Source organism: Micromonospora sp. CMU55-4, from assembly GCF_011602315.1.
Classification (GTDB): Bacteria; Actinomycetota; Actinomycetes; order Mycobacteriales; family Micromonosporaceae; genus Micromonospora; species Micromonospora chalcea.
On sequence record NZ_JAAOLH010000005.1, the window covers coordinates 1 to 56,438 of the forward strand.

56 protein-coding genes and 1 riboswitch (1 of these 57 running past the window's edge) are annotated in these 56,438 nt (G+C 74.0%); of the genes, 16 read left to right on the forward strand and 40 right to left on the reverse strand.

Annotated elements, in window-relative coordinates; all coding sequences use genetic code 11:
* Positions 1-428: 428 nt before the first annotated feature.
* Complete coding sequence (gene tyrS / locus HA073_RS10850) at positions 429-1,712, reverse strand: tyrosine--tRNA ligase (protein ID WP_166456428.1); 1,284 nt, start codon at positions 1,710-1,712, stop codon at positions 429-431.
* Between the two features lie 101 nt (positions 1,713-1,813).
* Here tyrS and HA073_RS10855 point away from each other — a divergent pair, with 101 nt between their 5' ends.
* From HA073_RS10855 to HA073_RS10870, 4 genes are all read left to right on the forward strand, one after another.
* Positions 1,814-2,203, forward strand: a complete 390-nt coding sequence (locus HA073_RS10855; RefSeq protein WP_043324903.1) for a PaaI family thioesterase — start codon at positions 1,814-1,816, stop codon at positions 2,201-2,203.
* 71 nt (positions 2,204-2,274) lie between these two features.
* The gene (locus HA073_RS10860) at positions 2,275-3,501 is read left to right on the forward strand and encodes an NRAMP family divalent metal transporter (RefSeq protein ID WP_043324904.1); all 1,227 of its coding nucleotides are present in this window, start codon (positions 2,275-2,277) and stop codon (positions 3,499-3,501) included.
* The gene (locus HA073_RS10865) at positions 3,498-3,878 is read left to right on the forward strand and encodes a hypothetical protein (protein ID WP_043324905.1); all 381 of its coding nucleotides are present in this window, start codon (positions 3,498-3,500) and stop codon (positions 3,876-3,878) included. Before HA073_RS10860 ends, HA073_RS10865 begins: the two co-directional genes overlap by 4 nt.
* Positions 3,865-4,182, forward strand: a complete 318-nt coding sequence (locus HA073_RS10870) for a hypothetical protein (protein ID WP_064448481.1) — start codon at positions 3,865-3,867, stop codon at positions 4,180-4,182. The genes HA073_RS10865 and HA073_RS10870 overlap by 14 nt, the downstream gene beginning before the upstream one ends.
* 25 nt (positions 4,183-4,207) lie before the next feature.
* Here the strand turns inward: HA073_RS10870 and HA073_RS10875 are convergent, their stop codons facing one another.
* From HA073_RS10875 to HA073_RS10885, 3 genes are all read right to left on the reverse strand, one after another.
* Entirely contained in the window at positions 4,208-5,563 is a 1,356-nt protein-coding gene (locus HA073_RS10875; protein WP_043324907.1) for a hemolysin family protein, read from the reverse strand.
* 145 nt (positions 5,564-5,708) lie between these two features.
* Positions 5,709-6,335, reverse strand: coding sequence for a YgjV family protein (locus tag HA073_RS10880; protein WP_113973124.1), 627 nt, complete (start codon positions 6,333-6,335; stop codon positions 5,709-5,711).
* A gap of 9 nt (positions 6,336-6,344) precedes the next feature.
* Positions 6,345-6,848 (reverse strand): GNAT family N-acetyltransferase, encoded by a 504-nt coding sequence (locus HA073_RS10885; protein ID WP_113973125.1) that lies wholly within the window; start codon positions 6,846-6,848, stop codon positions 6,345-6,347.
* Between the two features lie 133 nt (positions 6,849-6,981).
* Here HA073_RS10885 and ppdK point away from each other — a divergent pair, with 133 nt between their 5' ends.
* The 5 genes from ppdK (at position 6,982) to pflA (ending at position 14,382) form a co-directional block, all read left to right on the forward strand.
* Complete coding sequence (ppdK, locus tag HA073_RS10890) at positions 6,982-9,642, forward strand: pyruvate, phosphate dikinase (protein ID WP_166456311.1); 2,661 nt, start codon at positions 6,982-6,984, stop codon at positions 9,640-9,642.
* 12 nt (positions 9,643-9,654) lie between these two features.
* A complete protein-coding gene (locus HA073_RS10895; RefSeq protein WP_166456312.1) occupies positions 9,655-10,110 on the forward strand; it encodes a hypothetical protein in 456 nt (151 codons plus the stop codon).
* Positions 10,111-10,280: 170 nt separating this feature from the next.
* A complete protein-coding gene (gene adhP / locus HA073_RS10900) occupies positions 10,281-11,291 on the forward strand; it encodes an alcohol dehydrogenase AdhP (RefSeq protein ID WP_166456313.1) in 1,011 nt (336 codons plus the stop codon).
* Between the two features lie 65 nt (positions 11,292-11,356).
* Positions 11,357-13,600 (forward strand): formate C-acetyltransferase, encoded by a 2,244-nt coding sequence (gene pflB, locus HA073_RS10905; protein WP_166456314.1) that lies wholly within the window; start codon positions 11,357-11,359, stop codon positions 13,598-13,600.
* Positions 13,597-14,382, forward strand: coding sequence for a pyruvate formate-lyase-activating protein (gene pflA / locus HA073_RS10910; protein ID WP_051611069.1), 786 nt, complete (start codon positions 13,597-13,599; stop codon positions 14,380-14,382). Before pflB ends, pflA begins: the two co-directional genes overlap by 4 nt.
* Before the next feature lie 12 nt (positions 14,383-14,394).
* Here the strand turns inward: pflA and HA073_RS10915 are convergent, their stop codons facing one another.
* The gene (locus HA073_RS10915) at positions 14,395-14,865 is read right to left on the reverse strand and encodes a cyclic nucleotide-binding domain-containing protein (RefSeq protein WP_043324912.1); all 471 of its coding nucleotides are present in this window, start codon (positions 14,863-14,865) and stop codon (positions 14,395-14,397) included.
* A 159-nt stretch (positions 14,866-15,024) separates the two neighbouring features.
* Here HA073_RS10915 and HA073_RS10920 point away from each other — a divergent pair, with 159 nt between their 5' ends.
* Entirely contained in the window at positions 15,025-15,933 is a 909-nt protein-coding gene (locus tag HA073_RS10920) for a universal stress protein (RefSeq protein ID WP_043324913.1), read from the forward strand.
* A gap of 71 nt (positions 15,934-16,004) precedes the next feature.
* On the forward strand, positions 16,005-16,889 hold the full coding sequence (locus HA073_RS10925; RefSeq protein WP_069087693.1) for a universal stress protein: 885 nt from the start codon (positions 16,005-16,007) through the stop codon (positions 16,887-16,889).
* A gap of 187 nt (positions 16,890-17,076) precedes the next feature.
* On the opposite strand, the gene HA073_RS10930 is transcribed toward HA073_RS10925, so the two are convergent.
* Positions 17,077-17,703 carry a CE1759 family FMN reductase gene (locus HA073_RS10930; protein ID WP_166456315.1) on the reverse strand — a complete coding sequence of 209 codons (627 nt, stop codon included), beginning with the start codon at positions 17,701-17,703 and terminating at the stop codon, positions 17,077-17,079.
* Positions 17,700-18,800: an LLM class flavin-dependent oxidoreductase gene (locus tag HA073_RS10935; RefSeq protein WP_043324916.1), complete on the reverse strand. Its 1,101-nt coding sequence runs from the start codon at positions 18,798-18,800 to the stop codon at positions 17,700-17,702. Before HA073_RS10935 ends, HA073_RS10930 begins: the two co-directional genes overlap by 4 nt.
* Positions 18,801-18,939: 139 nt before the next feature.
* Here HA073_RS10935 and HA073_RS10940 point away from each other — a divergent pair, with 139 nt between their 5' ends.
* The 3 genes from HA073_RS10940 (at position 18,940) to HA073_RS10950 (ending at position 20,577) form a co-directional block, all read left to right on the forward strand.
* Positions 18,940-19,578, forward strand: coding sequence for a DNA-3-methyladenine glycosylase (locus tag HA073_RS10940; RefSeq protein ID WP_043324917.1), 639 nt, complete (start codon positions 18,940-18,942; stop codon positions 19,576-19,578).
* Positions 19,579-19,733: 155 nt separating this feature from the next.
* On the forward strand, positions 19,734-20,159 hold the full coding sequence (locus HA073_RS10945; RefSeq protein ID WP_036343457.1) for a hypothetical protein: 426 nt from the start codon (positions 19,734-19,736) through the stop codon (positions 20,157-20,159).
* Positions 20,160-20,223: 64 nt separating this feature from the next.
* The gene (locus tag HA073_RS10950) at positions 20,224-20,577 is read left to right on the forward strand and encodes an MmcQ/YjbR family DNA-binding protein (protein WP_064448489.1); all 354 of its coding nucleotides are present in this window, start codon (positions 20,224-20,226) and stop codon (positions 20,575-20,577) included.
* Positions 20,578-20,627: 50 nt separating this feature from the next.
* Here the strand turns inward: HA073_RS10950 and argH are convergent, their stop codons facing one another.
* The 25 genes from argH to rpe all read right to left on the reverse strand — a co-directional run bounded on the left by argH (position 20,628) and on the right by rpe (position 44,351).
* On the reverse strand, positions 20,628-22,091 hold the full coding sequence (argH, locus tag HA073_RS10955) for an argininosuccinate lyase (protein ID WP_030271078.1): 1,464 nt from the start codon (positions 22,089-22,091) through the stop codon (positions 20,628-20,630).
* Between the two features lie 14 nt (positions 22,092-22,105).
* Entirely contained in the window at positions 22,106-23,311 is a 1,206-nt protein-coding gene (locus HA073_RS10960; RefSeq protein ID WP_166456316.1) for an argininosuccinate synthase, read from the reverse strand.
* Positions 23,308-23,820: an arginine repressor gene (locus HA073_RS10965; RefSeq protein WP_043324920.1), complete on the reverse strand. Its 513-nt coding sequence runs from the start codon at positions 23,818-23,820 to the stop codon at positions 23,308-23,310. Before HA073_RS10965 ends, HA073_RS10960 begins: the two co-directional genes overlap by 4 nt.
* On the reverse strand, positions 23,817-24,743 hold the full coding sequence (gene argF / locus HA073_RS10970; RefSeq protein WP_043324921.1) for an ornithine carbamoyltransferase: 927 nt from the start codon (positions 24,741-24,743) through the stop codon (positions 23,817-23,819). Before argF ends, HA073_RS10965 begins: the two co-directional genes overlap by 4 nt.
* Positions 24,740-25,984, reverse strand: a complete 1,245-nt coding sequence (locus HA073_RS10975; protein WP_104114302.1) for an acetylornithine transaminase — start codon at positions 25,982-25,984, stop codon at positions 24,740-24,742. Before HA073_RS10975 ends, argF begins: the two co-directional genes overlap by 4 nt.
* Positions 25,981-26,868 carry an acetylglutamate kinase gene (argB, locus tag HA073_RS10980; RefSeq protein WP_043324923.1) on the reverse strand — a complete coding sequence of 296 codons (888 nt, stop codon included), beginning with the start codon at positions 26,866-26,868 and terminating at the stop codon, positions 25,981-25,983. Before argB ends, HA073_RS10975 begins: the two co-directional genes overlap by 4 nt.
* Complete coding sequence (gene argJ, locus HA073_RS10985) at positions 26,865-28,037, reverse strand: bifunctional glutamate N-acetyltransferase/amino-acid acetyltransferase ArgJ (RefSeq protein ID WP_166456317.1); 1,173 nt, start codon at positions 28,035-28,037, stop codon at positions 26,865-26,867. The genes argB and argJ overlap by 4 nt, the downstream gene beginning before the upstream one ends.
* Positions 28,034-29,035 carry an N-acetyl-gamma-glutamyl-phosphate reductase gene (argC, locus tag HA073_RS10990; protein ID WP_166456318.1) on the reverse strand — a complete coding sequence of 334 codons (1,002 nt, stop codon included), beginning with the start codon at positions 29,033-29,035 and terminating at the stop codon, positions 28,034-28,036. The genes argJ and argC overlap by 4 nt, the downstream gene beginning before the upstream one ends.
* A gap of 171 nt (positions 29,036-29,206) precedes the next feature.
* Positions 29,207-31,753, reverse strand: a complete 2,547-nt coding sequence (pheT, locus tag HA073_RS10995) for a phenylalanine--tRNA ligase subunit beta (RefSeq protein WP_166456319.1) — start codon at positions 31,751-31,753, stop codon at positions 29,207-29,209.
* Between the two features lie 26 nt (positions 31,754-31,779).
* A complete protein-coding gene (pheS, locus tag HA073_RS11000) occupies positions 31,780-32,841 on the reverse strand; it encodes a phenylalanine--tRNA ligase subunit alpha (RefSeq protein ID WP_043324926.1) in 1,062 nt (353 codons plus the stop codon).
* 168 nt (positions 32,842-33,009) lie between these two features.
* Positions 33,010-33,894, reverse strand: a complete 885-nt coding sequence (locus HA073_RS11005) for an RNA methyltransferase (RefSeq protein WP_166456320.1) — start codon at positions 33,892-33,894, stop codon at positions 33,010-33,012.
* Between the two features lie 32 nt (positions 33,895-33,926).
* Complete coding sequence (rplT, locus tag HA073_RS11010) at positions 33,927-34,319, reverse strand: 50S ribosomal protein L20 (RefSeq protein WP_043324928.1); 393 nt, start codon at positions 34,317-34,319, stop codon at positions 33,927-33,929.
* A gap of 32 nt (positions 34,320-34,351) precedes the next feature.
* Positions 34,352-34,546, reverse strand: coding sequence for a 50S ribosomal protein L35 (gene rpmI, locus HA073_RS11015; protein WP_026267805.1), 195 nt, complete (start codon positions 34,544-34,546; stop codon positions 34,352-34,354).
* Positions 34,547-34,565: 19 nt separating this feature from the next.
* Complete coding sequence (gene infC / locus HA073_RS11020) at positions 34,566-35,213, reverse strand: translation initiation factor IF-3 (protein WP_043324929.1); 648 nt, start codon at positions 35,211-35,213, stop codon at positions 34,566-34,568.
* Positions 35,214-35,538: 325 nt separating this feature from the next.
* On the reverse strand, positions 35,539-36,012 hold the full coding sequence (locus tag HA073_RS11025; protein ID WP_030502474.1) for a PH domain-containing protein: 474 nt from the start codon (positions 36,010-36,012) through the stop codon (positions 35,539-35,541).
* Positions 36,009-36,971 (reverse strand): DMT family transporter, encoded by a 963-nt coding sequence (locus tag HA073_RS11030; RefSeq protein ID WP_069087685.1) that lies wholly within the window; start codon positions 36,969-36,971, stop codon positions 36,009-36,011. The genes HA073_RS11025 and HA073_RS11030 overlap by 4 nt, the downstream gene beginning before the upstream one ends.
* A complete protein-coding gene (hisG, locus tag HA073_RS11035) occupies positions 36,968-37,813 on the reverse strand; it encodes an ATP phosphoribosyltransferase (protein WP_043324931.1) in 846 nt (281 codons plus the stop codon). Before hisG ends, HA073_RS11030 begins: the two co-directional genes overlap by 4 nt.
* Positions 37,814-37,856: 43 nt before the next feature.
* A complete protein-coding gene (locus tag HA073_RS11040; protein WP_197494977.1) occupies positions 37,857-38,138 on the reverse strand; it encodes a phosphoribosyl-ATP diphosphatase in 282 nt (93 codons plus the stop codon).
* Positions 38,139-38,164: 26 nt separating this feature from the next.
* Positions 38,165-38,662 carry a 6,7-dimethyl-8-ribityllumazine synthase gene (gene ribH / locus HA073_RS11045; RefSeq protein WP_043324935.1) on the reverse strand — a complete coding sequence of 166 codons (498 nt, stop codon included), beginning with the start codon at positions 38,660-38,662 and terminating at the stop codon, positions 38,165-38,167.
* A 4-nt stretch (positions 38,663-38,666) separates the two neighbouring features.
* Positions 38,667-39,932, reverse strand: coding sequence for a bifunctional 3,4-dihydroxy-2-butanone-4-phosphate synthase/GTP cyclohydrolase II (locus tag HA073_RS11050; RefSeq protein ID WP_113973134.1), 1,266 nt, complete (start codon positions 39,930-39,932; stop codon positions 38,667-38,669).
* Positions 39,929-40,624 (reverse strand): nicotinamide riboside transporter PnuC, encoded by a 696-nt coding sequence (gene pnuC, locus HA073_RS11055; protein ID WP_030502479.1) that lies wholly within the window; start codon positions 40,622-40,624, stop codon positions 39,929-39,931. The genes HA073_RS11050 and pnuC overlap by 4 nt, the downstream gene beginning before the upstream one ends.
* Positions 40,624-41,235, reverse strand: coding sequence for a riboflavin synthase (locus tag HA073_RS11060; RefSeq protein ID WP_064448497.1), 612 nt, complete (start codon positions 41,233-41,235; stop codon positions 40,624-40,626). Before HA073_RS11060 ends, pnuC begins: the two co-directional genes overlap by 1 nt.
* Position 41,236: 1 nt before the next feature.
* Positions 41,237-42,298 (reverse strand): bifunctional diaminohydroxyphosphoribosylaminopyrimidine deaminase/5-amino-6-(5-phosphoribosylamino)uracil reductase RibD, encoded by a 1,062-nt coding sequence (gene ribD / locus HA073_RS11065; RefSeq protein WP_166456321.1) that lies wholly within the window; start codon positions 42,296-42,298, stop codon positions 41,237-41,239.
* A 168-nt stretch (positions 42,299-42,466) separates the two neighbouring features.
* A riboswitch (FMN riboswitch) is annotated at positions 42,467-42,639 on the reverse strand.
* Positions 42,640-42,712: 73 nt separating this feature from the next.
* The gene (locus HA073_RS11070) at positions 42,713-43,669 is read right to left on the reverse strand and encodes a response regulator (RefSeq protein WP_043324938.1); all 957 of its coding nucleotides are present in this window, start codon (positions 43,667-43,669) and stop codon (positions 42,713-42,715) included.
* Between the two features lies 1 nt (position 43,670).
* A complete protein-coding gene (rpe, locus tag HA073_RS11075) occupies positions 43,671-44,351 on the reverse strand; it encodes a ribulose-phosphate 3-epimerase (protein ID WP_043324939.1) in 681 nt (226 codons plus the stop codon).
* A 261-nt stretch (positions 44,352-44,612) separates the two neighbouring features.
* Here rpe and HA073_RS11080 point away from each other — a divergent pair, with 261 nt between their 5' ends.
* Entirely contained in the window at positions 44,613-45,500 is an 888-nt protein-coding gene (locus tag HA073_RS11080; RefSeq protein WP_043324940.1) for a septum formation family protein, read from the forward strand.
* Between the two features lie 76 nt (positions 45,501-45,576).
* Positions 45,577-46,467: a septum formation family protein gene (locus HA073_RS11085; RefSeq protein WP_043324941.1), complete on the forward strand. Its 891-nt coding sequence runs from the start codon at positions 45,577-45,579 to the stop codon at positions 46,465-46,467.
* 42 nt (positions 46,468-46,509) lie between these two features.
* Here HA073_RS11085 and HA073_RS11090 read toward each other — a convergent pair whose 3' ends face one another.
* The 8 genes from HA073_RS11090 to metK form a co-directional block, all read right to left on the reverse strand.
* The gene (locus tag HA073_RS11090) at positions 46,510-48,258 is read right to left on the reverse strand and encodes a M28 family peptidase (RefSeq protein WP_069087683.1); all 1,749 of its coding nucleotides are present in this window, start codon (positions 48,256-48,258) and stop codon (positions 46,510-46,512) included.
* A gap of 224 nt (positions 48,259-48,482) precedes the next feature.
* Positions 48,483-50,066 (reverse strand): transcription antitermination factor NusB, encoded by a 1,584-nt coding sequence (locus HA073_RS11095; RefSeq protein WP_166456322.1) that lies wholly within the window; start codon positions 50,064-50,066, stop codon positions 48,483-48,485.
* Positions 50,063-50,989: a methionyl-tRNA formyltransferase gene (gene fmt / locus HA073_RS11100; protein ID WP_064448545.1), complete on the reverse strand. Its 927-nt coding sequence runs from the start codon at positions 50,987-50,989 to the stop codon at positions 50,063-50,065. The genes HA073_RS11095 and fmt overlap by 4 nt, the downstream gene beginning before the upstream one ends.
* A gap of 5 nt (positions 50,990-50,994) precedes the next feature.
* Positions 50,995-51,555: a peptide deformylase gene (gene def / locus HA073_RS11105; protein WP_043324943.1), complete on the reverse strand. Its 561-nt coding sequence runs from the start codon at positions 51,553-51,555 to the stop codon at positions 50,995-50,997.
* A gap of 42 nt (positions 51,556-51,597) precedes the next feature.
* On the reverse strand, positions 51,598-52,860 hold the full coding sequence (locus HA073_RS11110; protein ID WP_166456323.1) for a cytochrome P450: 1,263 nt from the start codon (positions 52,858-52,860) through the stop codon (positions 51,598-51,600).
* Between the two features lie 94 nt (positions 52,861-52,954).
* Positions 52,955-53,935, reverse strand: a complete 981-nt coding sequence (locus HA073_RS11115; protein ID WP_069087679.1) for an AAA family ATPase — start codon at positions 53,933-53,935, stop codon at positions 52,955-52,957.
* A gap of 225 nt (positions 53,936-54,160) precedes the next feature.
* On the reverse strand, positions 54,161-56,101 hold the full coding sequence (locus tag HA073_RS11120) for a primosomal protein N' (protein WP_166456324.1): 1,941 nt from the start codon (positions 56,099-56,101) through the stop codon (positions 54,161-54,163).
* Positions 56,102-56,160: 59 nt separating this feature from the next.
* Positions 56,161-56,438, reverse strand: partial view of a methionine adenosyltransferase gene (gene metK, locus HA073_RS11125; protein ID WP_223201130.1) — the end only. Its footprint extends 913 nt past the window's final position; 278 of the gene's 1,191 nt are visible here — the last part of the coding sequence; its start codon lies off the right edge, out of view; it ends in the stop codon at positions 56,161-56,163.

A 56,438-nucleotide genomic window follows, 5' to 3' on the forward strand; every position in this document is an offset into this window, starting at 1 on the left:
TGCTTGGGGCATTTCGTTCAACCACCCGCCGCTCTCGCGCCGGGCACTTTTACTACGTTACCCGGTGGTTTCTGCCGTGTCAAACCGGTGTCAACCAGTTTGTCGTGCATCACCCTTTTACCGGGCACCCCGATTCAACCGACTTCCGTCGGTCGTTCCGAGGAATTCGGCAGGCCGGCCGCCCGCGGTTTCCCGCTGGCTCGTCCGTTTCCCTGCCGGCCGATAACCTTACCCGGTCGGTTCCGCCTCGCCAAATCCGCCTCCCGGCGAATCCGGGGCACCACCCGGTTCTCAGGTCCTGCGCTCCGGCCTTCCAGGTCTTTCGCCCTGTTTCGTCCGTTCCGCGCTGGCAGAGAGAAAGTTACGCGCCCAGCGGAGTGATCGTCAAATCCGCTGGGCGCGTCCCGCGTCACATTGTCGACAACGGACTATCCGCGCAGCTCGACACCGGCGAACGAGCGCTTGCCCCGGCGCAGCACGAGGTACCGGCCGTGCAGCAGGTCGTCCGCCGACACGGTGGCGTCGACCTCGGAGATCCGGGTGTTGTTGACGTACGCGCCACCCTCGGCGATCACCCGGCGGGCCTCCTTCATGCTCGGCACCAGGCCGGACTCCTTGAGCAGGCCGGCGACGTCCGGCAGCTCGTCGAGGCGCACCAGGCCGGCCTCGGTCAGCGCGGCGCGCAGCGTCTCCGGGGCCAGCTCGTCGAGCGAGCCCCGCCCGAACAGCGCCTGGCTCGCCGCGACCGCCTGGGCCGTCTCCCGCTCGCCGTGCACCAGCGTGGTCAGCTCCTCGGCGAGCGCCCGCTGGGCCAGGCGCGCCTGCGGGCGTTCCGCGGTCGCCTTCTCCAGCTCCTCCAGCTCCTCACGGGAGCGGAAGCTGAAGTACCGCAGGTAGCGGCTGACGTCCCGGTCGTCGGCGTTGACCCAGAACTGGTAGAACGCGTACGGGCTGGTCATCTGCGGGTCGAGCCAGATCGCGCCGGACTCGCTCTTGCCGAACTTGGTGCCGTCGGACTTCGTCACCAGCGGGGTGGTGAACGCCTGCACCGGCCCGGCGCCGCGCCGGCGAACGTAGTCCACCCCTGCGGTGATGTTGCCCCACTGGTCGGAGCCGCCGTACTGGAGCTGGCAGCCGTGCCGGCGGTGCAGCTCGAAGAAGTCGTTGGCCTGCAGCAGCTGGTAGCTGAACTCGGTGAAGCTGATGCCCGTCTCCAGGCGCGCCCTGACCACCTCACGGGCGAGCATCTTGTTCACCGGGAAGTGCTTGCCGACGTCGCGGAGGAACTCCACCACCGACATCTCGCCGGTCCAGTCCAGGTTGTTGACCAGTTGCGCCGCGTTCTCCCCGGTGTACGTGACGAACGGCGAGAGTTGCTCGCGGATGCGCTCCACCCAGCCGGCGACCACGTCGGGCGAGTTGAGCGTCCGCTCGGCGCTCTCCTTCGGGTCACCGATCTGGCCGGTGGCGCCGCCGACCAGCAGCAGCGGACGGTGCCCGGCGAGCTGGAGCCGGCGCGCGGTGAGGACCTGCATGAGGTGGCCGACGTGCAGGCTCGGGGCGGTCGGGTCGAAGCCCACATAGAACGTGGCCTGCCCGGCTCCGAGCAGGTCGCGCAGCTCGTCGAGGCCGGTCGAGTCCTGGATCAGGCCCCGCCACAGCAGGTCGTCGGTCAGGGAGTCCCGCCCCTGCGGGAGGTTGCTGTCGGTCACGGTCACCGATTCTCCCCCATTCCCGGACCCGGGCCGTACCGGGTTTGCCGAGGTGCGGCCGACTAGGCTGGCGGCGCCGTCGAACGCGAGGAGGAACCGCGGTGGACATGCCGAACCTGACCGGTGGCTTCGTGGCCCTGCTGGGCCTGACGTTCGACGAGGTCAGCGGGGACCGGGTGGTGATCCGGTGGAAGGTGCGCCCGGAGCTGCACCAGCCGTACGGGATCCAGCACGGTGGCGTCTACTGCTCGGTGGTCGAGACGGCGGCCAGCATCGGCGGCGCGCTCTGGCTGGGCGACAAGGGCAACGTGGTCGGGGTGTCGAACCAGACCGACTTCCTGCGCGCGGTGCGCGACGGCGAGCTGACCGCCGTCGGCACGCCCGTGCACCGGGGCCGCAGCCAGCAGCTCTGGCTCGTGGAGATCACCGACGCGGACGGCCGGCTGGTGGCCCGCGGCCAGGTGCGCCTGCAAAACCTGACCGCCTCCTGACGCATTCGCCCGAAACCGGGCACTGACGCCGATATCGTCGCCTCGGTGAGATCGTCCGCTCCCGAACCGACGTGAGGAAGCTGTTCGCCGCCACGCTCGGCGTGCTGTCGGCCGTCGGCGGCTTCGTCGACATCGGTGACCTGGTGGCGGCCAGTCAGGCCGGCGCGCTGTTCGGCATGGCCCACACCTGGGTGCTGCTGGCCGGCGTGGTCGGCATCTGCGCGTACGCGGAAATGGCCGGCCGGATCGCGGCGGTGAGCGGGCGGGCGGTCTTCGACCTGGTCCGGGAGCGGCTCGGGCCGCGGGTGGCGCTACTCAACCTGGTCGCGTCGTGGCTGGTCACTGTGGTCACGCTCGCCGCGGAGCTGGGCGGGGTGGCGCTGGCGCTGCAACTGGCCACCCGGGTGAGTCACCTGTTCTGGGTGCCGCTCGCCGCGCTGGCCGTCTGGCTGGTGCTGTGGCGGCTGCGCTTCGAGCTGATGGAACGGATCTTCGGCCTCGCCGGGCTGGCGCTGCTGGTGTTCGCGGTCGCGCTGGTGGCGCTGCCGACCGACTGGCCGGAACTCGGGCAGGGCGCGTGGCAGATCAGCGCGGCCGGGCACGGCTGGCCGCTGTACTGGTTCGTGGCGGTGGCACTGTTCGCCTCGACGGTGAGCCCGTACGAGGTGTTCTTCTTCTCCTCCGGCGGCGTCGAGGAGCGCTGGAGCGCGGCGGACCTGGCGCGGGCCCGGTCGAACGTGCTGATCGGCTTTCCGGTGGGTGGGTTCCTGGCGTTGTCGCTGGTGGCCGTGGCGACGGTGGCCTACCACCCGTCCGGGGTGTCGCTCAGTACGCTCGACGAGGTGGCGCGGCCGGTGGCCACGGCGCTCGGTGGGGCCGGCCTGGCCACCGCCGTGCTGGCGTTCTTCGCGGTGACGTTCGGCGCGGCGCTGGAGACGGGCCTGTCGGCGGCGTACGCGGCGGCGCAGTACTTCGGCTGGCAGTGGGGCAAGCGGGTCCGCCCCCGGGAGGCGGCCCGGTTCCACAGCGTCCTGCTGGTCGGTCTGCTGCTCGGCGTGGTGATGCTGATGACGACCGTGGACCCGGTGCGGCTGACCGAGTACATGCTGGTGCTGAGCGCTGTGGTCCTGCCGCTGACGTACCTGCCGATCCTGGTGGTCGCGAACGACAGGGGGTACCTCGGCGACCGGGTCAACGGGCGCTGGATGAACCTGCTCGGCGCGGTGTTCCTGCTGCTCATCGTCGCGGCGTCGGTGGCCGCGATCCCACTGGCGATCATGACGGGGATGGGTCCATGAGGGTTCAGCTGGCCAAGCGGCTGCTCGACCGGCAGATCGTCGACGTGGACGGGCGGCTGGTCGGGCGGGTCGACGACATCGCGTTCGCCGTCGACGACGAGGGTTTCCCGTACGTGGACAGCCTGCTCACCGGGCAGGGGGCGCTCGGGGAGCGGATCGGCGGGCGGGTCGGTCGGCTGCTGGTGGCGGTGGCGGACCGGTTCACCGACGACCCGCCGGTGCCGCCGTTGCGCGTACCGCTGTCGCAGGTCGCCCACGTGGACAGCGCGGTGCGGCTGCGCTGCCGGGCGGCGGACCTGCCGCCGTCGCCGGTGGAGGCGTGGCTGCGCCGGCACCTGATCGAGCACATTCCCGGGTCCGGCCGTGCGAGCGGGTGAGCTGCTCGGCCGTACCGCCTACGACCTGCACGGGCGGCGGCTGGGCCGGGTGGTGGACGTGGTGGTGCGCGGCGGGTGGCCGCCGGACCGGCTGCGGATCACCGACGTGATCGTCGCCGGGCACTGGTGGACCCGGGTGATCAGCCGCCTGATCGGCCCGGAGCTGCACCCGTCCGGGCCGTGGCTGCTGCGGATGGTGGCCCGGCTGGTCGGGCGGAGCACCCGTCAGCTGCCCGCCGACGCGGTGCAGCTGCTTCCGCCGGTGCCCGGCTTCCCGTTCGGCCCGCCGACCGGACGCCGCTGAGGCCCGAGTTGCCGGACGCCGTCCGTCAGCGGCGCGCTTCGTCGAGTTCCGGGGCGTCGGCCGGCTCGCCGGCGTCGTCCGCGGCGTCGTCGTCCGGGGAGTCGTCGCCGCGGCCGCGCCGGCGGACCCGCACCTCGGTGATGGCCCGCTGGTCGACGTCGGCCACCGCCAGCTCCCAGCCGTCGACGGTGACCTGCTCCCCCGCCACCGTCGGAATGTGCCCGAGGCAGATCAGCACCAGCCCGGCGACGGTGGTGTAGTCGCCCGCCGGCCGGTTCGGCAGCTCCACGCCCAGGTCGGTCAGGTCGTGCACCGGGAACGTGCCGGGCAGCACCAGCGTGCCGTCCGGCTCGGTGCGCACGGAACGCAGGTCGCGGTCGGTCTCGTCGTAGATCTCGCCGACGATCTCCTCGAGGATGTCCTCCAGCGTGACGATCCCGTCGACCGCGCCGCGCTCGTCGACCACGAGCGCGATGTGCTGGCGTTCGGCCTTGAACTGGCGCAGCGCGTCGACCACCGGCAGCGAGTCGGGCAGCAGCATGGGCGGGCGGGCGATCTCGTCGACCGGCCGGTCGTCGGAGACGCCGACCAGGTCACGCAGGTGGATGACGCCGACCGCGTCGTCCAGGCCGCCGTGGCGGACCACCGGCGCCCGGGAGTGGCCGGTCGCCGCCAGGACCAGCCGCGCGGCCTCGGCGGTGGTGCCGCTGTCGAGCGTGAAGACCTGCAACCGGGGTACGAGCACAGCCCGCAACTGCCGGTCCGCGATCTCCACCGCACCGGCGATGATCGTCCGCTGTTCCTTGGTGAAGCCGTGGTTGCCGGCCACGATGTCGCGCAGCTCGTCCGGGCCGATCTCGTCCGGCTCGGCCTTCGGGTCCAGGCCGAACAGGCGTACCACCAGGTCGGTGGTGGCGCCCAGCAGCCAGACGGCGGGCCGGGTGATGCTGGAGAGCAGGTCCAGCGGGCGGGCCACCAGCAGCGCCCACCGCTCGGCCGACTGCATCGCGATCCGCTTCGGGGCCAGCTCGCCGAAGACCAGCGTGACGAACGTGAGCACCAGCGTCACCGCGACGATGGCGACGGTCTCGGCGGCGTTGCCGAACACGCTGAGCAGCGGCACCAGCGGCCGGGCCAGCGAGACCGCCGCGGCGGCGGACGCGAGGAACCCGGCGAGCGTGATGCCGATCTGGATCGTGGCCAGGAACCGGTTCGGATCCTTCGCCAGGCGGGCCAGTGTCCGTCCGCCCCGGCCGCTGCGCTCCAGCCGCTGCACCTGGCTGTCCCGCAGGGACACCAGGGCCATCTCGCTGCCGGCGAACGCCGCGTTGAGGATCACCAGCACACCGACCAGGGCCAGCTGGCTCCAGTAGCTCTGCACGACCGGTTATCTCCCTCGACCCGATCCGGGCCGGCCGACGGCCGACCCACCGGCCGGCAGATCCGGTCGGCGTGGCCCCTCTGTGCCCCGCGGGCCCGCCGCTGAATCATGACCGGCCCCGGTGTCACCCGCCGGGGGCCGGGGCTCAGGCCGGTACGGGCAGGTCGAGCACGTACGCGCCGCCCTCGGGCCGGAATCCGAGCCGGTGGTAGTAGGGGGCGACCATGCCGGGCGGGCTGACCACGCGGCGGAAGCCCCGGTCGGTGAACAGCCGGCTGCGCCGGTAGACGAACTCGCCCGGGGTGAAGTCCCGGAACGGCGGGGTCACGTAGTCCAGGTCGATCTGGGCCACGCCGCCCGGTTCGGCGTGCGAGAGCATCACGCCGACCACCTCGTCGGCGCGTACCACCAGGAACGCCGAGCGGTCGTCGGCGTCGGCGTCCCAGCGGAAGCCCGGGTTGAAGCGGGCGATGTCGGCGGCGTGCACCCGCAGCGTGTGCGCCAGGAAGGCGTCGCCGGTGCCCACCTCGACCACCTGGTAGGTCTGCTCGTCGTGCCGGGTGGCCAGCAGCTTGCGCAGGTACCAGACGTTGATCACGGCGAGCACCACGTTCAGCCCCACCATCGGCCAGACCTGCACGGCGGCGTTGTAGCCGATCAGGATGAGGCAGCCGACCAGGTTGAGCGCGCGCAGCCGCAGGATCCGGGTCTGCAGCAGGGACCAGACCAGCAGCGCGGAGCCGGCCCAGCCGACGAGTTCCAGCCAGTTCACCCGGGGAGACTAGCGGTCTGCCTGGTCAGGCCCCTCGGCGGGCAGCTCCAGCACGTACTCCTCGACCTCGGCGCCGCGCGCCGGGGCGTACCCGGAGTCCTCGCCGACCACGACGAAGCCGCACTTGCGCAGCACCGCGAGCGAGGCGGCGTTGTCCTTCGCGGCGCGGGCGTGCAGCGGCCGGTGCGGCACCTCGCGCAGCAGCGCGCGCAGCGCCGCGGTGGCGTGGCCGCGCCCCCAGTACGCCGCGTCGATCCAGTAGCTGACCTCGGTCTGCTCGCCGACCGGGAACGCCGCCACCCGCCCGACCAGCCGGCCGTCGACGGTGACCGCGCGGTTCACGATGCGCGCGTCGGCGCGGATGCGCGCCCAGTGCGCCTCGAACGCGGCCCGGTCGGACGGGTCCTTCGGGCCGAACGCGGCCATCCAGTTCGCCTGCGGGTCCTGCTCGTGGGCGAAGAAGGCGGGCAGGTCGTCGTCGCGCACCGGGCGGAGCAGCACCTCGTTTGTCACGGCCGGAACGATACGGGCCCCCTCCGACACGGTCGGGACCTCCGGCCCGGTGTGTGTCCCGTCCGGCCCTGCCGCACGGCCGGCCGGCCCGGTTACCAAGGAGGTGCAACGACGCAGTCGAGGAGGCCGGACCATGTCGAAGTACGTCTACGACTTCATCGAGGGTGACCGCAGCCAGGCCGACCTGCTCGGCGGCAAGGGCGCCAACCTCGCCGAGATGACCCGGCTCGGGTTGCCGGTGCCGCCCGGGTTCACCGTCACCACCGACGCGTGCCGGGCGTACCTGGCCACCGGGGCGCCGCCGGCCGGGCTGTACGAGGAGATAAACGCGCACCTGCGGGAGGTGGAGGCGCGGCTGGACCGGTGGCTGGGTGACCCGCGTGACCCGCTGCTGCTGGCGGTGCGCTCCGGCGGGCGGTACTCGATGCCGGGGATGATGGAGACGATCCTCGACATCGGGCTCAACGACACCACGGTGGCGGGGCTGGCCGCCCGCACCGGCGACGAGCGGTTCGCGTGGGACTCGTACCGGCGGCTGATCCAGATGTTCGGCCGCACCGTGCACGGCATTCCGGGCGACGAGTTCGAGCACGAGCTGGCCGCGCTGCGGGCCACCGCCGGGCCGGGCGGGCCGGGCGCCGGGCAGCTACGCGACCTGGTCGACACGTACAAGAAGATCTTCGCCCGGCACGTCGGGCACGACTTCCCGCAGGCCCCGCACGAGCAGCTGTTCCTGGCCGTGCGCGCGGTGTTCGAGTCCTGGCACTCGGAGCGGGCCCGGATCTACCGGCGGCAGGAGCGCATCCCGGACGACCTGGGCACCGCCGTCAACGTGATGGCGATGGTGTTCGGCAACCTCGGCCCGGACTCCGGCACCGGGGTGGCGTTCACCCGCGACCCGGCCACCGGCGCACCCGGCGTGTACGGCGACTACCTGAGCGACGCGCAGGGCGAGGACGTGGTGGCGGGCATCCGCAACACGGTGCCGCTGACCGAGCTGGCGAACCTCGACCCGGTGAGCTTCCACCGGCTGCGGGAGATCATGGCGACGCTGGAGCGGCACTACCGCGACCTGTGCGACGTCGAGTTCACCATCGAACGCGGGAAGCTGTGGATGCTCCAGACCCGGGTCGGCAAGCGCACCGCGGCGGCGGCGTTCGTGATCGCCGCGCAGCTGGCCGAGGAAGGGCTGATCACGGCCGACGAGGCGCTCACCCGGGTCACCGGCGCGCAGCTCGCCCAGCTGATGTTCCCGGCCTTCGACGTCGCCGGCGCGCCCGAGCCGCTCGCCGTCGGCGTCGGCGCCTCCCCCGGCGCCGCGGTCGGGCGGGTGGTCTTCGACTCGGCCGCCGCGGCGGCGTCCACCGGGCCGGTGATCCTGGTCCGGCCGGAGACCAACCCGGACGACCTGCCCGGCATGATCGCCGCGGTCGGGGTGCTCACCTCGCGCGGTGGGAAGACGTCGCACGCCGCCGTGGTGGCCCGCGGCATGGGCCGGACCTGCGTCTGCGGGGCCGACGCGCTGACCATCGACGTGGAGCGCGGCGAGTTCACGGTGGGCGAGCAGGTGGTGCGCGCCGGCGAGGTGATCTCGATCGACGGCACCAGCGGGCGGATCTGGCGCGGCGAGGTGCCGGTGCAGCCGTCCCCGGTGGCCCGGTACCTGACCGGTGAGCTGCGCCCGGAGGCCGACCCGCTGGTCGCCGCCGTGCACCGGCTGCTCGGGCACGCCGACGCGGTGCGCACGCTCGGCGTCCACGCCAACGCCGACACCCCGGACGACGCGCGGCGCGCCCGCGAGCTGGGCGCCGAAGGGATCGGGCTGTGCCGCACCGAGCACATGTTCCTCGGCGAGCGCCGGGAACTGGTCGAGCGGCTGATCCTGGCCGACGGCCCGGCCGAGGTCGGCGCGGCGCTGGACGAGCTGCTGCCGTTGCAGCGGGCCGACTTCGTCGGGCTGCTCACCGCGATGGACGGGCTGCCGGTCACGGTCCGGCTGCTCGACCCGCCGCTGCACGAGTTCCTGCCTCCGCTGGCCGAGCTGACCGCCCGGGTGGCGGGCGCGCAGGCGCGCGGCGAGGAACCGGGCCACGACGGCGTGCTGCTGGCGGCGGTTCGGCGGATGCACGAGACGAACCCGATGCTGGGGCTGCGCGGCGTGCGGCTCGGGCTGGTGGTGCCGGGTCTGTTCGCGATGCAGGTGCGGGCGCTGGCCGAGGCGGCCGCGCAGCGGGTCCGGGCCGGCGGTGACCCGCGCCCGGAGATCATGGTGCCGCTGGTCGGGGACGTGCGGGAACTCGCCGCGGTGGCGGACGAGGCACGGCGGGTGCTGGCCGAGGTGCCGGGCGCGCCGGAGATCCCGATCGGCACCATGGTCGAGACGCCCCGGGCGGCGCTGACCGCCGGGGACATCGGCGCCGAGGCGCGCTTCTTCTCCTTCGGCACCAACGACCTGACGCAGATGACCTGGGCGTTCTCCCGCGACGACGTGGAGGGGGCGTTCTTCTCCACGTACCTCGAACGGGGGATCTTCCCGGTGTCGCCGTTCGAGAGCATCGACGCCACCGGCGTGGGGCGGCTGGTCCGCCTCGCCGTAGCCGAGGGGCGGGCGGCCCGGCCGGACCTGACCGTCGGGGTGTGCGGCGAGCACGGCGGCGACCCGGACTCGATCGGGTTCTTCGCCGCGGCCGGGCTCGACTACGTCTCCTGCTCGCCGTACCGGGTGCCGGTGGCGCGGCTGGCCGCCGGCCGGGCCGCCGTCGAGGCCCGTACCGAGAAGTCCGACTCCCGCTAGGAGGGCAGCGTCATGACCGCCATCTTCAACCCGACCGGTCCGGCGGTGGCGCCGGTCCCCCGCCCGGCGCCACCGCAGGCCGCGCCTCCGCCCGCGACGCCCACCCCCACCCCGGCCGGGCCGGTCGGCCCGGTGCTGGAGCTGCCCGGGGACGCCGCGCTGGTGCCGGTGCACCGCGACGGCCGCCCGGTCGGCGTGTTCGTCGCGGCCGGCGGCCGGGTCCGCTACCGGCGCGTGGTCGAACCCGACCAGCTCGTCGCCGCGGCCACCGGCGCGTTCGCGGTGGCCGCGCTCACCGCCGCCGTGGCGGTGTGGTCGCGGCGCCGTCCGCCGTCGGTCGGCACCGTCACCATGGGGCCGGGCGGCTGGGTCAGCCTGCGCGGCCTGCCGGCGCCCCGGCTGCGCCCGGACGACCGGCCATGGTGGGCGCGCGTGCTGCGGGCCCGCCGCCTGGTCGTCGACAGCTGACCACCCAGGGGTACGGCCGCCGGTACGTCACCGGCGGCCGTACCGCCGTTCTCCCGTCGGCCCTCGGCAGAGGGGCCGTTGGTCCCGGGTCACCGCGGTCCTGCGCCCCTGCCCGGCGGCGCCCGGACCGACGACGCTGAGGGTGAGAACGAGACCGAGGGAGGCCCCCGATGCGCGCCAGTGTCGTCACCGCGTTCGACCGTCCGATGGAGATCACCGAGCGTCCCGTGCCGGAGGTCGGCCCGGGCGAGATCCTGGTCCGTATCGAGGCCAGCGGACTCTGCCACACCGACATCCACGCCGCCCGCGGCGAGTGGCCGGTGAAGCCCACCCCGCCGTTCGTACCCGGTCACGAGGGCGTCGGCCTGGTCGAGCAGGTCGGTCCCGGCGTCACCGAGCACGCCGTCGGCGACCGGGTCGCGCTGCCCTGGCTCGGCTGGGCCTGCGGCACCTGCGCGTACTGCGTGACCGGCTGGGAGACGCTGTGCGAGTCGCAGCGCAACACCGGTTACAGCATCGACGGCGCGCACGCCGAGTACGCGGTGGCGTCGGCCCGCTACGCGGTCCGCGTGCCCGACGGCGTGGACCCGTTCGAGGCCGCGCCGCTGACCTGCGCGGGCGTCACCACGTACAAGGCCGTGAAGGTCGCCGGGGTACGGCCGGGCGAGCGGGTCGCGATCTTCGGCATCGGCGGTCTGGGTCACCTCGCCCAGCAGTACGCGCAGATCTTCGGCGCCGAGACGGTCGCGGTGGACGTGACCGCCGAGAAGCTGGAGCTGGCCACGTCGCTGGGCGCCGCGCACACTGTCGACGCCGCCACCACCGACCCGGTCGAGCGGATCACCGCGCTGGGCGGCGTGGACGTGGCGATCGTGCTGGCCGCCAGCCCCCGGGTGATCGAGCAGGCGCACCGCTCGCTGCGCCGCGGCGGCCGTCTGGTGCTGGTGTCGCTGCCCGCCGACAACGCGATCACCCTGCCCGTCTTCGAGACGGTGCTCAAGGGCATCACGGTGCTCGGCTCGATCGTCGGCACCCGCGCCGACCTGGCCGAGGTCTTCGCGCTGCACGCCGCCGGCCGCACCCGGGTCGTCTACGAGACCCGCAAGCTGGACGACATCAACGACGCGGTGGACGACGTCCTCGCCGGCCGGGTCGCCGCCCGGCTCGTGCTCCAGCCCTGAGCCCCGCCCCGGTCCCCGCACCCGCGGGGACCGGGCCACCGCCGACGCTCCGGAGAGGGACCGACATGACCGCCACCGAACCCCTGGCCCCCTGGCGCGGATTCCACGCCGGCGCGTGGCAGGAGACAGTCGACGTGGCCGACTTCGTCCGCCACAACCACGAGCCGTACACCGGGGACGCCTCGTTCCTGACCGGGCCGACGCCGCGCACGCTGGCGGTGTGGGACCGGCTGCGGGACATGTTCCCGGAGGAGCGGCGCCGCGGCGTGTACGACGTCGACGCGGCCACCCCGTCGACGATCACCTCGCACGCCCCCGGGTACATCGACCGGGAGCGGGAGCTGATCGTCGGGTTGCAGACCGACGCGCCGCTGCGGCGGGCGATCATGCCGGCCGGCGGGCTGCGGATGGTGGAGACGGCGCTGCGCGCGTACGGGCGTGAGCCGGACCCGCGCGTACACGAGATCTTCACCCGGTACCGCCGCACGCACAACGACGCGGTGTTCGACGCGTACCCGGAGACCGTGCTCGCGGCCCGGCGCTCGCACGTCATCACCGGCCTGCCCGACGCGTACGGACGCGGGCGGATCATCGGCGACTACCGCCGGGTCGCGCTGTACGGGGTGGACCGGCTGATCGAGGAGCGCCGCGCGCTCAAGGCGGCGCTGGACGACCGGCGCAGCACCGACGACGTGATCCGCGACCGGGAGGAACTGGCCGAGCAGATCCGCGCGCTCGGCGAGCTGAAGGAGATGGCCGCCTCGTACGGCTTCGACATCTCCCGCCCGGCCGTCACCGGCGCGCAGGCGATCCAGTGGCTCTACTTCGCCTACCTGGCCGCCACGAAGGAGCAGAACGGCGCCGCCATGTCGCTCGGCCGCACCGCCGGGTTCCTCGACGCCTACCTGCGGCGGGACATCGCCGAGGGGCGGCTGGACGAGAGCGGCGCGCAGGAGCTGATCGACGACTTCGTGATCAAGCTGCGGATCATCCGCTTCCTGCGCACCCCCGAGTACGACCAGCTCTTCTCCGGCGACCCGACCTGGGTCACCGAGTCGCTCGGCGGGATGGGCGCGGACGGCCGGCCGCTGGTCACCCGCACCACGTTCCGCTACCTGCAGACGCTGTACAACCTCGGCCCGGCGCCGGAGCCGAACCTGACGGTGCTCTGGTCGCCGCGGCTGCCCGAGGGGTTCAAGCGGTTCTGCGCCCAGGTGTCGCTGGACACCAGCGCCATCCAGTACGAGAACGACGAGCTGATCCGCCCGGCGTACGACGACGACACCGCGATCGCCTGCTGCGTGTCGGCCATGCGGGTCGGCCGGGACATGCAGTTCTTCGGCGCCCGGGCGAACCTGGCGAAGGCGCTGCTGTACGCGATCAACGGCGGCCGCGACGAGCTGTCCGGGGCGCAGGTCGCCCCGCCGGCCGCGCCGGTCGGCGGCGAGACGCTCGACTACGACGAGGTGCTGGCCGCGTACGACCGCACGCTGGACTGGCTGGCGCAGACGTACGTGGACGCGCTGAACGTGATCCACCACCAGCACGACAGGTACGCCTACGAGCGGCTGGAGATGGCGCTGCACGACCACCCGGTGCGCCGGTTCATGGCCACCGGAATCGCCGGCCTGTCGGTCGCCGTGGACAGCCTGTCGGCCATCCGGTACGGCCGGGTCAAGGTGCTGCGTGACGAGTCCGGGCTGGCGGTCGACTACGCGGTCGAGGGCGAGTTCCCGACGTACGGCAACGACGACGACCGGGCCGACGAGATCGCGGTGTGGCTGGTCGAGACGTTCGCGGAGAAGCTGCGCCGGCAGCGCACGTACCGCGACGCGGAGCTGACCATGTCGGTGCTCACCATCACCTCGAACGTGGTGTACGGCAAGCACACCGGCAACACGCCGGACGGGCGGCGCGCCGGTGAGCCGTTCGCGCCGGGGGCGAACCCGATGAACGGGCGGGACACGCACGGCCTGGTCGCGTCCGCGCTGTCGGTGGCGAAGCTGCCGTACGACGCGGCCCGCGACGGCATCTCGCTGACCGGCACCGTCACGCCGGACGGCCTGGGCCACACCCGCGACGAGCGGATCGCGAACCTGGCCGGGGTGCTCGACGGCTACGCCGACGCCGGCGGGTTCCACCTCAACGTCAACGTGCTGGACCGCGCCACGCTGCTGGACGCGATGGCGCACCCGGAGCGGTACCCGCAGCTCACCGTCCGGGTCTCCGGGTACGCGGTGAACTTCGTGCGGCTCACGCCGGAGCAGCAGCGCGACGTGGTGTCGCGGACCTTCCACGGGTCGCTGTGAACGGCCGCCCGCCCGCGCCGCCGCAGGTGACTGCGGCGGCGCCGGGGTGCGTCACCGGCGCTGTGCACTCCTGGGACACCTCGGTCGGGGTGGACGGGCCGGGCACCCGGTTCGTGGTCTTCCTGGCCGGTTGCCCGCTGCGCTGCCGCTACTGCCACAGCCCGGACACCTGGTACGGCCGCAGCGGCCGCCGCCGCAGCGTGGACGAGATGGTCGCGCTCGCCGGCCGGTACCGCCGGTTCATCCAGGTGGCCGGGGGCGGCGTCACTGTGAGCGGCGGGGAGCCGCTGCTGCAACCGGCGTTCACCCGGGAGCTGCTGCGGCGCTGTCACGTCGACCTGGGCCTGCACACCGCGCTGGACACCTCCGGCTTCCTCGGCGTCCGCGCCGACGACACGCTTCTGGACGCCACCGACCTGGTGCTGCTCGACGTGAAGGCGGGCAACCCGCAGACGTACCGCCGGGTCACCGGCACCGGCCGGCTCGCGCCGACGTTGCGGTTCGCGCAACGGCTGGCCGACCGGGGTACGCCGATGTGGATCCGGTACGTGCTGGTGCCCGGCCTGACCGACGCGGTCGACGAGGTGGAGCGGGTGGCCGACATCGCGGCCGGGCTGGCCACGCTGCAGCGCGTGGAGGTGCTGCCGTTCCACCGGCTCGGTGCGCACAAGTACGCCGAGCTGGGGCTGACGTTCCCGCTGGCGGACACCGAGCCGCCGGACGCCGACCTGCTGACCCGGGTACGCGGTCAGTTCGCCGCCCGAGGTCTCACCGTCACCTGACCGCGCGCCGGTTCAGCTGGCTGCGGCCGTCGGGTAGCCGTAGAGGTCCAGCAGCCGGACCCGGGACGCCTGGAGGCGGTCCACCACCACGCTCATGAACCGGCTGGTGAGCTGGCGGCCGAGCGTGTCGTCGGACTCCATCAGCCGGCGTACCCCGTCGGCGTCGAGTTCGACGGCGGTGCTGCGCTGGGTGGCGACCGCGCCGAACTGCCAGCGGTACGGCGGGAACAGCCAGGACCAGCCGAGCACGCCGCCCGGGCCGATCGTCTCGATGCCCACGTCGCCGCGGCCCGGCACCGGGAAGTCGAGCGCCACCTGGCCGCCGCGGACGAGCCAGAACCGGTCGGCCGGCGCGCCGGCGCGGAACAGCCGGTGCCCGGGGTGCCAGACCACCGGGCGGGCGTACCCGGTGAGCCGGGGCAGCCACTCGTCGGGCAGCCCGGCCAGGAAGGGGTGGACGCGGAGCATCTCCAGCGGGGTCATCGCGCCTCCAGGATCGACAGGAGGGAGCACTGGTTCCCATTCCACCTCGCGAACGGCCCCGGCCGGTAGGGGCCGATGGTCCCGGCCTTGCCGGGCGGATCGACTCTGCCCAGGTGGGAGCCGTCGGCGCAGGCTGAGGGGGAACCGAAGGAGGACGTCATGACCGACAGGACCGGTGCCCCCGTCGTGGTGGGCGTGGACGGCTCCCCGTCCGCGCTGGACGCGGTACGGCTGGCCGCACGAGAGGCGGTGCTGCGGCACCGGCCGCTGCGGGTGGTGAACGCCTTCCTGTGGCCGCTGGTCGGCACGCCGCTGGGCATGGTCGCCCCGGTGCTGCCCGACATCGAGCTGCGCCAGGAGGCCGAGAAGCTGGTCGAGGAGGCGGTGGACGAGGCCCGCAAGGTCGACGCGGAGCTGGCGGTGACCGGCGCGGTGGTCGACGGCGGGCCGGTCGCGGTGCTGCTGCGGGAGAGCCGCGACGCCGCGCTGCTCGTGCTGGGCCACCGTGGCCTGGGCGGCTTCGCCGAACTCCTGGTCGGCTCGGCGGCGGTGCAGCTCTCCGCCCGCGCGGACTGCCCGGTTCTCGTCGCCCGGGGCGAGGCCCGCGCCGACGGCCCGGTGGTGGTCGGCGTGGACGGCTCCGCGCTGTCCGACGAGGCGGTCGGGTTCGCGTTCGCCGAGGCCGCGGCGCGCGACGCCGAGCTGGTGGTGGTGCACACCTGGCTGTACCCGCAGCCGGTGAGCTACCGCGAGGCGTTCGGCGACGTCCTGCCGCTGGCGTACGAGCCGGAGCAGTTGCGCGCCGACGAGCAGCGGGTGCTGGCCGAGGCGGTCGCCGGCTGGACCGAGCGCTACCCGGAGGTCACGGTACGGCCGAAGCTGGTCGCCGCCGCCACGCCGGCCCGGGTGCTGGTCGAGGAGTCCGTCGGGGCGCAGCTGACGGTGGTCGGCGCGCACGGGCGGGGTAGCCTCGGCTCGCTGCTGCTCGGCTCGGTCAGCCACGCCGTGCTGCACCACTGCCACAGCCCGCTGGCCGTCGTCCGGCACCGCGGGGGCCGGGAACGCTGACCCCGGTTCGGCGGTCCCGGCGCCGCCGGGACCGCCACAATGGCCTGAGCCGACCGGAGGGAACAGACCTGATGAACCGACCCGTCGTGGTGGGAGTGGACGGATCGCCGTCCAGCCTGGCCGCCGCCGACCTGGCTGCCGCGACCGCCGTGGCACGTTCCCGGCCGCTGGTGCTGGTGCACGGATACCTGCACCCGCTCGGCTACGGCGTGCCGCTCAACCCGTACGACCTGGGGGTGCCGGCGCCCACCGCGGAGGCGGAGAAGATGCTCGAGTCGGTCGCCGCCGACCTGACCGAGCGGCACCCGGGCCTGCGGGTGCAGGTGCGCCAGGTGGCCGGCGGTCCCGGCGCGACGATGGTCGAGGAGTCCCGCCGCGCCGAGCTGGTCGTGGTGGGCAGCCGGGGCGTGGGCGGATTCGCCGGCCTGCTGCTCGGCTCGGTCAGCGGGCAGCTCGCGCAGCACGGGCACTGCCCGGTGCTGATCGTCCGCCCGGAAGAGCAGCCGATTCCGGTGGACGGGCCGGTGCTGGTCGGCGTGGACGGCTCCGACTCGGCCGCGTACGCGATCGAGCTGGCTGCCGACGAGGCCGAGCGGCGCGACGCGGAGCTGGTGCTGATGCACGTCCGGTCGCCGGAACGCGGCGCGGTGGCGCCCGAGGTCGCGGCGGAGGCGTCCACCGCCGAGCGGGCCGAGGCGGCGGGACTGCTGGCCGAGGCAGCGGAGCGGGTCCGGTCGGCGCATCCGGGCCTGCGGGTGACGGAGCGGTCCGTCACCTCCCCCTCGCCGGAGACCGCGCTTGTCGAGGCCAGCGGCGAGGCGGCGCTCGTGGTGGTCGGCTCCCGGGGCCGGGGCGGCTTCGTCGGGCTGCTGCTCGGCTCGGTCAGCCAGGCAATGGTGCAGCACTCCCACTGCCCGGTGCTCGTCGCCCACCGGCCCGAGCCGGCCGACGACTGAGCCGCCTCGCGGGCGGCGGCCCCGCGCCGGCCCTGTCCGCCGGGCCGCCCGGCGCGAGAGATGTCTTCCGAGCGATATGCCTGAGAGGCATAAATATGCCTCTCAGTCATATCGAGTTTCCGGCGTGGTTTCGCCGGGACGGTAACGCTCGGTAGCGGTCGCCTCCGCGCCGCACCGCCCCCCGGCGTCAGGCCGGGTCGCGGCCGGCGAGCAGGTCGGCGAAGTCGGTGGTGAGCGCGAACGGGTCGGCCGGGCCGGTCGCGGGCGGGCGGCGGTCCACCTGCTCGGCCAGCTCGGCGGCGGCCCGGCGGATCCGGGACCGCAGCGCGCTGTCCCCGTCGTCACCGGCCCAGTCCTCCGGCGCGGCGAACACCGCAGTGGGCAGTGTCGCCGCCCGCAGGTACGTGAACATCGGCCGGACCGCGTGCTCCAGCGCGAGGGAGTGCCGGGCGGTGCCGCCGGTCGCCCCGATGAGCACCGGCTTGCCCGCGAGCGTGTCCCGGTCGATCACGTCGAAGAACGACTTGAACAGCCCGTTGTAGGACGCGTTGAAGATCGGCGTCACCGCGATCAGCGCGTCGGCGGCCGCCACGGCGTCGAGTGTCTGCCGCAGCGCGGCCGGCGCGAAGCCGGTGAGCAGGTGGTTCACCACGTCGTGGGCGTGCTCGCGCAGCTCCACGGTGTGCAGCTCCACGGTCGCGCCGCGGCCGGCCAGCTCGTCGCGGGCGGCCGCGGCGAGCTGGTCGGCGAGCAGACGAGTGGACGACGGCTGGGCGAGCCCGGCCGAGACGACCGCCAGGGTACGACGGGTCATCGCTGCTCCCCGTCGGCCGGAGCGGCGTCGCGGGCGGCCAGCAGGCCGGCGTGGGTGGGCGCCTCGGGCACGTGCGCGGGACGCAGCGAGTCGAACTCCTTGCGCAGCACCGGTACCACCTCCTCGCCCAGCAGGTCGAGCTGCTCCAGCACCGTCTTCAGCGGCAGGCCGGCGTGGTCGATCAGGAAGAGCTGCCGCTGGTAGTCGCCGACGTACTCGCGGAAGCCCAGCGTCCGGTCGATGACCTGCTGCGGGCTGCCCACCGTCAGCGGCGTCTCGCGGGTGAACTCCTCCAGCGACGGGCCGTGCCCGTAGACCGGGGCGTTGTCGAAGTAGGGGCGGAACTCGCGTACCGCGTCCTGGGAGTTGCGGCGCATGAATACCTGCCCGCCGAGGCCGACGATGGCCTGGTCGGGTGAGCCGTGGCCGTAGTGCGCGAACCGCTCCCGGTAGAGGCCGACCATCCGCTGGGTGTGCTCCTTGGGCCAGAAGATGTGGTTGGCGAAGAAGCCGTCGCCGTAGTACGCGGCCTGTTCGGCGATCTCCGGGCTGCGGATCGAGCCGTGCCAGACGAACGGCGGCACGCCGTCGAGCGGGCGCGGGGTCGAGGTGAACGCCTGCAGCGGCGTACGGAACCGGCCCTTCCAGTCGACCACGTCCTCGCGCCAGAGCCGGCGCAGCAGGTCGTAGTTCTCGATGGCCAGGGGGATGCCGTTGCGGATGTCCTGGCCGAACCACGGGTAGACGGGCCCGGTGTTGCCGCGCCCCATCATCAGGTCCACCCGGCCGTCGGCGAGGTGCTGCAGCATCGCGTAGTCCTCGGCGATCTTCACCGGGTCGTTGGTGGTGATCAGCGTGGTCGCGGTGGACAGCAGCAGCCGTTCGGTGCGCGCGGCGATCCAGCCGAGCATGGTGGTCGGCGACGACGGCACGAACGGCGGGTTGTGGTGCTCGCCGGTGGCGAAGACGTCCAGGCCGACCTCCTCGGCCTTGAGCGCGATGGCGGTCATGGCCTTGATCCGCTCACGCTCGGACGGCAGTCGCCCGTTTGTCGGGTCGGGGGTGACGTCACCGACGGTGAAGACTCCGAACTGCATGACCAGCTCCTCGCGTGGGGTCCGGACCGGTCGGCCCGGGATCGCTCCTCACAACATATTTGACGAGTCAACTATTCCGGTGGCCGCCCGCCCCGGCGTGGCCCGGATCACGCGCCTCCCACCGACTACCCTTGCCGCGATGACGTACCCCTGGCTCTCCGCGCCCGCCGCGCAGATCGCGCAGACCGCGCGGACGCTGCTCGGCTGGACCGTGTCGGCCGGCGGCGTCACCGTACGCCTCACCGAGGTGGAGGCGTACGCGGGCACCGGCGAGGACCCGGCGTCGCACGCCCACCGCGGGCCGACGCCGCGCAACCAGGTCATGTTCGGGCCCGCCGGGCACGTCTACGTGTACTTCGTGTTCGGCATGCACTGGTGCGCGAACATCGTCTGCGGGCGCGACGGCGAGGCGGCGGCGGTGCTGCTGCGCGCGGGCGAGGTGGTCGGCGGCGTCGAGACCGCCCGCGAGCGCAGGCCGCGCGCCGCCGACCGGGATCTGGCCCGCGGGCCGGCCCGGCTGGTCACCGCGCTCGGGATCGGGCGGGACGCGAACGGCACCTCGGCTATCGACGGCAGCGGCCCGCTGCTGCTGACGCCACCGGCGATCCCGGTCGACCCGGCGCACATCGTCGCCGGGCCGCGTGTCGGGGTCGCCGCCGCGCACGACCTGCCGTGGCGGTTCTGGCTGGCGGACGAGCCGAGCGTGAGCGTCTACCGGCGGCACACCCCGCGTCGCCGGCCCGCTCCGGCCGCCCCGGTGCGGAACTCGCCGGCCTGAATCGGCCGTTCCGGGCAACCCGGGACACCCCGCGGCGCGTCTGTGGTGGCATGACGCGCCGACCCTTCACCATGCGTTGAGGTCACGGTGTTTTACACGAAGGGCTTTCAACGGGGTGTTGACAACGGGCCATTCTTGGGTGTGGGATGGACGACATGGTCACCGTGGACAACGACCCGTTCACCGCTCCGGATGCTGCCCAGGCACGGGCGCACCGCAACTACGCGGCGCTGCTGCGGATCGCCGAGCGGCACGCCGGCACCAACTCCCGCCGCCGTCGCTACGCCCACCCCGACGTGCCCGACGCCTACGAGGCGGCCACGCTGGTGATGGCGCTCGCCGGGGGCGCCGAGCTGGACGAGGGTGAGGAGCCGGTCGACCAGGCCGACCTGATGGCCGCGCTGACGCTCATCCCGCACGTGCGCTCCGAGGTGGACGCACTGGAGGCCGGGCTGCTCCAGGTGGCCCGCGGCCGGGGCATGACCTGGCAGGCGATCGCCTTCGGGCTGGGGCTGGGCAGCGCCCAGGCGGCCCGGCAGCGCTACGAGCGGCTCACCGTCCGCACCGGCACCGGCGACTGACCGGCGGCGCGCACTGTCACAGCCGCGGGCGAGACTGCGCCGGACGACGGCACGGGAGGACGCGATGACGCGCGAGGAGATGCTCGCCTACTGCCTGGCCAAGCCGGGAGCCTGGCTCGACCGGCCGTGGGAGGGCGACGAGGTGGTGAAGGTGGGCAGCCGGATCTTCGCGTTCCTCGGCTCGCCCGAGGGTGAGGCGCGGGTCGGGGTGAAGTGCGGGGCGTCCCGGGAGGTGGCCGACGAGTGGCTGCACCGGTTCCCGGCCGACGCGCGCCCCTCCCCCTACATCGGCCGGTCGGGCTGGAACACGCTGCGGCTCTCCGGCGGCATCCCCGACGACGAGCTGGTCGAGGCGGTCGACGGGTCGTACGACGCGGTGGTGGCGAAGCTGCCGAAACGCGAGCGCCCCACCGGTTGACCGGTGTGATCCGGGGGCAGGCGGGTGCCTGCCCCCGGATCAGCCGCAGGTCAGCGGGGGACGACCCGCTCGGCGGCCCACTCCCGCCAGCCGGTCAGCTTGTCCGCCGCGGCGGCGAGCTGGTCGGCGACCGGGCCGGGCCCGGTGGAGCCGGGCGTGATGCGGGCGGCCAGCGCCGAACGCACCGACAGCACGTCGCGCACCGAAGGGTCCAGGTGCTCGCTGACGGCGGCCAGGTCGGCGTCGGACACCTCGTCCAGCGCGCAGTCCCGGGCCGCGCAGAGCGCCACCAGCTTGCCGGTGATCTCGTGCGCGTCGCGGAACGGCACGTTGCGCCGGACCAGCCAGTCGGCGACCTCGGTGGCGAGCGAGAAACCCGACGGGGCGCTCGCCACCAGCCGGTCCACCCGGACCGTCATCGTGGAGATCATCCCGGCCAGCGCGGGCAGCAGCAGCTCCAGCGTGTCGACCGCGTCGAACGCCGGCTCCTTGTCCTCCTGCATGTCCCGGTCGTACGTCATGGGCAGGCCCTTGAGCATGGTGAGCACGCTCATCAGGCCGCCGACCAGGCGGCCGGACTTGCCCCGGGCCAGCTCGGCGATGTCCGCGTTCTTCTTCTGCGGCATGATCGACGAGCCGGTGGCGAACGCGTCGTCCAGCTCGACCCAGCCGAACTCCTGCGACGTCCAGAGCACCACCTCCTCGCCGAGGCGGGACAGGTGCACGCCGATCATCGCGGTGACGAACAGGAACTCGGCGACGAAGTCGCGGTCCGCGACCGCGTCCATCGAGTTGGCGAACGAGGTGCGGAAGCCCAGCTCCTTGGCGACCGCCACCGGGTCCAGCGGCAGCCCCGACCCGGCCAGCGCGCCCGCGCCGAGCGGGCTGATCGCGGTCCGCTCGTCCCAGTCCCGCATCCGCTCCAGGTCGCGCAGCAGCGGCTGCACGTGGGCCAGCAGCCAGTGCCCGAACGTCACCGGCTGGGCGTGCTGCAGGTGCGTCATGCCCGGCGCGGCGGTGTCCACGTGCCGCTCCGCCTGCTCGACGAGGGCCTCGGCCAGCTCGACCAGCCGGGCCGCCACCCCGCGGGCGTGGTCACGCAGGTAGAGCCGCAGGTCGGTGGCGACCTGGTCGTTGCGGGACCGGCCGGCGCGCAGCTTGCCGCCGAGGCTGCCCAGCCGCTCCAGCAGGCCACGCTCCAGCGCGGTGTGCACGTCCTCGTCGTCGACGGTCGGGCGGAACGCGCCGGAGGCGCACGCCGCCTCCAGGTCGTCCAGCGCGGCAAGCATCCGGCCCAGTTCGTCCGGGTCGAGCAGGCCGGCGCCGGCCAGGACCCGGGCGTGCGCGCGGGAACCGGCGATGTCGTACGGGGCGAGGCGCCAGTCGAACTGGACACTCACCGACAGCCGCGCGAGCGCCTCGGCGGGGCCGCCGGCGAACCGGCCGCCCCAGAGGCTCGTCCGGTTGGCGGGGGCGCTGTTCTCGGTCAGGCTCTTGTCGTCCACCCCACCCATTGTGGTGCCCCCCATCAGACTCCTCCCATCCGGGCGTCCCGCGCCGCCGCCATCCGGCTGGGCAGGCCCCACAACTGCACGAAACCCTTCGCCAGCGACTGGTCGAACGTGTCACCGGTGTCGTACGTGGCGAGGCCGAAGTCGTACAGGCTCGCCTCGGAACGCCGGCCGGTCACCACGGCCCGGCCGCCGTGCAGCCGCAGCCGCACCTCGCCGCAGACGTGCCGCTGCGCGTCGTCGATGAACGCGTCCAGCGACCGCTTCAGCGGCGAGAACCAGAGCCCGTCGTAGACCAGCTCACCCCAGCGCTGGTCGACGCCGCGCTTGAACCGGGCCAGGTCCCGCTCGACGGTGACCGCCTCCAGCTCCTGGTGGGCGGTGATCAGGGCGAGGGCGCCGGGTGCCTCGTACACCTCGCGGCTCTTGATGCCGACCAGCCGGTCCTCGACCATGTCGAGCCGGCCCACGCCGTGCGCCCCGGCCCGCCGGTTCAGCTCCCGGATCGCCTCGTACGGGGTGACCGTCTCGCCGTCGATCGCGACCGGGACGCCGGCGTCGAACGTGAGCACCACGTCGTCCGGGTCGCGTTCCGACGCCGGGTCCTCGGTGTACGCGTAGAGGTCCTCGACCGGGGCGTGCCAGATGTCCTCCAGGAAGCCGGTCTCCACCGCGCGGCCCCACAGGTTCTGGTCGATCGAGTACGGCGACTTCGCCGACACGTCGATCGGCAGCCCCTTCTCCTCGGCGAACGCGATCGCCTTGTCCCGGGTCCAGGCGAAGTCCCGGGCCGGCGCGATCACCTTCAGGTCGGGCGCGAGCGCGCCCAGGCCGACCTCGAAGCGGACCTGGTCGTTGCCCTTGCCGGTGCAGCCGTGCGACACGATCGTGCCGCCGTGGGCGCGCGCCGCGGCGACCAGGTGCTTGACGATCAGCGGCCGGGACAGCGCGGACACCAGCGGGTACCGGTCCATGTAGAGGGCGTTGGCCCGGATCGCCGGCAGGCAGTAGTCGGCGGCGAACTCGTCGCGCGCGTCCACCACCTCGGCCTCGACCGCGCCGCAGTCGAGCGCGCGCTGCCGGATCACGGCCATGTCCTCGCCGCCCTGGCCGACGTCGACCGCCACCGCGATGATCTCCGCGCCGGTCTGCTCGGCCAGGTACGGAATGGCGACCGAGGTGTCCAGGCCCCCGGAGTACGCCAGCACGACCCGCTCGGTCACGTCGTGCTCCCTTCGACTGTGTCGTCCCGGCGGGCCCAGGCGGCGAGCCGCTCACCCAGCGCCGCCCCGCCGTCGGCCTCCCGGGCCACGACGAGGATGGTGTCGTCGCCGGCGATGGTGCCGACGATCTCGGTCAGGCCGGCCCGGTCCAGCGCGCTGGCGAGGTACTGGGCCGCGCCCGGCGGGGTGCGCAGCACCGCGATGTTGCCGCTGGAGTCGACGCCGTTGAGCAGCTCACGCAGCAGCCGGACCAGCCGGGCCGGCGCGCCCTCGGCGTCGCGCAGCGGCCGGTGCCCGTCCTCCGGGATCAGGTAGACGCCCCGCCCGTCACCGCCGCGCGCGGTCACCGCCCCCAGTTCCTTCAGGTCCCGCGACAGCGTGGCCTGGGTGACCTGGATGCCGTCCCCGGCGAGCAGGTCGGCCAGCTCGGTCTGCGAGTGGATCGGGGTGTCGCGGATCAGCTCGACGATGCGGGCGTGCCGCGCGGCGCGGGTCAGCGGAGCGGTCATGCGGATTCCTCCAGGAGAAACGTCAGCAGCGCCTTCTGGGCGTGCAGCCGATTCTCCGCCTGGTCGAACACCGCGCTGTGCGGGCCGTCGAGCGCCTCGTCGGTGATCTCCTCGCCCCGGTGGGCGGGCAGGCAGTGCAGCACGATCACGTCGGCGTCGGCGTGGCCGAGCAGCGCGGCGTTGACCTGGTACGGCAGGAACGGCGTGATCCGGTCCAGCCCGTCGGCCTCCTGTCCCATCGACGTCCAGGTGTCGGTGGCGACGACGTGCGCGCCGCGTACCGCCTCGGCCGGGTCGGTGAGCACCTGGACCGAGCCGCCGGTGGTGGCGGCGATCTTCTCCGCGCGGGCCACGATCTCCGGGTCCGGCTGGAACCCGGCCGGGCCGGCGATCCGCACGTGCATCCCGGCGGTCGCGCCGGCCAGCAGGTACGAGTGGGCCATGTTGTTCGCCGCGTCGCCCACGTACGCGAGGATCCGCCCGGCGGTGCCGCCGAAGCGCTCCCGCACGGTGAGCAGGTCGGCCAGCATCTGGCAGGGGTGGTACGTGTCGGTGAGCGCGTTGACCACCGGCACCGTGGCGTGCTCGGCGACCTCGGCGATCCGGTCGTCGCCGTGGGTGCGCAGCACGATCGCGGCGACGTAGCGGGACAGCACCCGGCCGGCGTCGGCGAGCGTCTCGCCGCGGCCGAAGTGGGTGACCTGGGTGTCCACCACCAGCGGATGCCCGCCCAGCTCGGCGATGCCCACGTCGAACGAGATCCGGGTCCGCAGGCTCTGCTTGTCGAACAGCACCGCCACCGACTTCGGTCCGGCCAGCGGCTGGTGGCCGTACCGGTCGGTCTTCATCCGGGCGGCGAGGTCGAGCACGGCGGCCTGCTCGGCGGGCGTGAGGTCGTCGTCGCGCAGGAAGTGGCGGATCATGCGGGAGCCTCCGTCGGGGTCGTGGCGTCGGACGCGGCGTCGTCGGCGGTCGCTGCGGCGTCGGTGGAAGGGTGCGGCGCGGCGGCGGACAGCGCGGCGGGCAGCGCGGCGACGAAGGCGTCGGCCTGCGCCACGGTGAGGATCAGCGGCGGGGCGAGCCGGATCACGTCCGGCTGCACCGGGTTCACCAGGAAACCCGCGTCGCGCAGCGCTGCCGCCGCGGCGGCGGAGACCGGCTGGTCGAGCACGATGCCGAGCAGCAGGCCGGCGCCGCGCACCTCACGGACCAGCGGGTGACCGAGCGCCTCGACGCCGCGCCGCAGCCGCTCGCCGACGCGCTTGACGTGGTCGAGCAGGCCCTCGTGCGCGATCGTGGAGACGACCGCGAGCGCGGCGGCGCAGCTGATCGGGTTGCCGCCGAACGTGGTGCCGTGCGAGCCGGGGGTGAGCAGGTCGGCGGCCCGGCCGAAGGCCAGGCAGGCGCCCAGCGGCAGGCCGCCGCCGAGGCCCTTGGCGAGCGTGATGACATCCGGCTCGACTCCCTCGGCCTGGTGGGCGAACCAGTGGCCGGTCCGGCCGATGCCGGTCTGCACCTCGTCCAGCACCAGCAGCGCGCCGTGCGCGGCGGTGATCCGCCGGGCCGCGGCGAGGTAGCCGGGCGGCGGGACGACCACGCCGTTCTCGCCCTGGATCGGCTCGATGATCAGCATGGCGGTGTCGTCGGTGACCGCCTCGGCCAGCGCGTCGGCGTCGCCGAACGGCACGTGCGTCACGTCGCCTGGTAGCGGGCGGAACGGGTCGGCCTTGGCGGGCTGCCCGGTCAGCGCCAGCGCGCCCATGGTCCGGCCGTGGAAGCCGCCGTGGGTGGCGACCACGTGCCGGCGGCCGGTGAGCCGGGACAGTTTGAACGCCGCCTCGTTGGCCTCCGCGCCGGAGTTGGCGAAGAACACCCGGCCGGGGCGGCCGGCCAGCGCCAGCAGCAGCTCGGCCAGCGCCACCGGCGGCTCGGCGACGAACAGGTTCGACACGTGCCCGAGCGTCGCGACCTGCTTGCTGACGGCGGCCACCACCGCCGGGTGGGCGTGGCCGAGCGCGTTGACGGCGATGCCGCCGAGCAGGTCGACGTACTCCCGGCCGGTCTCGTCGGTCACGACGGCGCCGGAGCCGGAGACGAGCGCCAGCGGCGGCGTGCCGTAGTTGTCCATCATGGTGGCGTTCCACCGCTGCACCAGCGTGCTCATGAGTCGATCACCATGGTTCCGAAGCCCTCCGACGTGAACACTTCCAGCAGCGTGGAGTGGGCGACCCGGCCGTCGACGACGTGCGCGGCGGGCACTCCCCCGCGCACCGCCCGCAGGCAGGCCTCCATCTTCGGGACCATGCCCGACTCCAGGGACGGCAGCAGCTTCGCCAGGTCGTCCGCGGTGATCTCGCTGACCAGGCTGGACGTGTCCGGCCAGTCGGCGTACAGGCCCGGGACGTCGGTCAGCACGACCAGCTTGCGGGCGTCCAGCGCCACCGCGAGCGCGGCGGCGGCGGTGTCCGCGTTGAGGTTGTGCAGCACCCCGTCAGCGTCCGGCGCGACTGTCGAGATGACCGGGATCCGGCCGGCGGCGATCAGGTCGGTGACCGCCGAGACGTTCACCGACTCCACGTCGCCCACCTGGCCCACGTCGACCGCTTCGCCGTCCACGTACGCGGGACGGCGCACGGCGGTGAACAGCCCGGCGTCCTCGCCGGAGAGGCCGACCGCGTACGGGCCGTGCGCGTTGATCAGCCCGACCAGTTCCCGGCCGACCTGGCCGACCAGGACCATCCGGACCACGTCCATCGCCTCCGGCGTGGTGACCCGCAGGCCGCCCCGGAACTCGCTGGCGATGCCGAGCCGGCCGAGCATGGCGGAGATCTGCGGGCCGCCGCCGTGCACCACCACCGGCTTCAGGCCGGCGTAGCGCAGGAACACCATGTCCGCGGCGAACGCCCGCTGCAGTTCCGGGTCGACCATGGCGTTGCCGCCGTACTTGACCACGACGGTGGCGCCGGAGAAGCGGGCCAGCCAGGGCAGCGCCTCGATCAGCGTGGCGGCCTTTGCCTGGGCCCGGGTGAGGTCAGCACTCAGATTCATGTGGAATAGGCCGAGTTCTCGTGTACGTACGCGTGGGACAGGTCGTTGGTCCAGATGGTGGCGGTGTCGACGCCGGCGTGCAGGTCGATCCGGACGGTGACGCCGCGGCCGGTGAGGTCCACCTTGGCGCGGTCCTCGGCGGCGGCGCCGCCCCGGCACACCCAGATGCCGTTGACCGCGACGTCGACGCCGTCCGGCTCGAACACGGCGGTGGTGGTGCCGACCGCGGCGAGGATGCGGCCCCAGTTCGGGTCGTTGCCGAACAGCGCGGTCTTGACCAGGTTGTTGCGGGCCACCGTACGGCCCACCTCGACCGCGTCGTCCTCGCTGGCCGCGCCGACCACCTCGATCGCGACCTCCTTCGTCGCGCCCTCCGCGTCGGCCAGGAGCTGCTGGGCCAGGTCGTGGCAGGCGGCGGTGACCGCGGCGGTCAGCTCCTCGGCGGTCGGCTCGATCCCGGACGCGCCGCTTGCCAGCAGCAGCACCGTGTCGTTCGTGGACATGCAGCCGTCGGAGTCGATCCGGTCGAACGTGATCCGGGTGGTGGCGCGCAGCGCGGCGTCCAGGGCGTCCGGCCCGGCCACCGCGTCGGTGGTGAGCACGCAGAGCATGGTGGCCATGGCCGGGGCGAGCATGCCCGCGCCCTTGGCCATGCCGCCGACGGTCCAGCCCGTACCCTGCGCCACTGTCGTCTTGGGCCGGGTGTCGGTGGTCATGATGGCCTCGGCGGCCGCCGGGCCGCCGTCGCGGGACAGGCCGCGCACCGCGTCGCGTACGCCGGGAAGCAGCTTGTCCATCGGCAGCCGCTCGCCGATCAGGCCGGTCGAGCAGACCGCGACCTCGCCCGCGCCGACGATGAGCCGCGCGTTCGCCGCGGTGATCGCGGCGGCGGTGTGCTCGGCGGTGGCGTGCGTGTCCTGGAAGCCGGCCGGGCCGGTGCAGGCGTTCGCGCCGCCGGAGTTGAGCACCACGGCGCGCACGACGCCGCCGTGCACGACCTGCTGGCTCCACAGCACCGGCGCGGCCTTGACCCGGTTGGCGGTGAAGACACCGGCCACACCGGCGTCCGGGCCGTCGTTGATCACAAGGGCGACGTCGGGCGCGCCGGAGGACTTCAGCCCGGCCGCGACACCTGCGGCGCGGAACCCACGGGGGACGGTGACGCTCACGGGGCCACTCCAAACACGGACAGACCGGTGGTCTCGGGGAGACCCACCATCAGGTTGGCGTTCTGCACGGCCTGGCCGGCCGCGCCCTTGCCCAGGTTGTCGATCGCGCTGACCACGATCACCCGCCCCGAGTCGACGTCCACGGTCGCCTGGAGGTGGCAGGCGTTCGAGCCGGCGGTGGCGGCGGTGTGCGGCCACGCGCCCTCGGGCAGCACGTGCACGAACGGCGCGTCGGCGTAGGCGGCGGCCAGCACCGCGCGCGGGTCGGCGTCGCCGGTGGGCACGGCGGTGACGGTGGCCAGGATGCCCCGGGGCATCGGCGCGAGCACCGGGGTGAAGGACAGGCCGGTCGCGCCGGTGGCCTGCTTGATCTCCGGCACGTGCTGGTGCGCGCCCACCTTGTAGGGCGACAGGTCGCCCATCACCTCGCTGCCGAGCAGGTGGGTCTTGGCGGCCCGGCCCGCGCCGGAGGTGCCGGAGGCGGCGACCACCACCACGTCGTCGGGGCGTACCGCGCCGGCCGCGATCAGCGGCGCCAGCGCCAGCGTGGTCGCCACCGCGTAGCAGCCGGTGCTGGCGACCCGCGACGCGGCGGCGATCTCGGCCCGCTGGCCGGGCAGCTCGGGCAGCCCGTAGGTCCAGGCGCCGGCGTGCTCCCCGCCGTAGTAGCGGGACCAGGCGCCGGCGTCGCGCAGCCGGTGGTCCGCGCCCAGGTCGACCACCTTGACCGTGTCGGGCAGCGCCGCGGCGAGCGCCGCGGACTGCCCGTGCGGCAGGGCCAGGAACACCAGGTCCGCGTCGGCCAGGGTCGCCGGTTCGGTCGCGGCGAAGACCAGGTCCAGGCCGGCGAGCTGCGGGTGTACGGCGGTGACCGGCTGACCGGCCTGGGTGTGCGCGGTGGCGGCGATCAGCTCGAACTCGGGGTGACCGGCGAGCAGGCGCAGCAGTTCGCCCCCGGCGTATCCACTCGCCCCGGCCACCACTGTTCGAATGCCCATACCCACCTCCGCATGACTATGCAGAGAAGGGTACCGGTCGGGGCGACCTCATCGCAAGGTCATACGGCGCGCTGCATAGCCATGAGACGACGTTCACGGGCGGCTCGCGTGCGCGCGGTGTTAAAAGGGGCCCCCTCCTCTACCGGAGGCGTTAAGAGGGGGCCCCTCCTTTCAGGCGCCGCGCAGGGTGGCGCCGAAGCGCTCGGCGGCGACAGCGACCGCCGCGTCGCGCGCCGCCACCGCCTCCTCGCCCGCCAGGGTCCGGTCCGGGGCGCGGAACGTCAGCTTGTACGCCAGCGACTTGCGCCCCTCGCCGAGCTGCTCGGAGGTGTAGACGTCGAACAGGCGGACGTCCTCCAGCAGCGCGCCCGCGCCCTCGACCAGCGCCGCCCGCACCTCGGCGGCCGGCACCGCGTCGTCCACCACGAGCGCCACGTCGATCAGCGCCGGCGGGAACGTGGAGATGGTCGGGCCGGCCACCAGGGGGGCGGCGGGCAGCGCGTCCAGGTCCAGCTCCATGGCGCTGGTACGCCGGGGCAGCTCCAGCGCGGCCAGCACGGCCGGGTGCAGCTCACCGGCGTGGCCGACGACCACGTCGTCCACCACCAGTTCGGCGCAGCGGCCCGGGTGCCAGGGCGCGCGCTCCCCGGCCCGTACCGTCACCCGGTCGGCGGGGATCCCGGCGGCGTCGAGCACGGCCCGGCCCGCCTCGATCGCGTCGGCCCAGCCGGCCGCGCGGCCCGCGCCCCACCAGCCGGCCGGCTCGATCTCACCGGTCAGCGCCACCGCGACGTGCCGCGGCTGGGCAGGCACCACCGCGTCGGCGGCGGCGAACTCCTCGTCGGTGGGCCGCCGGTCCACGCCCATCGCGGGCGGGGCGCCGGCGCCGGGGCGCGGGTGGAAGACGGTGCCGATCTCGTAGATCGCCACGTCCCGCTGGCCCCGTCCGACGTTGCGCCTGACGATGCCGAGCAGCGGGCCGAGCAGCGTGGTGCGCAGCAGCGGCTCCTCCTCCGACAGCGGGTTCGCCAGGCGTACCGCGGGGCGGCGCGGGTCGTCGGCGGGCAGGCCGAGCTGGTCGACCAGTTCCGGCGCGACGAACGGCTGCGCCAGCACCTCGACGTAGCCGCGCTCGGCGAGCGAGCGGGCGACGGCCCGGCGGCGCTGCTGCTGCCAGGTCAGGCCCCGGCCGGGCGGCGCGGTGGGCAGCACCGATGGCACCCGGTCGTAGCCGTCGAGGCGTACCACCTCCTCCACCAGGTCGGCCGGGTCGGTCAGGTCGGGACGCCAGCTCGGCGGCGTCACGGTCAGCACCTCACCCGCGCCGGAGCCGACCCCGGCCGTGCCCGGGTCCTCGGCGAGCCGGTCCGCGCCGCGCGTGACTGTGCAACCGACCTGCTCCAGCAGCTCCACCACGCGGTCCGGCGAGTAGGACACGCCGACCCGCCGCGACGGCAGGTCCACCGGCAGCGTCACCGGCGTACGCGGCGCGACGTGGTCGATGTCGAGCACCTCGTCGCCGGCCGTGCCGCCGGCGAGGTCGGTGAGCAGCCGGACCGCCTTGTCCAGCGCGACCAGCGGCAGCGCCGGGTCGACGCCCCGCTCCCACCGCTTCGCCGCCTCGCTGAACAGCTTGTGCCGCCGCGCGGTACGGCCGACGGTCGCCGGGTCCCAGTGCGCCGCCTCGAACAGCACGTTCGTGGTGGAGGCGAGCACCTCGCTGGTCTCGCCACCCATCACCGCGGCCAGGGAGATCGGACCGGTGTCGTCGCAGATCACCAGGTCCTCGGCGGACAGCGTGCGGCTCACCCCGTCCAGCGTGGTCAGCTTCTCCCCCGGCTCGGCGCGGCGCACCACGAGCGGCCCGGCGATCCGGTCCGCGTCGAAGGCGTGCATCGGCTGGCCGAGTTCGAGCATCAGGTAGTTGGTGATGTCGACGGCGAGCGAGATGCTGCGTACGCCGGCCACGGTGAGCCGCTGCCGCATCCAGCCCGGCGTCTCCACGGTCGGGTCGACGCCGCGCACCATCCGCGCCGCGAACCGGTCGCAGCCGACCGGGTCACGGACCTCCACCGGGTACGCGGGCTCGGCGGTCGCGCCGGGCGCGGGCGCGTCGGCCGGGTCGCGGAACGGCACGCCGAGCGCGTGCGACAGCTCCCGGGCGATGCCGCGCACGCTCAGCGCGTACCCGCGGTCCGGGGTGATCTCCATCTCGACCACGACGTCGTCCAGGCCGACGACGGGCCGGGCGTCGTCGCCGGGCTGGGCCTTGACGTCCTCGGGCAGCACGACGATGCCCGAGTGGTCGTCGCCCAGCCCCAGCTCCTGGGCCGAGCAGATCATGCCGTGGGAGTTGCGCCCGTACGTCTTGCGCGCGCCGATCGCGAACCCGCCGGGCAGCACGCCGCCGGGGAGGATCACCACGACCTTGTCGCCCTGGGCGAAGTTGCGCGCCCCGCAGACGATCTCCTGCGGCTCGCCGGTGCCGTTCGCGGCGCCGACGTCGACCCGGCAGAAGCGGATCGGCTTCTTGAAGCCGGTCAGCTCCTCGATCTCCAGGACCTCGCCGACGACCAGCGGGCCGGTGACGGACTCGCGCAGGTCCACCACGGACTCGACCTCGATGCCGAGGTCGACCAGCGCCTGCTCCAGGTCGCCGGTGGGCAGGTCGGCCGGCAGGTCGACGTACTCGCGCAGCCAACTGACAGAAACTCGCATGACTGTTAAACCACCGTTCCCGTAGCTCAGGCGCCGAACGCGCGGGTGAACCGCACGTCGCCCTCGGCCATGTCCCGCATGTCGCTGACGCCGTGCCGGACCATCACGGTCCGGTCGATGCCCATGCCGAACGCGAATCCGGAGTAGACCTCCGGGTCGATGCCGCAGGCGCGCAGCACCCGCGGGTTGACCATGCCGCAGCCGCCCCACTCGACCCACTGCGGACCGTCCCGGTGCTCCGGGAACCAGACGTCGAACTCCGCCGACGGCTCGGTGAACGGGAAGTAGTGCGGCCGCCAGCGGGTCTTCGCGCCCTCGCCGAACATGGCCCGGGCGAAGTGGTCGAGCGTGCCGCGCAGGTGCGCCATGGTGATGCCTTTGTCCACCACGAGGCCCTCGACCTGGTGGAAGACCGGCGCGTGGGTGGCGTCCAGCTCGTCGGTGCGGTAGACCCGGCCGGGCACCACCACGTAGATGGGCGGCTTGCGGCTGAGCATGGTGCGCGCCTGCACCGGCGACGTGTGGGTGCGCAGCACCAGGCCCGAGCCCTCGGGTGCGATGTGGAACGTGTCCATCAGGCCGCGCGCCGGGTGGTCGGCCGGGATGTTCAGCGCGTCGAAGTTGGTCCACTCCAGCTCGACCTCGGGGCCCTCGGCCACCTCGTAGCCCATGCCGATGAACAGGTCACTGATCTGCTCCATCAGCACGCTCAGCGGGTGGCGGGCGCCACGCGGCCGGCGGTCGTACGGCAGGGTCACGTCGACCCGCTCCTCGACCAGCACCCGCTCGGCCTGCTCGCGCTCCAGGATCTCCTGCCGGGCGGCGTACGCGCTCTCGATGGCGCGGCGGGCCTCGTTGACCCGCTTGCCGGCGTCGGCCTTCGCGGCCGGCGGCAGCGCGCCGATCTCCCGGCGCGCGAGCGACACCGGGGACCGGTCGCCGAGGTGCGCGGGGCGCAGCGCGGTGAGCGCGTCCGGGTCGGTGGCGTCGGCGAACGCCTTCTCGGCATCGGCCACTGCTCCGGCCAGGGCGTCCGGGTCGAGCAGGGCGACCTGCTTCGGGTCGTACGGATCGTTGCGGTAGCTCATGGTGAACGGGCACTCCCTCACGGCGGCGCCGACCCTCACGGGTGGCTAGGCGAGTCTACGGACGCGCGGCTTCGCCGCAGCCCGCCGGTGGGGAGTCGTGCAGGGGGAAGGGTCAGGCCCGCCGCCCGCCGACACCGGCGGGCTGGCTAAACGAACGCCGTGGCGCGTTCATGACGAGGCGGACTCCCCTGCTGTCTCTCGCGCGCCCCGGGGGACACGCAGTGCTCTGGCGGAAGAATACAGGCAGACGGCGGCAGCCGCAGCCAGGTTCAGGCTCTCCGCGCGCCCGTGCAGCGGCACCCGGACCCGGGCGTCGGCGGCGGCGGTCAGCTCCTCGGGCAGGCCGTGCGCCTCCGATCCGAACAGCCACGCTGTCGGCGCGGCCAGCCTTCCCGCGTCGGCGAGGTCGTCCAGGTCGCTGTCGCCGTACCCGGTGGTGGCGAAGATCTTCAGGCCCGCGGCCCGCAGCGCCTCGACGGCGGCGAGCGGGTCGGCGGCGCGCACCACGTCGACGTGGAAGAGGCTGCCGGCGGAGGCCCGCACGCACTTGCCGTTGTAGGGGTCGACCGCCTCGCCCGCGAACACCACGGCGCCCGCGCCCGCCGCGTCGGCGGTGCGCAGCACGGTGCCGGCGTTGCCCGGGTCGCGGATCCCGGCGAGCACCGCGACCAGTCGCGGTCCGCGCGCCACGGCCTGCGCCAGGGGTACGTCGAGGTGCCGGCACACCGCCACCAGTCCCTGCGGCGCGACCGTCTCGGCCAGCGCGGCCAGCGCGTCGTCGGTCACCTCGGAGACCGGCACGTCGGCCCGGGCGGCCGCGGCGGCGAGGTCGGCGTACCTGTCGAGCGCCGCCGGGGTGCCGAACAGCTCGACCACGGTGCCGGCGCGGGCCAGCGCCTCCCGGACCGCCTGCGGCCCCTCGGCCAGGAACCGGCCGGCCTGGTCGCGGTCGCGCCGGCGATGCAGCCGGCGGGCCGCCACGACCCTGGGGGTACGCGGGGTGAACGGTCCGGGAACGGCGTCGAGACGCCTCCCCTGCGGATGTGACTGCATGGGAGACGCCTCGATCTGCCGTACGGGGTGGGTCAGGCGGCCTGAGCCGCGGCGCCACCGGTGCCCTCGGCCGCCACGGCGGCGCGGGCCAGCTCGACGATCGCCGCGAACGAGGCGGCGTCGTTGACGGCCATGTCGGCCAGGATCTTCCGGTCGACCTCGATGCCGGCCAGGCGCAGGCCCTGGATCAGCCGGTTGTAGGTCAGGCCGTTGGCCCGGGCGCCGGCGTTGATCCGCTGGATCCAGAGCTGCCGGAAGTCGCCCTTGCGGTCGCGACGGTCCCGGTAGGAGTACTGCATCGAGTGCAGCACCTGCTCCTTGGCCTTGCGGTACAGCCGGGAGCGCTGACCGCGGTAACCGCTCGCGGTCTCCAGCAGGGTACGACGCTTCTTCTGGGCGTTCACAGCCCGCTTGACGCGTGCCATCTCAACTCCTTCTTCGGTTCAGGTGGCTCGCGTCAGCGGCCGAGCAGCTTCTTGATGCGCTTGACGTCGGCCTTGGCCAGCTCGACGGTGCCGGTCAGCCGACGGGTCTGGGTGCTGGGCTTCTTCTCCAGGTTGTGGCGAAGGCCGGCCTGCTGGGCAACGATCTTGCCCTTGCCGGTCACCTTGACCCGCTTGCCCATACCCGTGTGGCTCTTCATCTTCGGCATTGGAACGTCTTCTCCCCTGTTACTGGCCGCTGGTCTCAGCGGTCGTACCGGTCTCGCCGGCTGCTGCGGTGTCGCCGGCCGCCGGGGTCTCGCCGGCCGGAGCGGCCGGTTCCTCCGCGGCCCGGTCGCGCGGTCCACCGCGGGACGCCGTGGCGGCGACCGCGGAGGCCTTGACGGCCCGGTGCGGAGCGAGAACCATGATCATGTTGCGGCCGTCCTGCTTCGGAGCGGCCTCGACGTATCCCAGGTCCGTGATCTCGGACTCGAGCCGGCGCAGGAGCCGGTAACCCAGCTCCGGGCGGCTCTGCTCCCGACCGCGGAACATGATCGTCACCTTGACCTTGTCGCCGGCCTTGAGGAACCGCACCACGTGACCCTTCTTGGTCTCGTAGTCGTGCGGGTCGATCTTCGGCCGGAGCTTCATCTCCTTGATGACGGTCTGCTGCTGGTTACGCCGCGCTTCGCGCGCCTTGAGTGCGCTCTCGTACTTGAACTTGCCGAAGTCCATGAGCTTGCACACCGGCGGGCGCGCCATCGGCGCAACCTCGACCAGGTCCAGGTCGACGTCCGCGGCCAGCTGCAGGGCGCGCTCAAGCGGGACGATGCCCACCTGCTCACCCTCAGGGCCGACCAGTCGGACCTCACGTGCCCGGATCTGCTCGTTCACGCGTGGTTCGACGCTGATGGGGCCTCCTCGAGTCGAGTCTCCTACGGTGCCGACTCCGCGGGCTCCCGGGCGGGAGCCGACCCGGAAAGCAGAAGGCCCCGGCGTATGCCAGGGCCCACTCGACCGGTCGGCACGATCACAGGATCGCGCATCCGGCGCCGGGACGTGCCCGAAACCGGGGACCGGACCCGGCCACCGTGGCGGCGACTCGGGTGGGAGCGGGCGCTCCGCTTCACGACCGCCCGCGCGTCAGGGACGGGGGCAGTCTGGTCGACTCCGCAACACTACACCCTCGGCCCAGGCCCACCCAAACCGGGCTCGCTGGTCAGCGGGGTGCCGACTGGCCCGCGGACAGCGCCGCCAGATGCGCCTGGTGCAGCCGGCGCAACGCGCGGACCGCCTCGACCGCGCTCTCCTTGTCGGCGGCCTGCAACGCGACCATCGGCAGCAGGTCGTCGTCGTGCAGCTCCAGGCTGGCCCACGGGGCGCCCCTGTCGAACCGGACCCCGCGGATCACCTCCCACGGCAGCTCGTACGAGCTGAACACGTTGCGCACCCGGACGCCCTTGGCGTCGGCGACCACGCGCGGGCGGGTGAACAGCAGGAAGCCGAGCGCACCGAACACGCCCAGGCCGATCATGGCGAACTGGTCGCCGCGCTGGAACGTGCCGTAGCCGTTGCCGGTGGCGCCCGTCAGCGACGTCGCGACGAGGCTGAACACGACGAACAGCGTGACGGCCGACACCCAGCACACGACCCGGACGCGGCGGGGTCGCACGGTCACCACGGAATCGCTCACCCGACCAGTCTGCCATCCGGTTCGCGCGCATCTTCGGCCGCCACACGGTCCGGGCCGCGCCGGCGCAGGCTGGTGACCACCACGGCGAGCAGCGTGAGCAGGGCGCCGGCCAGCACCGGCAGCCGCACGCCGGGCCCGCCGGGCAGGACCAGGTCCAGCAGCAGCGCGCCACCGAGCTGCCCGGCCACCAGCGCCAGGCCGGTGCGCAGCACCCCGGCGGCGCGTACGCCGACCAGCAGGGAGAGCACGATGCCGACGCCGAGCAGGCCGCCGACGTAGAGCCACCACTGGCCGGGCCAGCGGGGCTGGCTCGCGAGCGCGCCGGTCAGCGCCGCCACCGCGCCGATCACCACGGTGCTGACCGCGAAGTTGACGGCGAGCCCGGCGGCCGGGCCCACGGTGGCGGCGACCCGGCCGTTGAGCGCGGACTGCGTCGCCACCGCCAGCCCGCCCAGGACGCAGAGCAGCACCAGCCCGACCGCCAGTTCGCCGACCGGGCGGCCGAGCTGGGCGAGGGCGACCGCGCCGACGCCGAGCACCGCCCCGCCGACGCGGGGCACGGTGAGCGGCATCCGCCCGGTCGCGGCCAGCCCGGCCCGGTCCACCGCCAGGCCGCCGAGGCTGCCACCGGCCACCTGGGCGATGGTGAACACCGCCACCCCGAGCACGGGCACCACCACCGGCGCGACCAGCACAATCACCGCGCCGCCCACCCCGCCCAGGTAGGTCCACCAGGGCAGCCCGGAGCGGCGCAACGCGGCCAGCCCGGCGCGCATCGACGGCAGCGCCACGATCCCGGCCAGCACCAGCAGGCAGCCGCCGAGGTTGTTGACGACCGCGCCGAGGACCGGGGCGCCGGTCCGCTCCCCCATCTCGGCGTTGACCACGCCCTGGGCGGCGGAGGCCACGCCACCGGCCACGACCACCGCGAGCGCGGCCGGGAGTGGCAGCGGCCTCACAGGCGGCAGGCGTGGATGTTGGTGACCAGGATCGCGCGGGCGCCCAGCTCGTACAGCTCGTCCATGATCCGGTGCACGTCGTCGCGGAGCACCATCGCCTGCACCGCGACCCAGCCCTCCCGGTGCAGCGGCGAGACCGTCGGCGACTCGATGCCGGGGGTCAGCGAGCTGGCCCGGTCGAGCAGGCCGGCCGGCACGTCGTAGGCGAGCATCACGTAGCGCCGGGCGACCAGGACGCCGTGCAGCCGGCGCAGCAGCTGCTCGTGCTGGGTGCCGCCGGGCGTGCCGGCGCGGCGGACCAGCACCGCCGAGGAACGCAGCAGCGGCTCGCCGAACACCACCAGGCCGGCCTGGCGCAGCGTCGCGCCGGTCTCCACCACGTCGGCGACCACGTCGGCCACGCCGAGGCGGATGGCGTTCTCCACCGCGCCGTCCAGGCGGATCACGTCGGCCTTGACGCCCAGCTCGGCCAGGTGCCGCTCGACCAGACCCGGGTACGCGGTGGCGATCCGGTGCCCGCCCAGATCCCGGACGTCGTCCACGTCCTGCGGGCGGGCGGCGAACCGGAAGGTGGCCTGGGCGAAGGCGAGGTCCACCACCTCCTCGGCCGGAGCGCCGGAGTCGATCAGCAGGTCCCGCCCGGTGATGCCGACGTCCAGGTCACCGGAGCCGACGTAGGTGGCGATGTCCTTGGGGCGCAGGTAGAAGAACTCGATGTCGTTGGGCTCGTCCCGGCAGACCAGGTCCTTCGGGTCGGTGCGCTGGCGGTAGCCCGCCTCGCGCAGCATCTGGGCCGCCTTCTCGGCCAGGGCGCCCTTGTTGGGTACTGCGACACGCAGCATGGGAGTGCTCCTTCGTTCGATCGGATGATCAGCGGACGGGCACTCACAGATGTCGGTAGACGTCCTTCAGTTCCAGACCGGTCGCGAGCATCAGCACCTGCGCCTGGTAGAGCAGCTGGGAGATCTCCTCGGCGGCCCGCTCCGGGCCCTCGTGCTCGGCGGCCATCCACGACTCGGCCGCCTCCTCGACGACCTTCTTGCCGATGAAGTGCACGCCCTTCGCGAGCGCGTCGACCGTGCCCGAGCCCGGGGTGCCGGCGGCGGCCTTGGCCTGCAGCTCGGCGAACAACTCCTCGAACGTCTTCACGGAAGGCGATTCTTCCAGCCGCTGCTGGTGACGGGCCGGGTGGGTCAGGCGAAGCCGACGCGGTGGGCGGACTGGGCGTCCAGGCCGCGAATCGCGAGGGCGGCGTCCAGCGCGGCCACCGTCGCCGACCAGCCCTTGTCCTCGGCCGAGCCGGGCAGCCCGGCCCGGTCCCGGGCCTGCTCGACGGTGTCCACCGTCAGCACCCCGTGCGCCACCGGCTTGCCCTCGTCCAGCGCCACCCGGGTCAGCCCCTCGGTGACCGACTGGCAGACGTAGTCGAAATGCGCCGTCGCGCCGCGTACCACGACGCCGAGCGCGACCACCACGTCGAAGCGGCGGGCCATCGCCTGGGCCACCACCGGCAGCTCCACCGAGCCGGCCACCCGGGCCACCACGGCCCGCGCCCCGCACGCCTGCGCGGCGGCCACCGCCCGCTCGGTCATGTGGTCGGTCAGCTCGCCGTGCCAGCGGGCGGCCACCACGCCGACAGTCATGCCGGCGGCGTCCACCGCGCTCACGCCCGGCTCCCCGAAACCCGCCATCGCCCTACGCTCCGATCTCGTCACCGGCTACCGGGCGGCCCATCGGCGCCTCGGTCACCTCGTCCAGTCCGTCCAGCAGGTGACCCATCCGGTCCCGCTTGGTGCGCAGGTAGCGCACGTTCTCCGGGTTGGACCGCACGGGCAGCCCCTCCCGGCCGGTCACGGTGAGCCCGTACCCCTCCAGCCCGGCCCGCTTGGCCGGGTTGTTCGTCAGCAGCCGCATCGAGCGGACGCCCAGGTCGTAGAGGATCTGCGCGCCGGTGCCGTAGTCGCGGGCATCGGCCGGCAGGCCCAGGTCGAGGTTCGCGTCCACCGTGTCGCGGCCCTGGTCCTGGAGCTGGTACGCCTGCAGCTTGTGCAGCAGGCCGATGCCCCGGCCCTCGTGCCCGCGCACGTAGAGGACCACGCCGCGGCCCTCGGCCGCGACCCGGGCCAGCGCGGCCTGCAACTGCGGCCCGCAGTCGCAGCGCAGCGAGCCGAACACGTCGCCGGTGAGGCACTCGGAGTGCACCCGCACCAGCACGTCCCGCCCGTCGCCGAGGTCGCCCATGACCAGCGCGACGTGCTCGGCCGGGTCGTGCTCGGCGCGGTAGCCGAGCGCCTTGAACACGCCGTACGGGGTGGGCATCCGGGCCTCGGCGGCCAGCTCGACCTGCTTCTCGGTGCGCCGCCGGTAGGCGATCAGGTCCGCGATGGTGACCAGCGTCAGGCCGTGCTCGGCGCAGAACTTCTCCAGGTCCGGCAGGCGCATCATGGTGCCGTCGTCGTTCACCAGCTCGCACAGCACCCCGGCCGGGCGCAGCCCGGCCATCCGGGTCAGGTCCACCGCCGCCTCGGTGTGCCCGGGTCGGCGCAGCACCCCGCCGGCGCGGGCGCGCAGCGGCACCACGTGGCCGGGCCGGGCCAGGTCGGTCGGGTCGGTGGCGGCGTCGGCGAGCAGCCGGATGGTGTGCGACCGGTCGGCGGCCGAGATGCCGGTGCTGACGCCCTCCCGGGCGTCCACCGTCACGGTGTATGCGGTGCCGCGCCGGTCCTGGTTGGTGTGGTGCATCGGCGGCAGGTCGAGCCGGTCGCACTCGTCCTCGGTCAGCGGCACGCAGATGTAGCCGGAGGTGTAGCGGACCATGAACGCGACCAGCTCCGGGGTGGCCAGCTCGGCCGCGAAGATCAGGTCGCCCTCGTTCTCGCGGTCCTCGTCGTCGACCACGACCACGGGGCGCCCGGCGGCGATGTCCGCCACCGCCTGCTCGATCGATCCGAAAGTGGTCATGCCACTGCCTCCGAGTACGTCGCCGGGATCGGGGCGGGCGCGGTCGCGACGGCCCGGGAGGTGCGCCACCAGCTGTACAGGCCGGCCGCGCAGAACGCGCCGTAGACCAGGTACATGGCGGCCGACGGGTAGAAGCCGCCGCGCAGCAGCAGCGGTACGCCGACCGCGTCGACGGCGATCCAGATCAGCCAGAACTCGACCCAGCCGCGGGCCATGCCGTACGTGGCGAGCAGGCTGCCGACCAGGATCCAGGCATCAGGCAGCGGCCCCCACGAGCCGAGCGCGGCGAGCACCGGGTACGCGGCGGCGGTGCCGACGACGGCGGCCACGAGCAGGCCGAGCCGCTCCGGCCAGGTGGCCCAGCGCGGCACCACGGCCGGCTCGTCCCCGCCACCGGCACGCCGGTTGCGCGACCAGCGCCACCAGCCGTACACGCTGACGGCGAAGAAGAAGACCTGCCGGCCGGCCTGGCCGTAGAGGTCGTGCGCCTGCGGGGTGACGAAGACGCCGCCGAGGAACACGGTGAGCAGCAGCGCGTTGCCGATCATGCCGACCGGCCAGGCCCACACCACCCGGCGCAGTCCGAGCAGCGCCGAGGCGAGCCCGAAGCCGTTGCCGACGATCTCCCGGACCAGCACCGGCGAGCCGGCCACGTGCACCTGGGCGTCGAGCAGCCAGCCGAGCGGGCCCATCACCGCACGCTTCCCGCGCCGCGGTCGCCGAGCAGCCGTTCGACGTACTTGGCCAGCACGTCGACCTCCAGGTTGACCGGGTCGCCGACCTGCTTCGTGCCGAGCACGGTGAGCTTGAGCGTGGTGGGGATCAGGCCGACCGAGAACCAGTCGTCGCCCGCCTCGGCGACGGTCAGCGACACGCCGTCGACGGTGATCGAGCCCTTCTCCACCACGTACCGGGCCAGCCCGTCGGGCAGCCGGAACCGGACGGTCTCCCACTGCGCGGCCGGCTCCCGGGCGACGATCTCGCCGACGCCGTCGACGTGGCCCTGCACCAGGTGCCCGCCGAGGCGGCTGTTGAGCGCGGCGGCGCGTTCCAGGTTGACCGGGTCGCCGGGGCGCAGCGCCCCCAGCGCGGTGCGGCGCAGCGTCTCGCCCATCACGTCGGCGGTGAACACACCGCCGTCGACGTCGACAACGGTCAGGCAGACGCCGTTCACCGCGATGGAGTCGCCGTGCCGGGCGTCCGAGGTGACGAGCGGGCCACGGATGGCGACCAGGGCGGAGTCGTCGCCGGTCTCGGTGCTCCGGACGATCTCGCCCAGTTCCTCGACGATGCCGGTGAACATGTCAGGCCTCCCTCTTCCGGGGCAGCGCGGTGATCCGCAGGTCGGGACCGACCCGCGTAACGTCGGTGATCTCCAGATCGATGGCGTCGGCGATGGTGCTCACGCCGGCGTCGAGCAGCGCGGTCGGGCCGGCGCCGAGCAGCTTCGGCGCGACGTACCCGACGATCTTGTCGACCAGGCCGGCGGCGAGGAACGCGCCGGCCAGCGTCGGCCCGCCCTCCAGCAACGCGGCCCGCACGCCGCGGTGGTGCAGCTCCGCGAGCAGCGCCGCCAGGTCGACCCGGCCGTCCGGCCCGGCGCCGACCTCCGCGGCGGTGGCCACCCAGGTGCGGGCGGCGCCGTCGCGGACCCGGGCCTCGGCCGGGGTACGCCCCGAGCTGTCCACCACGACCCGCAGCGGCTGCCGGATGGCCATGGTTCCGTCGCGCAGGTTGCGGGCGGTGAGCCGGGGGTCGTCGGTGAGCACGGTGCCCACCCCGGCGAGCACCGCGTCAACGGTGCCGCGCAGCGCGTGCACGTCGATCCGGGCCGCCTCGGAGGTGATCCACATGCTGGTGCCGTCGGCGGCGGCCGAGCGCCCGTCGAGCGTGGCCGCGTACTTCCAGATCAGGTACGGCCAGCCCCGGCGCATCGAGGTGAGCCAGGCGACGTTGCCGGCCTCGGCCTCCTGGGCGCGTACCCCGAGGGTCACCTGGACCCCGGCGGCGCGCAGCGTGGCCGCGCCGCCGGAGGCGACCGGGTTGGGGTCGGGCACGGCGACCACGACGCGGGCCACCCCGGCGGCGATGAGCGCGTGGCTGCAGGGGCCGGTGCGGCCGGTGTGGTCGCAGGGCTCCAGGGTGACCACAGCGGTGCCGCCGCGGGCGCGGGCGCCGGCCTGGGCCAGCGCGACGATCTCGGCGTGCGGGCCGCCGGCGTAGGCGTGGAAGCCCTCGCCGACGACCTCGCCGTCGGTGTCGAGCAGCACGCAGCCGACGACCGGGTTGGGGCTGGTGGCGCCGAGGCCGCGCGCGGCCAGTTCGATGGCACGACGCATCGCCTCGTCGACGGAGACGCTCGCCATGGCCGTCTGTCCTCCCGCTCGCCGGTCGCGCGCGGGCGGGTTCGGGAGCAGCGGCCACAAAGCCGCGGACACGCGGCGGCGGAGAACCCGGGGACGGCGTCGCCGACCCCGGGGAGCCCACGCGGCGGCTGAGGGTGCTCAGCGGCCGGCAGGGGCCTCCCCCGTTCCGCGCGCTGTCTCCCATCCGGACTGTCTGGGGGCGGACGAGCCGCACCCCAACCGTCGGCCCCGGATTCTCACCAGGTCCACCGTCCGGCCGAAGCCGTCCGGGTCGCGGGCTTACCACGGTCGGACCGTGGATCACCGCCGGTTCGGAATTTCACCGAGCCCCGCCAGCGCGTGGTGGGTATACGGGAAGTCTTACACGTTCCGCCCGGGTGCGCGCCACAGAGGCGAGCTACCTCACAGGAGCGCTCAGGTGACGCCGCGCCGGCGGTCCACCGCCACGTACGAGCCGGGCTGGCTCTTGGCCACCGTCTTCATCTCCGAGGCCACCGCGATGGCCTCCAGCGGGTCGGTGAACCGCTTGCCGGAATCGGACAGCGACACCCCGATGGAGAGCGTGACGAGCGCGGCGCGGCGGATGTTGCCGCGCCGGTCCTTCAGCTCGACGAAGCCGCGTTCCCGGTCGGTGGCGTCGTAGAGCGCGTCCGCGGCCTTCTCGAAGTCGACAACGGCCCGGCTGGTCAGCGGCCGGACCTGGCTGGGCGCGCAGACGATCACGAAGTCGTCGCCGCCGACGTGCCCGAGGAACGCCGGCGGCAGCCCGATCGACACCACCGCCCGGTGCAGGCTGCGGGCCAGCGCCGAGATGAACTCGTCGCCGCGCACGAAGCCGTACCGGTCGTTGACGCTCTTGAACCGGTCGATGTCGATGTAGCCCACGGCGTAGTCGACGCCGTTGCGGACCCGGTCGCTGATCTCCCGCCGGATCCGGCTGTTGCCGGGCAGGCCGGTCAGCGGCGAGACCTCGCGGAACTCCTTGTTGCGCCGCAGCGTGGAGTTGACCCGGGCCACCAGCTCCAGCGTGTCGAACGGCTTGACCAGGTAGTCGTCGGCGCCGACGCTGAGCCCGTTGACCTTGTCCTGGGTCATCCCCTTGGCGGTCAGCATGATCACCGGCAGCGCGGAGGTCATCGGGTCGGCGCGCAGCCGCCGGGTCAGCTCCAGGCCGTCGACGCGCGGCATCATCAGGTCCACCACCGCCAGGTCGGGCCGCTGCCGCTCGATGATCTCCAGCGCCTCCTGGCCGTCACTGGCGTGCAGCACCTCGAAACCGTGCAGGCGCAGGTTGAACTCGACGAAGCGGGCGATGTCCTCGTCGTCGTCGACGACCAGGATGACGTCGGGGCGCTCGCCGGCCGCGTCCATCTCAGGCCCCGGTCATCGCACGTTCCGCCAGGCCCCGCAGGCGGCGTACCGCCTCCGCGGGATCGTCGGCGCCGTAGACGGCGGTGCCCGCGACGAACGCGTCGGCCCCGGCCGCGGCGGCCTGCTCGATGGTGTCCGCGGCGATGCCGCCGTCGACCTCGATGCGCAGCTCCAGGTGGCCGCTGTCGACGTGCCGGCGGGCGGCGCGCACCTTGTCCAGCAGCTGCGGCAGGAACCGCTGGCCGCCGAAACCGGCCTTGATCGTCATGATCAGCAGCGTGTCGAAGCTCGGCAGCAGCTCCAGGTACGGCTCGATCGGGGTGTCCCGGTCGATCGCCAGGCCCGCCTTCGCCCCGGCCGAGCGCAGATCCTTCGCGAGCGCCACCGGGTCGTCGCACGCCTCGGCGTGGAACGTGACGTTGTACGCCCCGGCGTCGGCGTACCCGGGCGCCCAGCGGCGCGGATCGGTGATCATCAGATGCACGTCGAACGGGATCTCGGTCACGGCGCGCAGGCTCTGCACCACCGGCAGCCCGATGGTCAGGTTGGGCACGAAGTGGTTGTCCATGACGTCGACGTGCAGCCAGTCGGCGGCGGGCTCCACGGCACGGACCTCGTCGGCGAGGCGGGCGAAATCGGCGGCCAGGATGCTCGGCGCGACGATCGGCGGCGGTACGGTCACCGGGCCAGTGTACGAACGCGGTGATCCGGAGGTCGCGGCACGGCTCCCGGAGCGACAGGTGGTGAGCCTTCCGTCACCCGTGGTGCACCATCGGGCCGTCCGGAGCGGAAAACGGCACGAATAGTCGTCGGTGACTAGCCGATCGATTGAAAGATGACGAAACTCCTACAGGGACGGTCACGTATGCTGCACGCCCGGGCGCGGGGGACGCCGGTCGGGCCTATGGCGACCGGCTGCCATCTCTCCCGGAAGGGGCGGACGATGCGACGGTGGCTCCACGTGCTCGCGCTGGCCGGCGCCGCGACTGCGGTGCTCGCCGGCTGCGCTCAGACACACCGGGCCGATGGCGACCTGATCGACGACTGGGCGGCGCTGCCGGCGCCGCGGCTGTTCGTACCGGCGACAGACGCGTGCCTGCCCCGGCTCACCACGGTGGTGGCCGCCGCCACGTACGAGACCGTCGACTGCGCGGGCAGCCACCTGGCCGAGACGGTGCACGTCGGCACGTTCACCGGGCCGGAGACGCTCGGCGACCGCCCCGAGCCGGGCACCCCGGCGCTGCGGACCGCGCGCGCCGAGTGCGACCGGAGCGCCCGGGAGATGATCGGCGGGGACTGGCACGCCGCCCGGCTCACGCTGAACATCGCGCTGCCGACGGTGGCCGCCTGGGGCGCCGGCGCGCGCTGGTTCCGCTGCGACCTGGCCGAGACCGACAGCATCGACAACACCCGTCCGATCAACCGGGTCGGCAGCCTGCGCGGCGCGCTGGTCGGCGACAACCCGCTCGTGCACAGGTGCTTCGACCCGAAGCTGATCGGCAAGAACCTCAACTACATGGCCCCGGTGCTCTGCACCGAGCCGCACCGCGCGGAGTTCGTCGGCGTGTACGAGGAACGCGACATGAGCTGGGCGGAGTTCACCAAGGGCGCGCCCGCCACGCACCGGCGCTGCATGACGCTGATCGCCCAGTTCGCCGAGGTGCCGGACAACGCCGAACTGCCGTACCGGGCCGGGTCCATCTACTACCCACCGTCGCAGCGGGAGTGGGAGGAGGGCGACCGGGGGGTGCGCTGTTTCCTGTGGAGCGACGACCGCAAGCTCAACCGATCGGTGCGCGGCGCCGGTCCTGAGGGGCTCCCGGTGACCTGATCGGCTGCCGTATGCTGCACCGCCGAGGCGTACCGGGGGGCCGGTCGGCTCCGGACGCACGGGGAGGTCTGTCGCGATGCGGCGTTTGTGGGTGGCGGTCACCGTGTCAACGGTGGCGGCGCTGGCGCTCGGCGGCTGCGCCGCGCCGGCCGGAGTGGACCGCGACCTGACCGACGACTGGCCCGCGTTCGCCGCGCCGGTCGGCTTCGTGCCGAGCACCGGGGCCTGTCACCCCACCGTCGCCGACGTCGGCTACCTCAGCGGCTACCAGCCGGTCGACTGCGCCGCCACCCACCGCGCCGAGACGCTGCACGTCGGCACGATGAGCGGCCCGGAGGCGGAGCGCTCCGCCCCGCCGCGCACCGGCTCGGCCGGTATGCGCGCCGCGCACGGCGACTGCGCCCGCCAGGTCACCCAGGCCCTCGGCGGGGACTGGCGCTCCGGGCGGCTGCGGCTGTCGGTGGTCTTCCCCTCGGCGCTCGCCTGGTCCGGCGGGGCCCGCTGGTACCGCTGCGACGTCGCCGAGGTGACCGATCTGGACCAGGGCGACGTGGCCGAGCGCACCGGCAGCCTGCGGGGCGCGCTGAAGCCCGGCTCGAAGCTGGCGCTGGGCTGCTTCAACCCGAAGATGAGCAAGGACGACGTGCAGGAGATGCGGCCGGTGGCCTGCACCGCGAAGCACCACGCCGAGTTCGTCGGCGTCTACCAGGCGCCGGACATCAGCTACGCCGAGTTCGAGCGCACCCCGCTGCGTACGCACAAGGCGTGCCGCGGGCTGATCGCCAAGTACGCGAAGCTGCCCGACGACGGCAACATGCAGTACCGGGCCGGCACCATCATCTACCACCCGTACGCGGAGCAGTGGCGCGACGGCGACCGGGGCGTGCAGTGCTTCCTCTGGGTCTCCGACCGGACGCTGACCCGCTCGGTGAAGGGCGCGGGCGCCAAGGCGCTGCCGATCACCTGAGCCACGGGCGGGGCGGGCCGCGCCCACCCCGCCCGTGTCCGCTCAGCCGACCTGCAGCGTCACGTCGTCCACGACGAAGCTGGTCTGCAACGACGAGTCCTCGACCCCGGTCCACTTCAGCGTGACCGTCTGCCCGGCGTACGCGGCCAGGTTGAAGGTGCGCTGGGTGTAGCCGGTGGCCTTGTTCAGGTTCGAGTACGTGGCCAGCGTGGTCGAGCCGACCTGCACGGTGAGCTTGTCGTACGCGGTCGAGCTGGTCGTCTCGGCCGAGTCGATGTGCAACCAGAACGAGAACGTGTAGCTGCTGCACCCGGACGGCAGCGTGACCGACTGGGACAGCGTGTCGGTACGCGAGGAGCCGTACCCGTTCAGCCACGCCTTGTACGACCCGGTGCGGGCCGCCTGGCTGGAGCTGTTGGTGATCACGCCGGAGCTGGCCGTCCACGGCGTGGTGCCGGACTCGAAGCTGCTGTTGCCGATGAGCTGGCCGCCGGTGCAGCCGCCGCTCCCGCCGGTCACGGTGATCGTGTAGCTGGCGGTGCGGGTGGCCGAGCCGGTGCCGGTCACGGTGAGCGTGAACGTGCCGGTGGTGGCCGTCGACGAGGCGCTGACGGTCATGGTGGACGAGCCGCCCGAGGTGACCGAGGACGGGCTGAAGCTCACCGACACGCCGCTCGGGGCGCCGCTGGCGGACAGCGCCACGGTCTGCGCGCTGCCGGAGGTGGTGGCGGTGCTGACGGTGGCGGTGGTGGAGCCGCCCCGGGCGACGCTGCCGGAGGTGGGGCTCACCGAGACGGAGAAGTCGTTGGCGGGTGTGCCGCCGCCGACCGCGAGCGCCCAGATCGTGTACGCGACGCCGTCCGCGGCCCGGTTCAGAATGGTCGTGTTGATGTTGCTGGTGTTGTCGCAGGAGCGGTGGTAGCAGCCGTCGTACGCCGCGCCCGCGGTGCCGCCCCACTTGCTGGCCTGCGCCGACGTCTTGGTGTAGCTGGCGCCCGCCGCGTAGCCGGAGGTCTGGATGCCGGCGTTGGCGAACGAGTAGTCGTCGGAGCGGCCCTGACCCTCGGTGTTCTCCTCCGGCGAGATGCCGAACGAGTCCCAGTACGCCTTCAGCGGCGCCGCGGTGGCCGAGGTGATCCGGTTGATGAAGTAGCCGCCGTTCGGCGAGCCGACCATGTCGAAGTTGTAGTAGCCCTTGATGTAGCCGCGCTGGGTGGAGCTGAGCTGGTTGACGTAGTGCTTGGAGCCCTGCAGGCCCTGCTCCTCGCCGTTCCACCAGGCGAACCGGACCCGCTTGGTCATGGTCGGGTTCTGCGCGGCCAGCACCAGCGCGTTCTCCAGCAGCACCGACGAGCCGGAGGCGTTGTCGTTGATGCCCGGCCCGGCGGCCACGCCGTCCAGATGCGCGCCGAACATGACGACCTGGTCCGACGGGCCCTGCGGCCACTCGGCGATCAGGTTGTTGCCCGGGTAGGTGCAGGTGGAGCAGTTCTGCTCGGTGACCGTGTAGCCGGCCGCCTGGAGCTTGCCCTTCACGTAGTTGACCGACGCGGTGTAGCCGGCCGAGCCGGCGCGCCGGTTGCCGCCGTTGCTGGTGGCGATGGAGTTGAACTGGGTGAGGTGGGCCTGGATGTTGCTGAGGGAGACGTCCGGCGCGGCGAGCGCGGCGACGGCCGGGGCGGGGGCGGCGGCCGGCGCGGGCGCGGCGGAGGCGGTGCCGGCCAGGCTCGCCGTCGTCAGGGTGGCGACGAGGGCGAGCGCGAGGCTCGTGGTCGGCGTTCTGCGTCTCATGGAGACTCCTCGTGGGGGTTCGGCGGGCGGGGTGCCGGGACCGGTGGTCGAAACAGTTACATGCATCGATCGGACAGTCAACGGGCTGTCACATCCCACCGGCCCCCTCCCCCCACCGGGATGCCGCACACGCTCCATCGCTCCCCATTTCTCCGCATGACGAGCAAGGAGTTCGTGTCCGGGCACGGCGGACACGAACTCCTTGGTCGACTGCGAGAGGTGGGTCAGTTCCGGCGCAGGACCGCCAGGAACATGGCGTCGGTGCCGTGACGGTGCGGCCACAGCTGCACCGTGGGGCCGTCCCCCAGGCCCGGCATGCCGGCCGGCAGCAGCGGCCGCGCGTCGACGAAATCGACGCCGAGGCCGCAGCGCCGGGCCGCCTCGGTCACCGTCACGTGCGTCTCCACCACGTGCGGCGAACACGTCACGTACGCAACCAGGCCACCCGGCCGGGCCGCCCGCAACGCGGCGGTCAGCAGCTCACGCTGCAACCGGGTCAGCGGCGGCAGGTCTGACGGCTGGCGACGCCATCGCGCCTCCGGCCGGCGGCGCAGCGCGCCCAGCCCGGTGCACGGTGCGTCGACGAGCACCCGGTCGAAGTGCCCCTCCGGCAGCTTCGGGTCGCTGCCCACGCTGCGCCCGTCGGTGTTCAGCACGGTCACCGGCAGCCCGCGGGTGGCCTGCTCCACCAGCCGCGCCCGGTGCTCGGCCACCTCGACCGCCGTCAGCCGCGCGCCCCGCGTCGCGGCCAGCGCGCCGAGCAGACCGGACTTGCCGCCCGGACCGGCGCACAGATCCAGCCACCGGCCGTCCGGGCCGTCCAGCGGCGCCGCCGCCAGCGCGTCCGCCACCAGCTGGGAGCCCTCGTCCTGCACGTGCGCGCGGCCGTCGGCCACCGCCGCCAGGTCGCCCGGCGCGCCGCCGGGCAGATAGACCGCGTACGGCGAGAACGCGCCGGGCGCGCCGCCCACCTCGTCGGCCAGCGCCACCGGGTCGGCCAGGCCCGGCCGGGCGCACAGGTGCACCGGCGGGCGCTCGTTGTCCTCGATGAGCAGCCGGGTCGTCTCGCCCATGTCGCCGCCGAGCGCCTCGGCGAACGACCGCACGATCCACTGCGGATGGCTGTACGCCAGCGCGAGGTGCCCGACCGGGTCGGTCTCCTGCGCCGGGGCGAGCTTGGCCACCCAGGCGTCGGCGTCCCGGCTGGTGATCTCCCGCAGCACCGCGTTGGCGAACCCGGTCGCGCCCGGCCCCACCGACCGGACCAGGTCCACGGTGGACGACACCGCGGCGTGCGCGGGCACCCGCATGTGCAGGATCTGGTACGCCCCGAGCCGCAGCGCGTCGCGCACCGGCGGGTCGATGCGCTGCACGTCCCGCCCGGCCGCGTCGGTCACGATCGCGTCGAGCGTGCCGGTGTGCCGCAGCGTGCCGTAGGTCAGCTCGGTGGCGAACGCGGCGTCCCGGCCGGTCAGCCCCGCCTCGCGCAGCATCGCCGGGAGCACCAGGTTGGCGTACGCGTCGTCGCGGTGCACCGCCGCGATCGCCTCGTAGGCGACCTGCCGGGGCAGGTCCACGGCCGGACGGACCGGACGCCCGCCCCGCCGGTCGCCACCGAACCGGTCCCCGCCGCGCCGGTCGCCGCCGGGCCGGTCGGAGCGCTGCCGGTCGGAGCGCTGCCGGTCGCCGAACCGCTCGTCGCCGCGCTGACGCTCGCCACCAGGCCGGTCGCCGGCGCGCTGGCGGTCGCCGTATCCCCGCTGACGCTCGCCCTCGACGGGCCGGTCCTCGCGCGACGGCCCCGTCACGCGAACACCTCGCCGGCGGTGACCCGGGCGCCGCGCGCCCAGTCGCCGGCGGGCATGGCCTTCTTGCCTGCGGCGCGCACCTCGCCGAGGCGCACCGGCGTGGTGGCGGTGCCGACGAGCACACCGGACTTCGTCACGTGCAGCTCCCCCGGCTTCAGCTCCGGGCCGTCGGCCACCGGCGTGACCGGACCGAGCTTGACCCGGTCGTCGCGGAACGTCGTCCACGGGCCGGGCGCGGGAGTGCAGGCGCGGACGCGCCGGTCCACCGCGAACGCGGGGTCGCCCCAGCGGACCCGGGCGTCCTCCACCGTCAGCTTCGGGGCGAGCGAGACGCCGTCGACCGGCTGCGGCACGGCGCGGGCGGTGCCGGCGCCGATCGCGTCGAGCACCGCGACCAGCAGCCCGGCGCCGGAGTGCGCGAGCCGCTCCAGCAGGTCGCCGGAGGTGTCGGCGGGGCGGATCTCGTCGGTGACCGTGCCGTAGACCGGGCCGGTGTCCAGCCCCTCCTCCAGCTCGAAGACGCTGGCCCCGGTCACCTCGTCGCCGTGCAGCACGGCGTGCTGGACCGGCGCGGCGCCGCGCCAGGCGGGCAGCAGCGAGAAGTGCAGGTTGATCCAGCCGTGCCGGGGGATCTCCAGCGCCACCGGCGGCACCAGCGCGCCGTAGGCGACCACCGGTACGCAGTCCGGCGCCAGCTCGCGCAGCCGGTCGAGGAACTCCGGCTCGCGCGGGCGGGCCGGGGTGAGCACCTCGACGCCGTGCGCGTCGGCCCACGCGCCCACGGGCGAGCGGACCAGCCCCCGGCCGCGCCCGGCCGGGGCGTCGGGGCGGGTGACCACGGCGAGCAACTCGTGCCCGGAGGCGGCGATCGCGTCCAGGGCCGGTACGGCGACGGCCGGCGTGCCGGCGAAGACCAGGCGCATCCGGGTCACCGCCCCAGGCCGAACGGGTTGCCGGCGGCGTGCGGGCTGAGCTTGACCGTGGGCGGGGCGGCCTGGTCGTACCACTCGGCCTGCCGGATCGCCTTCATGGCCTCCTTGCGGCCGGCCGGGTCGAGCCGGTCGACGAAGAGCACGCCGTCGAGGTGGTCGGTCTCGTGCTGCACGCAGCGGGCCATCAGGCCGGTGCCGACGATCTGCAACGGGTCGCCGTAGCCGTTGAAGCCCTTGGCGATCACGTTCTGCCGGCGCTTGGTGTCGAAGTAGAGCCCGGGGATGGACAGGCAGCCCTCCGGGCCGTCCTGCTCCTCTTCGTCGGGGAACTCCAGCACCGGGTTGACCAGGTGGCCGAGGACGTCGTCGACGTCGAAGGTGAACACCCGCAGGCCCACCCCGAGCTGCGGCGCGGCGAGGCCGGCGCCGCTCTGCTCGCGCATCGTGTCGGTCAGGTCGGCGATCAGCTTGCGCAGCTCGGCGTCGAAGTCGACGACCGGGTCGGCCGGCGTGCGCAGCACCGGATCGCCGAACAGACGGATGGGCTGGACGGTCACTCGGCGTGGCTCCTTGTCTGGGTCGAACGATGCGCGTCCAGTCTACGGAGTCGGCCCGGCCGCCCCGGGTGGCGTACCGGGAACGGTGACCGGGGACGCCTCCCGGCCGACGCGCACCGGCAGCGTGGCGTGACCACGAAGCGTGAGCCGGACGCGCCGCTCGGGCCGGCCCGCCACGGCGAGGCCGGGCAGCCGGCGCAGCAGCAGCGGGAACGCCACCTGCGCCTCCAGCCGGGCCAGCGCCGCGCCGAGGCAGTAGTGCGGCCCGGCGCCGAAGGACAGCGGGTGGACCTGCGGACGCCACGGGTCGAAGCGCGCCGGCTCCGGATAGCGGCGCGGATCACGGTTGGCCGCGCCGAGCATCACGATCACCCAGCTCTCCGGCGGCAGATCGACGTCGCCGTACCGGGCCGGCGCGGTGCTCATCCGGGACGTGAGCTGCACCGGCGAGTCGTAGCGCAGCAGCTCGTCGACGTACCCGGGGGCGAACTCCGGGTGCTCGGCCAGCGTCGCCGCCGCGCGCGGGTGCTCCAGCAGCGCCACCAGGCCGTTGCCGAGCAGGTTGGTGGTGGTCTCGAAGCCGGCCACCAGCAGCACGATCAGGTTGGCCAGCAACTCGTCGCCGGAGAGCCGGTCACCGCCGTCGTGCGCCTGCACCAGCGCGCTGGTCAGGTCGTCGGCCGGCGCCCGGCGGCGCGCCGACACCAGCTCGGTGAAGTAGGCGCGCAACTCGCTCGCGCCCCGGTCGGCGACCGCCAGATCCTCTTCGGTGATCTCCGGTTCCAGCACGCCGGTCAGGTCGGTGGCCCAGCGCCGGAACAACGGCCGGTCCGCCGCCGGCACGCCGAGCAGCGCGCAGATCACCCCGACCGGCAGCGGGTACGCGAACCCGGCCATGAAGTCGACCGGCCCCTCGGCGGCGAGCATCGCGTCGACCAGCTCGTCGGCCTGCGCCCGCACCACGTCGTGCATGGCGGCGATCCGGCGCGGGGTGAACGCGCCCGCCGCCAGCCGCCGCATCCGGCTGTGGTCGGGCGGGTTGGTGCGCAGCATCGACCGGGAGATCGACAGAATCGCCGGGCTCTCCCGCCAGCCGGGCATGAACTGGTCGCGCAGCGCGTCGTCCAGCACCCCGAACCGGGCGTCGCGCAGGATCGCGTCGGCCTCGGCGTACCCGGTGACCACGAAGAAGACCGGGCCGGCCTGGACCACCGGGCCGTGCGCGCGCAGCAGCTCGTACGTCGGGTAGGGGTCGACACGACCCTCGGGGGACATCAGCAGCGCGAGCGCGTCGGCAGGATCCACGGTCCGCCTCCCCAGGCGTCGGAGACCCCCATCATGCTCCGCGCCGCCCGAGGGTGGTCAACCCGTCACGGCGAGACGGCGGTATCCACCGCGGTCAGGCGCCCGCGCCCGGCTCCCCGGCCAGCACCGGGCCGCCGTCGAGCAGCGCGTGCTCGGGCAGCGGCAGCGTGATGCCGTGGGCGTCCTCCCAGTCGTGGATCAGCCCCGGCCGGGCCTGCGTGGTGAAGAATTCGACGGCGCTCATCCCGCCGACCACCGGCTCGTCCACCTCGGCTACCAGCCGGGCGGGGACCATCGGCAGGCCGGCGCGCACCGCCGAGCTGAGCCGCCGGTGCCCGTCGACGACGAAGAAGTACTCGCCGGTGTAGCCGATGCTCAGCGGCTCCGGCTCCTCACCGCTCTCGGCCAGCTCGGCGGCGAGGTCGGCGTCCCACAGGCCCCGCAGCGCGGACACGTCCTCGGTGGGGTAGACCCGGGTCGGGTCGAGCAGCAGCAGCGGCTGACCGGCGCGCAGCACGTCCGCGCCGAGGCGGCCCTCGTAGACGTCGATGACGTGCTGGATGACCTGCTCCGGGTTGGCCCGGGTGGTGTCGCAGATCAGGTCGTAGTTGCGCAGGCGGGCCTTGTCGACGCCGTAGCGGACGATGAACCGGCCCCGCTCGCTCTCGCTGCGCTCGCGCAGCTTGGTCCGCGCCTCCTCCAGCGAGGTGTAGCTCTCGGCCGGGCCGGACGGGCGGGCCAGCACGCGCCGGGCCGCCTCGGTCGGCTCGGTGATCATGTGCACCTTGAGCGCGTCGGTGAAGAAGTGCCAGGCCAGGCGGGAGTCCATGACCAGCGACTCGCCGGAGGCGGCGATGTCGCGCTGGAGCTGGTCGACGTAGCCGTCGACCGCCTGGTCCAGCTCGGCGTGCAGGTTGAGCTGCAGAGCGGTCATCTGCCGCTCCTGGGCCATCTGGCGGTAGAGGTCGCCGACGCTGACCCGGCGCAGCCCCAGCCGCTTGGCGATCTCGACCGAGACGGTGCTCTTGCCACTGCCGAGGTCACCGTTGAAGACGATCGACTGACGAACGGTCACGACTGGTCCACCCCTGCTCACCGGCTGACTGACGACATCGAGTGTCGGCCCGACGTGCTCTGGCACCCGCCGCGCCGCGTCCCGCGCGGGGAAACCGCGCGGCTGGGCATGACGGGCGATGCTATCACCGCCCGCTACCCAATTGCCGGACCAGGTGTGCGGCAAACCCCAGCTCACGACCGTGCGCGAGGGGCCGCGTGCGCAGTGTCACGCGGCGGCGGCCGGTCAGAACAGCACGAGCGGATCGACCTGCAGGCGTACCGGATCGGCCGCCTTGCGGGCGCTGCGCTGGCCGGCGGCGGCGTGCAGCGCCTCGGCCAGCGCGGCGGCCCGGGACCGGGGCACCCGCACGAGCATCCGCTCCCGGCCCTCGTCGGCCGGCACCGGCCCGAGCACCTCGGCGCCGTCCGGCAGCCGGGCGCCGTCCAGCAGGTCACTGACCGCCTCGGCGACGCCGGTGACGCTCGCCATCCGCACCGCCGGGGGGAAGCCCAGCTCGCGCCGCTCGGCCAGCTCGCGGGCGGCGAACCAGGCGGAGTCCCAGCGCAGCAACGCCTGCACCGGCGCGAGCGCGCCGTCCGCGACCACCACCACCCGCCCGCCGGCCGTACCGGGCCGGGCCAGCGCGGCGGCGGCCATCCACCGCCGCAGCGCCTCCTCACCGGCCCGCAGGTCGGCCCGGGTCAGCAGCGCCCAGGAGTCGAGCAGCAGCACCGCGCCGTAGCCGCCGTCGGCCACCGGTTCGGCGCCCGGCGTGGCGATCACCAGCCCGGCCCCGCCCGGCACCGTGGCGAGCACCTCCTCCCGCCCCGAGGTCCGCACCGGCACGCCCGGGAACGCCCGGCCCAGCTCCTCGGCCGTGCGCCGGGCGCCGGTGACCGAGGCGCGCAGCCGCCGCCCACCGCACTCCGGGCAGGCGTACGCGGCGGCCACCCGGCCGCACCAGCGGCAGGCGGGCGTGCCCTGCGCCGAGGGCAGCGCGAGCGGCCCGGCGCAGTGCGGGCAGCGGGCCGGGGTCCGGCAGTCGGCGCAGGCCACCGACGGCACGTAACCCCGGCGCGGCACCTGCACCAGCACCGGCAGGTCCGCGCGCAGCGCGTCCCGGGCGCTGGTCCAGGCCAGGCTCGGCAGCCGCGCCGAGGCCGCGCCGGGATCGCGGGCCAGTTGCGGGTCGTCGCCGGTGGGCGCCATGGCCGGGGTACGCGCGCGCACCACCGCCCGGTCGGCCACCACCTCCCGGGCCCAGGACGTCTCCACCAGCAGCTGCGCCTCGGCGCTGCGGGCGTACCCGCCGACCAGGGCGGCGGCGTCGCCGAGCTGCGCCCGGGTGAGCAGCACGTCCCGGGCGTGCGGGTAGGGCGCGCGGGGCTCGGCGTGCAGGTCGTCGCCGTCGTCCCAGATCGCCACCAGGCCGAGCCGCTCCACCGGGGCGAACATGGCCGCCCGGGTGCCGATCACCACTGCCACGTCGCCGCGCCGGGCGGCCAGGAACGCCCGGTAGCGGCGGGCCGGGCCGTCGGCGGCGGTGAGGCGCACGTGCCGCCCCGCGCCGAGGACGGCGGTCAGGGCGGCGTCGAGCCGGTCCAGGTCACGAGCGTCGGCCACCACGACCACTGCGCCCCGGCCACCGGCCACGGTGGCGGCCACCGCGTCGGCGTACCGGCCGGCCCAGTCCTCCCCCGGCAGCGCCGACCAGACCGCGCGGGCGGGCCGGCCGTCGGTGAGCGCCCGCAGCAGCGCCGGCCCGGCCGGATAGTCCCGCCAGCCGCGCGGGTCCACCTCCGCCCGGCCTCCCGGCCTGGCGTCCGCGGGCGCGTCGGGGTCGGCGGGCGCGTCCGCGTCGGCGGTGACGGCCTTCTCGGCGCGGGCGTGCCGGGGCGGCACCGCCAGCCTCAGCACGTCGGCGAGGCTGCCCGCGTACCGGTCGGCGACCGCGCGGGCCAGCCGGGCCACCTCCGGGGAGAGCACCGGCACCGACGAGACGACCTTCTCCAGGTACGCCAGTTTCGGGTGCGCGGAGGACTCGGCGCGCTCCAGCAGCCAGCCGTCGACCAGCTGCCCGGCGAAGCGCACCTTCACCCGTACCCCCGGTTGCGCCTCGGCGTCGAGCGCCTCCGGCACCAGGTAGTCGAACGGGCGGTCCAGGTGCGGCAGGGGCACGTCCACGCAGACGCGCGCGACCGGCGACCCCTGCGCGGGTCGCCGGTCGCGGCGCGTGGCGGCGGTCAGGCTCCCGCGGCCGACTTGAGGTCGGCGGCCCGGTCGGTGCCCTCCCAGGTCAGGTCCGGCAGCTCCCGGCCGAAGTGGCCGTACGCGGCGGTCTGCTGGTAGATCGGGCGGAGCAGGTGCAGGTCCCGGATGATGGCGGCCGGGCGCAGGTCGAACACCTCGGCGACGGCCTTCTCGATCGAGGCGACCGGCACCGTCTCGGTGCCGAACGTCTCGATGAACAGGCTCACCGGGTGGGCCTTGCCGATCGCGTACGCGACCTGGGCCTCGCACC

Coding starts and splice junctions, on each gene's coding strand:
- HA073_RS10865 (WP_043324905.1), top strand. CDS start 3,498: ATGAGGGTTCAGCTGGCCAAGCGGCTGCTCGACCGGCAGATCGTCGAC.
- ppdK (WP_166456311.1), top strand. CDS start 6,982: ATGTCGAAGTACGTCTACGACTTCATCGAGGGTGACCGCAGCCAGGCC.
- HA073_RS10895 (WP_166456312.1), top strand. CDS start 9,655: ATGACCGCCATCTTCAACCCGACCGGTCCGGCGGTGGCGCCGGTCCCC.
- adhP (WP_166456313.1), top strand. CDS start 10,281: ATGCGCGCCAGTGTCGTCACCGCGTTCGACCGTCCGATGGAGATCACC.
- pflB (WP_166456314.1), top strand. CDS start 11,357: ATGACCGCCACCGAACCCCTGGCCCCCTGGCGCGGATTCCACGCCGGC.
- HA073_RS10915 (WP_043324912.1), bottom strand. CDS start 14,865: ATGACCCCGCTGGAGATGCTCCGCGTCCACCCCTTCCTGGCCGGGCTG.
- HA073_RS10920 (WP_043324913.1), top strand. CDS start 15,025: ATGACCGACAGGACCGGTGCCCCCGTCGTGGTGGGCGTGGACGGCTCC.
- HA073_RS10925 (WP_069087693.1), top strand. CDS start 16,005: ATGAACCGACCCGTCGTGGTGGGAGTGGACGGATCGCCGTCCAGCCTG.
- HA073_RS10930 (WP_166456315.1), bottom strand. CDS start 17,703: ATGACCCGTCGTACCCTGGCGGTCGTCTCGGCCGGGCTCGCCCAGCCG.
- HA073_RS10935 (WP_043324916.1), bottom strand. CDS start 18,800: ATGCAGTTCGGAGTCTTCACCGTCGGTGACGTCACCCCCGACCCGACA.
- HA073_RS10940 (WP_043324917.1), top strand. CDS start 18,940: ATGACGTACCCCTGGCTCTCCGCGCCCGCCGCGCAGATCGCGCAGACC.
- HA073_RS10945 (WP_036343457.1), top strand. CDS start 19,734: ATGGTCACCGTGGACAACGACCCGTTCACCGCTCCGGATGCTGCCCAG.
- HA073_RS10950 (WP_064448489.1), top strand. CDS start 20,224: ATGACGCGCGAGGAGATGCTCGCCTACTGCCTGGCCAAGCCGGGAGCC.
- argH (WP_030271078.1), bottom strand. CDS start 22,091: ATGGGTGGGGTGGACGACAAGAGCCTGACCGAGAACAGCGCCCCCGCC.
- HA073_RS10965 (WP_043324920.1), bottom strand. CDS start 23,820: ATGACCGCTCCGCTGACCCGCGCCGCGCGGCACGCCCGCATCGTCGAG.
- argF (WP_043324921.1), bottom strand. CDS start 24,743: ATGATCCGCCACTTCCTGCGCGACGACGACCTCACGCCCGCCGAGCAG.
- HA073_RS10975 (WP_104114302.1), bottom strand. CDS start 25,984: ATGAGCACGCTGGTGCAGCGGTGGAACGCCACCATGATGGACAACTAC.
- argB (WP_043324923.1), bottom strand. CDS start 26,868: ATGAATCTGAGTGCTGACCTCACCCGGGCCCAGGCAAAGGCCGCCACG.
- argC (WP_166456318.1), bottom strand. CDS start 29,035: ATGGGCATTCGAACAGTGGTGGCCGGGGCGAGTGGATACGCCGGGGGC.
- pheT (WP_166456319.1), bottom strand. CDS start 31,753: ATGCGAGTTTCTGTCAGTTGGCTGCGCGAGTACGTCGACCTGCCGGCC.
- pheS (WP_043324926.1), bottom strand. CDS start 32,841: ATGAGCTACCGCAACGATCCGTACGACCCGAAGCAGGTCGCCCTGCTC.
- HA073_RS11005 (WP_166456320.1), bottom strand. CDS start 33,894: ATGCAGTCACATCCGCAGGGGAGGCGTCTCGACGCCGTTCCCGGACCG.
- rplT (WP_043324928.1), bottom strand. CDS start 34,319: ATGGCACGCGTCAAGCGGGCTGTGAACGCCCAGAAGAAGCGTCGTACC.
- rpmI (WP_026267805.1), bottom strand. CDS start 34,546: ATGCCGAAGATGAAGAGCCACACGGGTATGGGCAAGCGGGTCAAGGTG.
- hisG (WP_043324931.1), bottom strand. CDS start 37,813: ATGCTGCGTGTCGCAGTACCCAACAAGGGCGCCCTGGCCGAGAAGGCG.
- ribH (WP_043324935.1), bottom strand. CDS start 38,662: ATGGCGGGTTTCGGGGAGCCGGGCGTGAGCGCGGTGGACGCCGCCGGC.
- HA073_RS11050 (WP_113973134.1), bottom strand. CDS start 39,932: ATGACCACTTTCGGATCGATCGAGCAGGCGGTGGCGGACATCGCCGCC.
- pnuC (WP_030502479.1), bottom strand. CDS start 40,624: ATGGGCCCGCTCGGCTGGCTGCTCGACGCCCAGGTGCACGTGGCCGGC.
- HA073_RS11060 (WP_064448497.1), bottom strand. CDS start 41,235: ATGTTCACCGGCATCGTCGAGGAACTGGGCGAGATCGTCCGGAGCACC.
- ribD (WP_166456321.1), bottom strand. CDS start 42,298: ATGGCGAGCGTCTCCGTCGACGAGGCGATGCGTCGTGCCATCGAACTG.
- HA073_RS11070 (WP_043324938.1), bottom strand. CDS start 43,669: ATGGACGCGGCCGGCGAGCGCCCCGACGTCATCCTGGTCGTCGACGAC.
- HA073_RS11080 (WP_043324940.1), top strand. CDS start 44,613: ATGCGACGGTGGCTCCACGTGCTCGCGCTGGCCGGCGCCGCGACTGCG.
- HA073_RS11085 (WP_043324941.1), top strand. CDS start 45,577: ATGCGGCGTTTGTGGGTGGCGGTCACCGTGTCAACGGTGGCGGCGCTG.
- HA073_RS11090 (WP_069087683.1), bottom strand. CDS start 48,258: ATGAGACGCAGAACGCCGACCACGAGCCTCGCGCTCGCCCTCGTCGCC.
- fmt (WP_064448545.1), bottom strand. CDS start 50,989: ATGCGCCTGGTCTTCGCCGGCACGCCGGCCGTCGCCGTACCGGCCCTG.